Here is a 56,145-nt window from a genome sequence, read left to right on the forward strand (position 1 = left end):
AGCGCGAAGTTGCCGATCAACACGTTGCCGCCGGCGTCACTGGAGCCGCCGCCTGGGCTGCGCACGGCAATCACTCCGCCGCTCATGCTCTTTCCCACACCGTCGTTGCACGTCCCGGTGTGCTCCAGGTGCATGCCGTCATTGCAGAATGCGCCGAACGAGAGGCCAGCAGATCCAGTCGTCAGGACGCGCACGCTGCCTGGAGCCAGATACCGTCGCCCGCGGTCGTCGGTCAGTACTCCCGGAGCGAGAAGTCCGGCCGCTCCGTAGTTGAGTTCACGTTCGAGGTCGACCGCCAATTGCCCGCCGACACTCTTGTTCCGGTTACCCAGGTGCAGTGCACCTTCGGCGAATACGGTTCCGGACACGGTGACCGAGGCCTCGCCGCGGTCGAAGAGCACCGCGCGAACCTCGCCCATGATCTTCTCGTCTAGCGCGTACTCACGCTCGAGGTACACGGGATTGGCGATAGTGATGTCCGGCGCCGACGCGAACATCGCGTCCAGGTTCAGATTTCCGACGATGGACGGGTGATCGATCAGATGCAGGAGATCGGTTCGGCCTCGCGCTTCTTGAAGAGATCGCATTCCCAGATTTGCCAACAGTTCCCGAGTTTCGTGAGCGATATTGAGAAGGTACTGCGCCATGGCGCGGGGATCGCCGTCGAACAGTTCCGGGTTGGTGGTCAGACCTGCGGGGCACTTGACGTTGCAGTTCTTGGCCATGACGCAGCCCATCATCATCAGCGCCGACGTACCGAACTCGAAGCTGTCCGCGCCGAGCAGCGCCGAGGTGATGATGTCGCTACCGGTCTGATGCGCGCCCGAGCATCGTAGAACCACCTTCTGCCGAAGACCGTTGGCACACAGAGCCTGATGGACCTCGGCGATACCGACCTCGGCCGCACGGCCCGCGTACTTGAGGCTGGTCACCGACGCGGCGCCGGTGCCGCCGGTGTTTCCGGCGACATTGATGACGTCAGCGCCGGCCTTGGCGACGCCGACGGCGATGGTGCCGATTCCTTCCGACGACACCAACTTCACGATCACTCGGATCCGCGCTGCTTTGCAGTCGTGGATGAGCTGAGCGAGGTCCTCGATGGAGTACGTGTCATGGTGCGGCGGTGGAGAAACCAGTTCGACGCCGGGCGTTCCGCCGCGGGCCGCTGCGATGTCGACGGTGACCTTGGCGGCTGGAAGCTGCCCGCCCTCACCGGGTTTTGCGCCCTGGCCGAGTTTGATCTCGATCTCTTCGAGCATGGGGTCGGCGAGGTATCCCGCCCAGATTCCGAAGCGGCCCGATGCAAACTGCTTGATACGCGAAGCTCGAATTGTGTTGTAACGAGACAGGTGTTCACCACCCTCGCCGCTGTTGGACATCGCGCCGACCATGTTCGTGCCATGTGCGACGGCTTCGTGTGCCGGAGCATTGAGAGCGCCGTGACTCATGGCTCCCGAGGCCAACTTCGGGGTGATGGCGCTGGCGCTCTGTACTTCGGAGAGAGGCACGCCTGCCGGTGCGACCCTCAGCTTGGACAGGAACTCTGCCGCAACACCGGTTGCCTTCAGCACCAGATCCGGCGCGGTGGCTTCGATGGTGACGTAGTCGGCAAAGGCGGCGGAGAGAGCATCGCCGAGTGCTACCACCCGAGCGGCGTCGTCGGCCAGGGGACCGTCCAGGCCAAGCGTGTACCGGTCGTCTGCGTCGGATTCGCACTGGATTCCGCGCATCACGATCGTTGTGTTGCCGCGCACCGAGAATCGACTGATCTGGTCGGTGAACTCGGCTGTCGTCACCGCAAACGTGACATCACCGGGCACGGAGATGACATCGCGCAACGCGGCGGGACGACGCGATCGTTCCGCAGCCATCACAGTGGAAAAGTCCCGGTACCCGGCGGTGATGTCGAAGTCGTCGATCTGCTCGGTGGTCAGCCGGTCGAAGCTCGTCGCCCGGTATGCCCCGGCGTCGAGGCGGAAGGCGTCGTCGAGCCGTCCGAGGGGAAGGAGACGCAGAGCCTCGAATTGTTCTGTTCCCGAGGGGCTGTCGAACGCGATCTTCTCCTCGGTGAGCTCGACGTACTTGCGGACCGCGGTGGTACCGAACGAATGCCCTGCGCCGTCTGCACGCTCCTTGAACAGGCCGAGCAGTGGTAGGTCCTTCTCACCCCCGACTTCGCTCGCACGCTCGTGCCACTGCTTCGAGGTCACCGCAACCGTCTCGAATCCGACGCCGCCTACCGGTGACTTCATGTTGGGGAACCACTGGCGCAGAACAGGGTCGGACGTATCGAGGAAGTTGGGTTCGAAGAATTCGCCGCCGATGTAGCTCTCGACGGTGCACAGGCCGACGCGTCCCATCGTCTTCATGAGGGATTTTTCGGCAGCTTTCGCGAATCGCCGGAACGCGGCATCCGGGTCAGCGGCGAACTTCTCCTCAGCCCGTAACTGAACGGACAGCGGGTAGACGGCCGAAGCGCCGAAACCGAGTGCAGCCGCAACGTGGTGTGAGGACTCGATCTGGCCGCTCTCCACGATGAGAGAGACGCGCAATCGCAGGCCCGCGTCGATGAGGCGTTGGTTCAATGCTGCGACGACCATGATCGCGGGAAGTGTTGCGCGCTCGTGAGATACGTGGCGGTCGGTCAGGACTGCGATTCCGCCCTGTTCGGCCGCGAAGGCTACAACAGCGTCGCCGAGCGCGGTCATCGCGCTGACCATTGCCTGCGCGTCACCCTCGGCGGGGTAGAGCATTTCGAAGCGGCGGTGCGGAGTGTGGTTCTGTTCGCGGATCTTGAGCATGTCCAGGTGCCCGAGGATCGGTGACGAGATGACGATCTGCTTGGCTTGTCCGGCCGTCATCTTCGCACCCAATGCAACCCGGAGAGTCATACCGTCCGCCTCACGGATGCTGTCCAGCGGAGGGTTGGTGACCTGGGCGAATCGTTGCGAGAAGTACCGTGCCACACCGCCTTCACGGTCGCTGAACGCGTTGATGGCGTTGCCGTACCCCATGGCCGATACCTTCTCGGCTCCGTGCGTGAGCATCGGATCCATCAGGAATTTGAAACTCTCCTGATCCAGGGAGTACGCCATGTAGCGCTGATGAACCTCGAAAGTGCCGTTGTAGCGCGTCGGAGAGCTCACCTTCTCCGCAGGTACGGCGGGAATGTCTTCGATCAGGATTCGCGAGTGCGCGAGCAACGACTGGTAGTCACGCTGCGCGGCAATCTTCTCCAGAGCTTCACGTGCGGTGTAGGTATGGCGATCTCGATGATCGAAGTAGAGCATTCCGCCGGCTTCGACGCGGCCACGGTGGATCACCGTCTCGGGTGGGAATGCGATCTGACCGGCTTCGGAGAATGCGCATACGTAGTCGTGTGTCTCGATCGTGCGCAGTGGACGCAGACCGAGGCGATCCAGGCGCGCACCGATGATGGTGCCGTCGCCGAACACCAGCGCTGCCGGTCCGTCGTTCTTCTCCTCGTACAGCGAGAAGTACTCGAACATCGACCGCACTGCGGGGGAGAGGGTGGTGTCGTTCTCCCAGGCCGGCGGCATCATCGAGACCACAGCCGTCACCAGGTCGACGCTGTCCTCGATGACGCGAGCTTCCAGAGTCTGATCGAGTCTGCAACTGTCGGACTGGCCGGGCGGACGGACGATCGCCCGTCGTTTTGCGCTGGCGACTGCAGCTTCGGAGAGCCGATTCTTCTTGTCGGTGTTCAGTTCTCCGTTGTGAGCCATGAAGCGGAACGGCTGCGCCATCGTAGGATGCGGGTCCGTGTTGGTCGAAAATCGCGTGTGGAAGTACATCGTGTGCACCGCGTGATCGGGGTCTACCAGGTCGCGGAAGTACGGGATCACTTCGTCGGAGTTCAAGCGGCCCTTGAGAACCTGAGTTCTCGCGCTGAGTGACAGCGGGTACAACCCGCGCAGTGCAGGCGTGTTGTACGCGATGGCTTCGATGGCGAGCAGAGCTTCGTGCACGAGGCGATCGACGACCGCAGGTTCGGGACGCGGAGTGGGGACCTCGAAGATCCACTGCCTGATCGGAAGCTGATGTGTGATCGCGGCCGACCGAATCGCCGAGTTGTCGACCGGAACGTCGCGCACTGCGAGAGTGGTGAATCCTCGGTCGAGTAGTTCGCGTTCCACCAGAGCGGCTGCGCGAGCATGCTGAGCGTCGTCGTCGGGAAGGAAGAAGTTGCCGACGCAGAAGCGTCCGGCACGTAGGTCGGAGCGCCCGGTGACCTTGCGGAAGAACCGGAGGGAGAGGTCCACCGAGACCCCGCCGCCGTCGCCGACGCCCTCGGAGGACATACCGCCGCGGTGAGGAACCGAGCAGAGAGCTTCGCTGCCCTTGATCAGGACATCGTGGGTCTGCACGCCGTCCTTGCGCGTGATGAACCCGACCCCGCAACTGCTCTTGTCATCTGCGGGGTCGTACAAACCGACGATGGACGTGCTCACTGCAGCAACCTTCTCCCTGTCCTGGTTGCCCGGAGATTGTTCGACCGGGCAGATACGACGGCATGTATTCCGTCAGGGCAGGGCGTCGCTGCTTCGATGAAGCGGCACCCGAATGGGATCAGACTACTGAGTAGAGGCTTACCTTAGTCAAGTCTGTTGGGTGTGACTTGGATCCGAGCAGGTCAGAGGGTTGCTTTGTAGGCAAGTGCGTAAGCGATCTTGCCCGGCTTGTCGTCGGTGTACGGCTTCGACAGCTTTGCGAACTCTCCCTTGGACTCGGCTTTGCCGTCGTTCCAGGCCGACAGGACGCCAAGATCGGTGGCCGTGAATCCGCTGTCGACGACGGCATCGCCCGTCAACGCAGTCTGTGCTTTGGTCACCGACTTCACGGTGCTCAGGTAGCTGGAGAGATCGTCGCGATTCCAGTTGGTGAGGTCGACGGGCGCGGTGTCGCGGACCCACGCACCCCAGTAGAACTCCTGGAAGGGGATCGAGCCTGCGGCAAATCCGATGTCGCGGGAGAAGTACATCAAGCTGCGGTACTTGTCGTCGGCGAAGTTCGCCAGGCCGACGCTCTTCGGCAGGGACTGGACCGGCACCTGGTTTCCGTCGACGTCACGCGACCAGACCCACTTGTTCTTCTCCATCTCGGTCCAGAAGGCACCTTCACTCAGGCCGCTGAGGTTGCCGAGAACTCGAAGTCGCACGTGAAGGTCGGGACCCCCGTCTGCCGTCTCGATGAAGGACGTGAGGGTGTGGTGCCCGTCGGTCAGGTAGAGATCGCCGCGGGGGCCGACGACCACGGTCTTCATGGGTGCGATGCTCTCGGCGGTTTCCTGACCGACCGGGAGCTGGCAGGTGAAGGACGACGGGTCCTTCAGCGTCGACGCCGCAGTGGCGGTCGCGGCCTGGATCTGGCCGTTCGCCTCACACCAGTCGTCGAACTTCTTGTTGATCGTGTCTTTTCCGAGCGTGTATCGCCCGAGCTTGTAGTACACCTCGTCGTAGCCGAGGGAAGGTTGCGTCGCGTGAACGTCGCCGATGCGCACGTCCAGGAGATCACCTTCCTTGGCGCACAGGTACTCCGAGCCACCGGCGGAACCTGAGAACCAACCGGTGGAGATGCCGCCACACGCGAGGGGAGCGGCGACGGCGGGTGTGCCGGCCAGTGTTCCGGCACCGAGCAGTGCCAGTGTTGTGAGTGCCGAGATGACGGAACGACGCATGTGGGGATCTCTCCTGAGAATGGGTTCGCACGTGAAGAAGCTTGCGTCACAATCGCTCAGGGTGGTTTCGGACTCACTGACAACAGACGTCCGCGCGGTGGCTACCACGTGAATTCACGTCGTAGCCACCGCGCGGTGAGCCGGTAAGTCGGTCAGCCCTGCAGTCGGTCAGCCCTTGTAGTTGTAGAAGCCCTCGCCGACAGCAACGCCGAGCTTGCCTTCGTCGATGTAGTTCTTCTTGATGTAGTCGGCGAATTCGCGCTGCTTCTCGCCGCCCTGGGAGGAGATGTTGTAGACGGTGGTCAACCCGACGACATCCATGATCTGGAAGGGGCCGAACGGGGCTCCGGTGCCGATGCGCCAAGTCTTGTCGACCATGTCGGGATCAGCGATGCCGTCGATCAGCAAGTCGGAGGCCGCGTTGAGGAGCGGGACCAGGAGCGAGTTGAGTACGTAGCCCGCCTTCTCCTTCTTGAGTTCGATCGGCACCATGCCGATGTTCTTCGCGAACTCGACGACCTCGCGGTACACGGCGGGGTCGGTGGACTCGGTGCCCATGACCTCGGCAGTGTTGTTGACCCACACGTGATTTGCGAAGTGCAGTGCGAGGAACTTCTCGGGGCGGCCGGTGAACTCCTTGAGGTCGCTCGGCAGAAGCGTCGAGGAGTTCGTTGCGAACACGGTGTGCTCAGGGGCTACTGTGGCGAGCTTCTCGTAGGTGTCGCGCTTGATGGCGATGTCCTCGGGAATTGCCTCGATGATCAGATCGGCCTTGGCGACGGCTTCGGCGAGATCGTACGAGTACGTAATCCGTTGCAGCGCTTCGTCGGCCTTGCCGTCCTTGGCGCCCTCGACGTTCTCGGCCTTGTAGGCCGCGGCCAACGAATCGAACCGAGTCTTGGCCTTCTCGATGACCTCCGCATTGATGTCGTACGCGACGACGTCGAAGCCGTGGTAGGCGGTCTGATAGGCGATCTGCGAGCCGAGAACTCCGGTACCCAGAACGGTGATCTGCTTCAGTTCAGTCATTTTCGATCCTCAATCCTTTTAGGTGGGTAGTCCGGCAAGGGTCAATCGGACCTGTGCGGCAACGATGTTCGTGAGCTCGTCTGCCGTGATCCGGTCCAATGCCGCGCGGGCTATTTCGAAGTGCAGCACGTTGGAAATCGTTCGCGCTGCAGTGGTGGTTCGGGTGGGGTGGTGGGGGTGACCCTCGTGCAGGATTTGTGCAATCCGCGTTTGCAGGCGTTGCGAGAGTTCGAGGCCTTCGGCCCGGAAACATTCGCTGGGCTCGCCGAACAGCACTTCGCGTTGGTAGATGCCGGTGTTCTCGTCGTTTCGGCGACTTGCGATCAGCAGGGGTGAAACAAGCTCGAGCACACGGTCTTCTGTGCCCGTCGACTTGGCCTCACGCTCTTCTCCCAGTTCGATCTGCTTGCGGTACTCCGCGTTGTACACCATGAGAAGTAACTCGGCTTTGCTTGCGGCGTAACGAAAGAGTGTGCCGCCGGCTACATCGGCGCGGTCGGCGATTTCTTGAGTTGTGACCGCGCTGTAGCCCTTTTCCGCGAACAGTTCGGCCGCGGCGTCGAAGATGCGTGTCTGCTTCTCGAGCTTGTTGCGTTCGCGACGGCCCAACTCCTGGTCCGGCTTCGTCATCCCGCTCACCTCGCTTCATTTCGGATCACGCTCATAAATGAGTCTACTCCGAAATGTGGGTGGGGTGGAGTCTCCTCCGTCACATCACCGCAGTCCGCTGACCCAACCGGCGAACACGTCGGAGAAGACGTCCGCTTCGCACGCATGCGCCGATTGGGGGTAGGCGCACTCCGGGTATCCGGCGACGACGGTGGCAAGTTCGACGTTGCAACACTGTGTCAAGAGGCCACGCAGGAGATCTGCAGCCGACCAACCGGCAACGGATACCGCAGGGATCCCCTCTTCCTCGTAGACCTTCACCAGATCGGCGTGTCTCCAGGACAATTCCTCGGCTACCAGTGCATCAGGGTTGAAAGACATGGCGCGGTCGAGTGATCCGCGCAAAAGTGAGTGTGGATCGTCCTCGCCGCGAAGCCTGGTCGCGAGATCGGCCGGCGCCTTCTGCATGACGAACATCCAGGGTTTGCCGTCGGGAAAGACTCCGCCGAAGCCTGCCACGTTGAACGGTAGGTGGCTACTGAGAAAATCGGTCTCCACGTCGACGTGCTGATCGTCGCCCAGATGAATGAAGTGACCGGACGCAATCTCCTCGCCCATTGCCGGCTCGGCCCATGTGTTGTTCCACAGATCGGTCATCCGACTGCCTTCGGGAAAATCGAGTACCTCGAAGAGAAAACCCATGTCTCTACAACTCCCCGTCGAAGTGGGTGGTTACTCCACCGGTCAATCGAGAAACCGTCTGCGCCGAGGTCGCGAGGACGACTCGGCTTGTCTCGAAAGTCATCTCGTCGCGTTCGGTGTCCTCCGATTCGGGATCCTCGGCCAGTGAGAAGTCGAGTTCCACCTCTCGATCAGTGCTGGAACAGACCGAGATCATCAGCCCGAGTCGTTCGTCGGTGAACGACGGGAGCGAATTCTCGGGATGGAAGTCTGCGGCCGCGTGAAAGAAGAACGCCGCCAGTCGTTCGACAAACCCCTCGTCCGTGTGCCGGCTGAGGTACTGATTGAACCGATCGGGGCTGAGCAGTCCGACGTCGAAAACAAGTGTGGGCACGTCGGATTCGAAGACAGTGGCGGGAACCGCATGACTGCGAAGGAAGACCGCGGCGCCGCCGTACCCCGGCAACCTGAACCCGTCACGCATCTGGTGTACTCCCGTCGCAGAGGTGTCCTGTCCACGCTAGGCCATTGCCCGGCTGCGTGCTGCCTACTCGAGTAGGGGGCTTGATGGAAGAATCACCGCCTATGAGTGCTGTCCTGTACCCGCCTGTCGAACCGTACGAGTCCGGTCTGTTGGAAGTGGCGGATGGTCAGAGCCTCTACTGGGAGACCGTCGGGAATCCGACGGGTATTCCTGTTCTCTATCTCCACGGCGGTCCAGGTTCGGGATGCACCGTCGGTGCCAGGCGCTTCTTCGATCCCGAAGCCTTTCGCGCAGTTCTGTTTGATCAGCGGGGCTGTGGGCGCAGTCATCCGCTTGCGAGCAGTCCGGACGTCGATCTGACCGTGAACACCACGGCGCACATCCTCGACGATATCGAGCGTCTTCGTGAGCATCTCGGTATCGAGCGATGGATCGTCACGGGACTTTCCTGGGGCGTCAGTTTGGGACTGGTGTACGCCCAGGCGTTTCCCGAGCGGGTGATCGCGATGGCCTTGGGCGCGATCACCGGCGGGACGAGGGTCGAAATCGAGTGGATCACCCGCGCTATGGGCAGAGTGTTTCCGCGCGAGTGGGAAGAGTTCGTCGCGCCGCTGCCGGTGGACGAGCGTGACGGAAACCTTCCCGCTGCATACGCGCGACTGCTCGCCGATCCGGATCCTGTTGTGCGGGAGAATGCTGCGTTGCAGTGGTGCCGTTGGGAAGACGTGCACGTGTCGCTGATGCCGGGGTGGACTCCGAGTGTTCGATACCAGAATCCGGACTTCCGCCGCGTGATGACCAGGCTGGTCACGCATTACTGGGGTAACGACTGCTTCCTGGCGCCGAATCAGATATTGGACGGAATGGACCGTCTCGCTGAGATTCCCGCGATTCTCGTGCACGGACGGTATGACGTTTCCGGGCCACTGGACACTGCCTGGGCGATCCACCAGCGGTGGCCGGGTAGTCAGTTGGTGGTGATCGACGACGCCGGGCATGGCGGTGGCGGATTCAACGAGGCAATCGTGGAAGCTCTGAATACACTGGCTCATTCGGTCTGATCGAGTGCCCCGGCGCGGGCCGCGGCGAGCGCGCCGGCAGCAGCACGATCGGCAACCGACTGGTCGACGGGTAGATCGGCGACCAGCAGGCGATAGTAGATGGGGGCGGCGACGGCCGCCAGAAGATCAGCAGCTGAGACCTTCTCGGAGATCTCCCCGCGTTCGACCGCCCTGCGGACTACGATGTCTGCCAGTTCGTAACGTGCGGAATAGAACTCGCGCTTGAGTGTCGCCACCTCGGGCGTGCGGACGGCGTCCGAGAACAGTGCAGCCACCAATGCGCCGCCCGACTCGCTGGTCACCAGTGCGACTATCGATCTGGCCATCGCGCGTAGGTCGGATTCGATGGAACCGGTATCCGGGATGGGAACGGTGGTTGCCGACACCTCGACGGCAGTGTCGGCCACCAATTGGGCGAGCGTGCTCCACCGCCGGTAGATCGTGGTCTTGTGGACTCCGGAACGGGTGGCTATGTCCTCGATGGTCATCGCAGCGAATCCGCGTTCGGACAATTCGGCCGCGGTGGCTGCCAGGACGGCCTCGCGCACCCTGGCGCTACGCCCTCCGGGCCGCTGTGGTGTCGAGGTCATGGGCCAACCTTATCGCAACAAGGCGTTGTGTTAGTTCCAGTCACGTGGTTCACTGAGCTAATGCAACTGATCGTTGCATTAGAGATGAATTGAGGGGTGTTTTCCCATGTCATACGAATTTCCTGTCGATCACCGAGGCCTCTTCGAAGAGCGAACAGGTCAGTTCCTGAGCTTCGGGCTCCCCGTCTCGGATCTCGAGGAATTGCGCGCGTCCATCGACTCGACCTGGGCCGACGCTCCGGGTGGTTGGTCGTACGAGTGGTCTGTGCTGGCGGCAAAGTATTCCGCCGAGGGCAATCATTCACTCGCGGCGATGATCTACGGAATTGCCAAGTTCCCAGTGTTGGCCAACGATTCGCGGCGCCGGGCCCTGCAGAATCAGGTGGACGAATACGTCAAGGCAGCACCAGGATTCGGGCTCGAGTTCGAGCGTCGAATCCTGTCCCTGCCTTACCGATCCGGCGAGATCGAGCTACCGGTACACATTCTCTCTGCGTACGGAAGGTACGAAGACGCACCCGTCCTGTTGTTCAGCGGTGGCGTCGACGGCTGGAAGATGGACATGCATCCGTTGGTCAGTGCATTCGCGAAGAACGCCGGCGTGACTGTTGTTGCCTTCGATCAGCCTGGAACTGGTGAATCACCGGTTCCTCTCGATGCTTTCGGTGACGAGGTGATCGACGGATTGGTGGCGACGGCTCGCACTCTCGGCAATGGCCAGGTGGCGCACCTGGGTGTCTCTTTCGGTGGCAACTTCGCCGTGCGGTCGGGGCTGACCGGCGCCGTCGATGCGGTGATCAACATCGGCGCCCCGGTCAAGGGTGCATTCGAGACCGCGAACGCGGAACGCCTGGTCTACGGCATGGGTGACATCGTCGGAAACGCACTGGGTTTCGATGCACCGGCAACCAAAGAGGCACTGGTACAGGGTCTTCGCGCCTTCGATCGCAGTGCCTTGATGACCACAGACGACGGCCGGACCCCGATGCTTGTGGTCAACGGGGCCGATGACGTTCACATTCCGCTCTCGGACACCACTCTCTTCGAGGAGCGTCCGAACACGCAGGTACACGTCATCCCGGATGCGGGGCACTGCGCAGTGACCAAGCTGCCCGAGTTGACGCCGATGATGATCGACTGGCTACGAGATGCCCTGTCAGGAACCGCTCCACGAACCGGTCGATGATCCGCCGCCGAAGCTGGCAAAACGATACGTCGCAAGAACGGCCTTGTGATCGGTCGGCCACGGCGTCGGCGAAGCGATGAAGTTGTCTTGGGAGTTCTCTTCCACTCTTTTGTTGTGCACGATCGTCTTTCGCGGACCGATGATTCCGACAGATCCCAGCTTCAGGTCGGAAGCGCGGTCGGCGAAGATGTAGTCGATCCGATCGCGTTCGTCCGCCTCGGGTGCCCAGGTGAGCTGTGAGGTGTCGACGTCGGGATTGTCGGACGGCCAGGTGAAGCCCGGGTGTGTGGCCGGGTTCGGATACTTACTGCGGTAAGCGTCGACGAATCCGGCTTGGTCGAGCAGGCGAGTGGATTCCCAAGGAATGACGACACCGTTGTGGTCGAACAGATTTCGCGTGCCTTCGGTCCAATCCAGGGCCGACGGTTCGTTGAAATCGCCTCCGAGGATGACGGATCTTCCCTGGGCCCGTTCTTTGGCCGCATCGTCGATGAACGTCGAAATTGCCTTGGGTCGTCCCGAATTGACGTTCACACGCTGAATTGTCTCGGGGTCCGTGACCGGACCGGACGGCATCTTGTTCCAGCCGAACTCGGAGAACTCTCCAGGCTTGGGAACGCCCGCGCCGTATCCGCGCGGTAGATACGTCGCGTAGGACGTGTAGGCCAGATGCGCCGAGTAAGCAGCGATTTGTTTGCCGTCGACCGTCACGACTGCCTTGATCATCGAGTTCAGGTCGGCTGTTTCCTCGATCGGAAACTTGGAGAGAATCCCGACGTCGGAGGACGCTGCTCCGTAGAAGGTGGTTCCTGATTTGGTCAGCATGTCGGCCAATGCAGTTGTCGCAGTGCCGGCTTCCGACAGGAGAACTATCGACGCCTGTGTCGAGATGATCATGTCGGCGATCAGTTGCAGGCCACCGTTGATCTTGGTTCCGCCGTGCCAGGTATTGAGGGAGAGCACTTTGATCTCCTGTGCGGGGTTCGCCCCCGCGACGGAGGTATTGGCACCCAATGTAAATGCGCTCGCGGTGACTGTGCCCGCGGCTACCGCCATCGCCTTGACCATCTGGCGGCGCGTCAATCCATTCATCAAATCCCGGCTCTCGTTGTCGTGTGCTCGAACCCCCGGAAGATGATTACCATCGCTACCTAAACGGACAGTTAACCAATTGCAAAATGGCAAATTTCCACAGAACGCCGTGCGGGCAATAGTCTTCTGATCGTGGTACTCAGTGAGCGTTTCCCCGGTAACAAGACCTTCGCGAAGGTTCGTGGCCTGCCGCCGGTGGTGAAGTTGCTCCTCCTCTCGATGGTGCTGTTCAACATCGGGTTCTATCTGGTTGTCCCCTTTCTGGCGGTGCACCTTTCGGAGGACCTCGGATTTGCGGCCTGGATTGTCGGCCTGGTCCTCGGGCTTCGGATGTTCAGTCAGCAGGGCATGTTCTTCATCGGTGGAAGCCTCGCCGACAGGTTCGGCAAGCGTCCGATCATCCTCCTGGGCATAGCCGTTCGTGTGGTCGGTTTCCTGATGCTCGGTCTGGCCGAAAGCATGACCGCCGTGATCGTCGGCGTGCTCCTGGTCGGCTTCGCTGCCGCGCTCTTCGCACCCGCCGTGGAGTCGGCCAACGCGGAATACGGACGCGAACTCGAGTCCGCCGGAGTTATGCGCCGTACCGATTTGTTTGCAGTGGAACAGATGTGCAGCCGCCTGGGAACCGTGATCGGTCCCGCGCTGGGAGCTGCACTCCTGATGTTTCCGTTCTCGTGGACGGCGTCGAGCGCCGCGTTGCTCTTCGCGATCATGTGGGTCGGGTTCTTCATCTGGTTCCCCCGACCGGGCGATGCACACGACGGCCCGGTGTCGACCTATACGCTGCGCGACGTCTGGCGAAGCGTCCTGACCAACAACAACTTTCTGCTCTTCGCGACGCTCTGCAGTTTTCAGCTGGTTGCGTACAGCCAGCTGTACCTGATGCTTCCGGAACAGCTCGAGCGCGGAGTCGGTTCGCAGGCGGCGCTGGGATGGTTCTACGTGGGCGCAGCGGTATTGGTGATCGTCGGGCAAGGGCCGACGGTCGCGGTGGCCCACCGCATCGGGCATCGGCGCGCGATCACCTTCGGGCTTGCACTCATTTCGGTGTCGTTTCTGGTTCCGCTGGTCACCGGCGTCAGCGCCGCAGCTTCGGCGTCGACGCAGATAGTTGGTCTGGCGGTGTGGATCGGGCTGCTGCACCTGGGACAGATGTTGATGGTGCCGCCGATGCGAGACACCATCGCGATTCTCGGTCGTGAAAGCAACCTCGGAGCGCACTTCGGCATGCTCAACACGATCGGCGGACTGCTCGCGCTCCTGGGAACGGTGGGAGTCGGATTCGTGTACGACCTCGTCGACAACGGCCACGCAGCGCCGGCGTCACCGTGGGTGATGGTTGCGCTCTGCGTGGCCGTGTCGGCTGTGGTGTTGTGGGTGTGGTCCGGCCGAACGAAGGTTATCGACCCGCGATCGTCTGATTGATCTTTGCGACGAAATCTTCCAGCACAAACGGAATGGTGAGCGGGTTCGGCATGGACACCGCGTCGCTGACGATGGGGTCCAAGCTGATCAGGCCGCCGGTCTTGACCACGTTCAGATTGGTGAATGCCGGCTGCGACTCCATCTCGGGACGAGCCTTCTCGTAGTTGTCGAAGAGCAGGTAGTCGCACTCGAGAAGGTCGTAGTTCTCGGCGGAGATCTCGTAGTTCAGCTTGCTCGCGAACCGATCCTTCAGTGCGGCAGGCGCCGTGAACCCCAGTTGCGTGAGCAGCTGAGCGCGCGCCGCCTCGGGGCTGAACGCTCGAAGATTTCCATCACTCCAGCGAATGACGAGAGCTGCTGTCTTGCCCTCGAACTGGGGGTTTTCCGCGCGAGTACGGACGATGAGGTCCTCCACTTCCCGGACCTCCTGCTTCGCCTGCGCGGGAACGCCGACAGCGGTGCCGATGCGGGTCGTGACTTCCTGCCAGGGCAGAACCCAATCCGTCTGATCGGCGGCGTGCAGCACCGTCGGCGCGATGGCGCTGAGCTGCTTGTACAGATCCTCGTCGATCGCGTTGTTGACGGCGATGATCAAGTCAGGCGCTGCAGCCACGATCGTTTCGATGTCGAAATCGGTGGTGGCGTTGGCCAATGGCGTCGGCTCGGCGCCCTGGACTGCAGAGTCGGCCCAGACGCCGATTCCGTCGTCGGTCGAGCCCTTCCACACCGGGACCAGGACGGGAGTCAGTCCGAGGGAGAGCAGTACGTCTGCGTCGCCGATGCCGACTGCTGCGATGCGGCTGGGTGCCTGCTCGATGGTGGTGGAGCCGAACTTGTGGTCGATCGTCACCGGGAAGGCGTTGGCCTCGGCGTGAGCACCTTCGGTGCCGGGAGTGGATTCGTCTTTTGCACTGTCGCCGCAGGCAGCAAGGGCAAAACCTGCTGCCGTGGCGAAGGTGACGGACAGCATGGCACGGCGACTCAACATAGGGTTCACGGCAACCTCGGGTTTCATTGTTATGGGACCCTAACCATAGTGGAGTGGCTGTGTCGGCAGTGTTTGTTAACCTCCGCCCATGACGGCGGTTCTCGACTACACATCAGCAGGACCGTTCACCCGCATCGACAAGGTGGACCTGCTCGCCCTCGAGTCGATCTCCACCGACCCCGTGAAAATATGCCGGGTAGTGCCGTACCTGGTGGTCCAACCCGCCGATGCTCAGTCGCTGAATCTGCCTGCCGACCGATTCGACGAAAACCAGATCCGGCCGGTAAGCGTTCTGCTCCAACGCCTGCTTGCGCTCGATCCGGCACCGGTGACCGCCGCCCGGGAACCCGACAAGCGGGTCGTCGGAACCTGTCGGCACTTTGCAGTTTTGAGTTGTGCGTTTCTGCGCTACCGCGGTTTTGCCGCCCGGGTCCGTTGTGGTTTTGCCACCTACTTTCAACCGGGACAGGGCGTGGACCACTGGATCACCGAGTACTGGGACGACGCGGGCAAGCGGTGGATCCGCATCGATTCCGAGATCCTCGGACAGAACGTCCTTCCTCACGCCCATGATCTGCAACCGGGAGAATTCCTCGGTGGTGGTGAGGCGTGGCTGGCGTATCGACGCGGCGAGATCGACGCGTCCCAGTTCGGGGTGTACGGAACCCAGAACTGGGGAGCAGCCGAGATCCGCGGCAACGCTGTGAAAGATCTTGCCGCGGTGAACAAAGTCGAAACTCTGCCGTGGGACGAGTGGGGCCGCATGACCGATGCCTACGACGGAAAGACAGGAGAGGAGTACGACGCACTGCTCGACGACATCGCCGCCGTGTGCGCCGCCGACGATTCCGCTGCCGTGCGAGCAATGTACGAGCACGAGGATTTACGCGTGCCGGAGAAGCTGCTTACTTTCTGAGAGACTTGCCCACATGAATCAGGAGCACCGCCAACTCGAGTACGGACTTCGATTCGACTGGGGCCTGCGCGGCGCCGAGGCGATCGCGGCGGGCGTCGATATAGCGGTCGTGGTCGACGTCCTCTCGTTCACGACCACGCTGAGCGTCGCCGCCGACGCGGGAATCGACGTACTTCCCTTTTCCTGGAACGACGAGAGCGCAGTCGACTACGCACGCGATGCCGATGCGGTTCTGGCTGTGCGACGAAGTGTGGCCAGAGAGGGGCAGATCAGTCTGTCTCCCAGTACGATTCGCGAGGCCGAGGTGCCGAGTCGGCTGGTACTGCCGTCGCCGAACGGGTCGACTATCGCGTTTGCGTTGGCGTCCGAGGTTGCGGTGTGTGTCGGCGCTTCATTGAGGAACGCTTCCGCCGTCGCGGATTGGATTGTGCACGAACATGGTCCGGGATCGCGAGTTGCGATAGTCGCATCCGGGGAGAAGTGGCCCGGTGGAGAGTTGCGTCCTGCCGTGGAGGATTTGTGGGGCGTTGGCGCTGTTGTGACGGCTCTTGCCTCGACTGGTTGGAGCGGTGAGGTATCGCCCGAGGCGCGGATGGCGGCGGATGCGTGGGCGGCGGTGTCGGATTCATACGAGGACCGCCTGCGGGACTGTGCCTCAGGACGCGAGTTGATCGCCATGGGGTTTCCACACGACGTCGCCATCGCCTCGGAACTCGACGACAGCGACACCGTACCCGTTCTCGAAGAACATGTGTTTCGAGGTCAGCGCACCGGGCGTCGGTTGAACAAACTCCGCGCCCAGAGGTAGGAGAGGATGGTGATGGCGACGCACCATCCGATCGCGAGTATCGCGTTGTTCCCGATAGCTTCGCCGAGAAGAAGTCCTCGAAGAGTCTCGATGATCGGAGTGAACGGCTGATACTCTGCGAACCATCGCAACACGGTCGGCATCGAGTCGGTGGGGACAAATCCGCTTCCCAGGAAAGGTAAGAGGATCAACACCATCGGGAGATTGCTGGCCGTCTCGACGCTCTTGCTGACGAGGCCGAAGGCAACGGACAACCAGATCATGGCGATGGAGACCAGGATGAGAAGTGCAAACGCCGCGACCCATTCCACGAAGCCTGCAGTCGGCCGGAAGCCGACGGCTATCGCCACGGCGATGACAACAACGAGGCTGACAATCGTCTGAAGGAGACTGCCGAGAACGTGACCGGTCAGGACGGACGTGCGCGTGATCGCCATCGTGCGGAATCGTGCAATGATCCCCGCGGTCATATCGGTTGCGACGGAGATGGCAGTACCTTGTGCCGCAGATGCCACGGTCATCAGAATGATCGCCGGTGCAACGTAATTGACGTACTCGGCTCGGCCACCACCGCCGGGGCCGAGGCCGTTCCCGAGCGTCCCACCGAGCACGTAGACGAACAGCAGCAGGAAGACGACTGGCATCCCGACAAGCATCACAGTCATCGACGGATATCGAAGGATGTGTCGAATACTGCGACGCAGCATGGTTTTCGAGTCCTGATAGGCAAGCGTCATGGTGGTCATCGCGCGTCGGTCCTTTCGGTGGCGGTCAGAGTCAGGAACACGTCGTCCAGGTCCGGTGTGTGTACGGAGAGTTCCTTGACGTCGATCGAGTGGGCGTCGAGTTGGTCGAGAAGAGAACGCAGCGAGCGGACACCCCCGTCGCTGGGGACCTGGAGGACATAGGCGGCGTCATCACGCGATGATTCGTCGAAAACAGCTGCAGCAGTATCGAGTTGATCTCGGTCGAAGAAATGGAGTCGAATGTGGCCGCCGGGGATGTGCCGCTTGAGTTCCGCCGCCGTACCTTGGGCGACTATCCGTCCCTGGTCGAGGACGGCGATGTGGTCGGCCAGCTGATCAGCTTCCTCGAGGTACTGCGTCGTGAGGAAGATGGTGACACCGCCCTTGACCAACTCCCGGATGATCTGCCACATTGTGCGTCGACTCCGGGGGTCGAGACCGGTGGTGGGTTCGTCCAGGAAGATGATCTCCGGCCGCCCGATCAACGTCATTGCCAGGTCGAGCCGTCGGCGCATGCCGCCCGAGTAGGTCGAGGCCAGCTTGTCTGCGGAGTCGACCAGATCGAACTTCTTCAGGAGTTCGTCAGTGCGAGTTCGGCGTTCGTCTTTACCGAGATGATGTAGGTCGGCCATGAGGAGAAGGTTTTCCTCACCGGACAGATAGTCGTCGACCGCCGAGAACTGCCCGGTGACGCCGATGCGTGAACGCACCGCGTCGGGATCGTCGGAAGGGTTGTACCCGGCGATGCGGATGTCGCCGCCGTCTGCCGGAACGAGGGTCGAGAGAATTTCCACGATGGTGGTCTTGCCGGCGCCGTTGGGACCGAGGAGCGCAAAGACGGTTCCGCGGTCGACGGAGATGTCGATTCCGTCCAGTACCGTCTTGTCGTCGTAGGCCTTCTTCAGGCCCGTCGCGGTGATGGCTGGTTTACGGGACATCAGCGTTCCTTTCGCTAGATCTTCTTGTTGGATTCTTCTCGAGGCTCCGAACGTCGAATGACGATGTCGCCGTAGCTGGTGTGCGCCCGGACGTCTACTCGGCGTTCGGTCGAAGCCGGTCCGTGCGTGGCATTCATCTGGTTGTCGACGCGACCGAAGGACGTATGAGCGTCGAATCGCGCGGCGGTTCCGGATCGAACGCCGATATGGATTCGCCCGGCAGCCGTCTTTGCAGATACGACTCCGCTCTCGATGGTCTCGAAACGTATGTCGCCGTTGGCGGTTGCGGCCGTTGCGTCGGACTCGGCGTGCTCCACGGCGACACTGCCGTTGGCGGTCTTTGCCTTCAGCGCGCCTGTGATCGTGCCGATGTTGATGTCGCCGTTGGAATTCTTGACCTCCGCGTTGCCGTCGACGCGGCCGATGCGGATGCTTCCGGACCCGGTGCTCGTGTCGATGTCACCGGCTACATGCTCGACGGTGATCGCGCCGGCCCCGGTGCTGACGTTGAGCGGTCCCGTGGTGTCCAGTGTGCAATCGCCGGCCGAGACCTTCACGCGGGATCGTCCGAGAGTGCCGTCGGCGCGGAGGCTGGCAACTGCGGCAGTGCCTTCGAGTTCCGAGGCGGACGGAAGTTGCACGGAGATGTCGACAGATCCTGTCTTCCCGAAAATGCCGAGGCCGCGCTGTTTCGGAGTCTTGATCTGCAGCCGGCCACCCGCGAATTCGACGCGCGTTTGTTCAGCGATTCGAACGTCGACCTCGCGAGACGAGTTGCTGGGCAGCACTTCCACGACAGTGTCGTTGCGGTCGCTCGCCGTGATCCGGATGTGCCCGACTGCCACGTCGAAGCTCAAGGTGATGGGGTCAGGTGTGCTGAATGTAGGCATGGTGATACTCCCGATGAGGTTGTCTCGGTTGGTGAAAGAGGGTGGTGCGAAAAAGTAGGCCGGTGTCAGTGCACCCAGCCGGTGAAGCTTTCGGAACCTTGGGACGTGCGTTGTCTCGGAATGCTTCTGTTCATGCCGCCTTCCAGAGCCGTTGCAGCCGAGCGAACCAGCCACGCGTTGACGGAGATCCCGGCTTCCCGGGCCGCCGCCTCGATCCGGTCTTTGAGGTCTTGCCCCAGACGCAGGTTGATTCGAGTCATCGAGGCGTCGTCGGACTCCGTGACGGGACGCGGTGCCGGAGTCGGTTCCTCTTCGATGGGGGCTGGAGCCGGTTCACTGATGGCCGGTGCCACCACGAATTCGGGTTCGCGTCCCCGCAGGCGCAGGTCCACCGAACCCGGGGCGAGGTCACGCGTGATCTCGGCAGCTGCCGCAGACAATGCGTCGAGAAGGGTGAGTCGCACTGCTGATTCCAGCGGTGCGGTCAAACGATCGGCGAGTGCCTTTGCGTCGTCTCCTCCTGCTTCGGCTGCCACCGCGAGTTCGTGGCGAAGGTTGTCGACGTACGGTGTCAAGTCCATGGCATCACTATGGCATCACTTTGGTGCCATAGCAATAGTTTGATGGCACATTCGTGTGGGTTTGGTGAGAAGTGCCAGGTCATGGAGATGGTTGGCGCTTTGATTCTCGGCTGACTGGCACACTCGTAAGGGTGAGTCCTGCCGAACCCAATCGTCGCCGCCGTATCTTGCTCTGGATTGCCGGAGTGCTCGGCGTCGTCATCGTGGTTGGTGCGGTGGCCGTCGTGGTCGCGCCATCGCGATATCTGCCCTGGGATACCGCCGAGTTCCCGACGGTCGACGCCAGTTCGGTGACTTCGGACCAGGCTCGTGTGCTCGAACTACTCCGATCCGAGCACGAGCAGGATCGCCCGGGCACCTTCTATTCCGACGGTATCGACGAAGAGTGGTGCGCCGATTTTGTCAGCTGGATCATGAGGGAAGCGGGTCGGCAGTTGTCGAACCCGAACTCCGGCAGCTGGCGCATCCCGGGGGTGTACACCTTGCAGGAGTACTACCAGGGGATCGGCGCATACGCCGGGAACGGCAGCGGATACACCCCGAACGTGGGTGATGTGGTGATCTACGACAGTTCGAGATGGGTCGGTCAGCACACCAACATCGTGGTGGCAGTGGACGGCGATACAGCGATCACGGTTGGCGGCAACGAGTTCGGCAAGGTGAGGGTGCACGATCTGGACTGGCAATCCGACTCTGCCGTTGTGGGATTCGGAAAACTTCACCCCTGATCGCTGCTCTTCGGAGTCAAGGCGAACCAGCGCGCCGACGCACGCGCTTCACCGCCGGCGTCGATGTGCAGGGTGTTCGTGCCCCCTCGCGCAGTCACCTGCTCACCTCTTTTGATGGGCTGCGTGTACTCGAGGATCGCCCGAAATGGTCCGCGCCTCAGGTCATCGGTCAGCGCATCTTCCACAGGCTGCCAGTAGATCGCGTTGTTCACATGATCGAAGGGGTCGAAATCGCTCGAGCGCAATGGGAACGGCGTATCCGTTGACGGCGTCGTGTCAGGGGCCGGGTCGATCCACCGACGCCAGTGGAGATGCTGGTCGATTGCGGTCGACGCAAGCGCGGCGGTGAACTTTTCACTGATGGTTGCGGGCATTCCCGTCTTCGGGTCGATGTTGATCCAGAACGCCTCGGTTTCGATCAACCCACCGGCATCGGACTTGATACGAACCCGCATCGAACACCACTTGCTGGAGAGTCCGGAACACCAGCGCTGCAGGTGAACTCGATCCGGCCAGACGACGGGTTCGAGTACGTCGATCACCGTCCTCCTCACCATCCACAGTGGATGGGTCTCCATGGCGCCGCGGTCGACAAGATTGTCGAAGCCCGCATCTTGGAGGTATCGCGCGATCGCGTCGAGGCGCAGGCTTTTGTCGGTGTGAATGTCCCCTGTTCGCACCGGCCAGGAGGCATGAAAGATACTGCCGGCCGTCGGAAGTTCTGGCATCGCTATGTGATCGTCGATTTTTGTGCGGTTCATCTGATGCGGGCTCCCGCTGGTCGAAGTCTGGTCGAGCGTTCCAGGCTTGCGGTACCCGATGGCCGGATCTTGAACCATTGGAGTTCACTGTTTTCTGAATACAGATTTCGATGTACTGTCGTTCGCATGGATGTCGAGGGCATGAATGTGGTGACCAACGTGGCGGTGCTTGCGAGGTTTGGGCATGCACTGTCCGACGAGACTCGAACACGGATACTGCTCGAGCTGAAGACCTCACCCCGGTATCCGTCCGACCTCGCCGAAACATTGGCTGTGACCAGGCAGAAGCTGTCCAACCATCTGGCCTGTCTGCGTGGCTGCGGCTTGGTGGTGGCCGTCCCCGAAGGGCGCCGGACCAGATACGAACTCGCCGACGCACATATCGGTCAGGCTCTCGACGACCTGCTCGGGGTCGTTCTCGCGGTGGATCCGTCGTACTGCCCGGACAGCGAGTCAGAGGGGTGCTGCTGATGGTTGCGCCGCTCGATCACGTCGGTCAGTCGGCTGCCCGACGAGCGCTCTTGTCGAGAAGAATTCGCATCTTCGTGGCGATCACGATCAGCTACAACGTCGTCGAGGCGATCATCGCGTTGACGGAGGGGACGCGAGTGTCTTCCGCGGCCCTGTTCGGGTTCGGTCTTGATTCGGTGATCGAAGTGTCCTCGGCGGCAGCGGTCGCCTGGCAGTTTTCGGCTCCGGATCCGGCGAGTCGTGAGAAGACGGCACTGCGAGTGATTGCCTTCTCGTTCTTCGGGCTCGCTGCGTATGTGTCGTTCGACGCGATCCGGTCACTGTTCGGTCTGGGCGAAGCGCAGCACACAACTGTCGGAATAGTCTTGGCTGCAGTGAGTTTGGCGATCATGCCGGCCCTGTCCTATGCGCAGCGCCGAGCAGGTCGGGAGTTGGGTTCACTCTCGGCGGTCGCGGACTCGAAGCAGACGCTGCTTTGCACTTACCTCTCGGCGGTGTTGCTTGTCGGTTTGCTGCTCAACTCGCTGCTCGGCTGGTCGTGGGCAGATCCGATTGCGGCACTGGTCATCGCCGTCATCGCGGTGAAAGAAGGCATCAACGCGTGGAAGGGCGATCCGTGCTGCCCGGTTGTGGCTGTGCCCGAGGGCGGGCATGAGTGCGACTGCTGCTGAGTGGGCACTGGTTTTGTCGAGTGAGCACCCTCTGCAGGGCGCCAGAGAGGGTGCTCACTCGATGAAAGGGGTGTCGGCTTCTGCACGGCTCTTGATGTGCGCGGCCAACCGGCCGGCTGACTGTCGGAGACGTGTCGGAGAGCGATGACCAGTGCGACTGCTGCTGAGCGAGCACAGATTCAGTTGAGTGAACTCCCTTACAAGTACGCCACAGCCTGTGTTCAGTCGAGGAAAAGGGTGTCAGGTCTGGTTTGCGTTGCCGACAAGCGGGTACGGGTCGGTGACCTGCGGTTCATCCGCGACGGGTGATGTTTTCGCTTTCCAGCCCCTCGAGACTGAGTAAGGGAAGTGCATTCTGTCGAAAGGAACGCTGATGACTGCTCCACCGCGGGAACCCGCGAATCACCCTGTCCGGCAGGGTTTCGCGGTCGGTACGACGTTTGCAGCAGCAATTCTGCTGCTCACCGCAGGCATTGTCGCTCTGCTTCAGGGCATCGCGGCCGTCGCCGACAACAATCTGTTTGTCGTGGGTATCAACTACACGTACAAGTTCGACATCACGACGTGGGGTTGGATCCACATCATCTTGGGCATCATCGGAATTTTGGTGGCCCTCGGCCTCTTCACCGGTGCAGTGTGGGCCAGGGCGGCGGCAATCGTCATTGCGTCGCTCTCGATCATCGCCAACTTCTTGTGGATGCCGTATTACCCACTGTGGTCGATCCTGGTCATCGCGCTCGATGTCGTGGTGATCTGGGCCGTCGCGACCTGGGATGGAGACAGAGTCTAGGCGCCGAACAACTCGAGAGCAGTTGGTCCCGACCGAATCGACTCGGTCGGGACCATCGCTCGTGCGCGGGCAATCCGTCGGATGGCGGCTCGGATCAGTCTGGGAGCCGACGCATTTCGGCGACGGTCAGGCCGAGGGAATCGAGACGGGCCATGATGCTCCGCATAGCCGTGTGGTCCGCGACGGGTCCGTACAAACTGGTGAACCCGCCGGCGGCACTGGCGACACTGAGTTCAGGAAATGCGGCCTTGACGCGGTCCGACACTTCGCCGTCGATGAGGAATTGATACCGAGTGGGAGCATTCATCAGTATCCGCTCCATTTCGTAGGGCCATGAGGTTCGAGAAGGCGCCGCTCCGAGCCTCGAAATCGCATGTCGTCAAGTGCAATCGGCGTCGCTGCCCGATCCAGGACTCCGCATCCGTGGGATCCAGTCTTACTCCCGTACGCGCTCGGGGCGTCATCCCCTACGGGTGAATGTCGTCGCGGGTCCGTTCATCCCTTTTGTGTGAGGCTCCGCAGAGTCGCCACCCCTAGTGTCGACCGGGAGAGAGAAGAGGTCGGCATGGGATCTGTCATCGGGGATCTGTTACCCCTCGCGGTCGGCGTTGCGGTATCGCCGATCCCGATCATCGCGGCAATCTTGATGTTGTTGTCCAAGCGTGCCGGCAGCACGAGCGTCGGGTTCGCGCTGGGCTGGATACTGGGAATCGTCGTCGCCACCGTGATCTTCGTGCTTCTGTCCAGCAAGCTCGGTGACTCCGAAGGTGATCCGTCAGCGACAGTGTCGTGGATCAAGCTGGCGTTGGGTGTATTGCTTCTTGCGTTCGGAGTCAAGCAATGGCGCGGACGCGGAGGCGAGCACGAAACCCCGAAGTGGATGCATGCCATCGATGACATGACCGCTGTCAAAGGCCTCGGCTTGGGCTTCGCTCTGGCTGCGATCAATCCGAAGAATCTGATGATGTGTATCGCGGCCGGAATCTCGATCGGATCCGCGTCATTGGGCTCCGGAGAAGTTGTTGTCGCCATTCTGGTTTTCACGATCATCGCGGCCTGCACAGTGTGCGTGCCCGTGATCGGCTACCTCGTTGCCGCGGAGCGACTGCGTGGTCCGCTGGCCGAGCTGAAGGTGTGGTTGCAGGACAACAACGCCACGGTGATGAGTGTGTTGATCCTGGTTATCGGTGTTGTTCTCATCGGTAAGGGCATCGGCGGTCTCTGACAACTGGAGGTAGTTATGGGATCGCTGCTACTGCAACAGATCCCGCTGGCGCTCGGGATCATCATGAGCCCGCTGGCGGTTGTCGCCGTTGTGGCCGTACTCTTTTCCGAACGAGCGCGTATCAACAGCATTGCGTACCTGATCGGGTGGTATCTCGGAATAGTTGTCGCGCTGGCCGGTTCGTACGTCATCTTGACCGCACTCCAGGTTCATCAGCGCACACACCCTCCGCTGTGGGTGCCCATCATCCATCTCGTTCTCGGGGCGACGCTGCTGGCGGGAGCTTGGTTCGTCTACTCGCGCAGCCGCCGCGGCGTCCAGGCGATGGCGGCTGCAGTTGCCCCTGGCGACGTTGTGGCTGCGGCCCCTCAGCTGCCGAAGATGCTGCAATCGGTTGAGCATTTCCAACCGGCGCGGTCAGGTGTGCTCGGTTTCGCTCTTTTCGTTCTCAACCCCATCGACATGTCGTGTGCCATCGCCGCCGCCATGAACTTTCGGCTCAGCACCGTGGCGCCCACGTCGCAGATCGTCTCGGCCGTGATCTTCTCGCTGGTGTCCGTGACCTCGGTTGCGGTGCCCGTCGCGCTCCTACTGGTCAAGAAGGAGGAGGCAACCGAACCGTTGCAAAAGATCCGCACCTGGATAGCCACCAACACGCACTTGCTGAACGTCGGGCTCCTCGTCCTGATCGCGGCGATGCAGATCAGTAAAGGGGTACAAGGACTATGAGTGCTCCGCATACACGGACCTGGTGGGTCTTCGGGTCGTTGTCCGACTACCAACGCGATTGGCTTCGCCCCGACATCATTGCGGGCCTTACGGTGTGGGCTGTCCTTGTCCCGGAAGCGCTCGCCTACGCCACCATCGCCGGAGTTCCACCGGTGGTCGGACTTTATGCTGCGGTGCCGTCGCTGATTCTGTATGCAGCGGCCGGCAGTTCGCGCCATCTGATCGTCGGGCCGATGTCGGCGACCGCAGCGTTGTCCGCAGCGATGATCGCACCATTGGCTTCAGGAAACGACGGACGATTCATTGCGTTGTCTGCGGCTTTGGCGATAGTGACCGGGCTCGTCGGGCTTTTGGCGGGATTCATGCGTCTCGGATTCATCGCCTCCTTCATCTCCGAACCGGTTCTGAAGGGGTTCATCGTCGGTCTGGCGCTCACGATCATCATCGGTCAGGTGCCCAAACTTCTGGGCGTGGACAAAGGTGAGGGAAACTTCTTCGTCCAGGCGTGGACAGTGGTGAAGGAACTGGGCGAGGTCGACGGACCGACCGTGATCATCGGATTGCTCAGCCTGGCAATGGTCCTGGGCGTCAAGAGATGGCTTCCGCTCGTACCGGGTTCGCTCCTCGTCGTGCTGCTGGGCATTACCGCAGTAGCGTTGTTCGGCCTCGACGATCGTGGCATCGACATTGTCGGACACATCGACTCGGGCCTGCCGTCGATGGGTCTGCCGAGCGGTGTGGGAGCTGAGGACTACCTCGATCTGGTCGGACCGGCGGTGGGTGTTCTGCTCATCGGATTTGCGGAAGGTCTGGGCGCTGCAAAGACCTACGCGGCCAAGGCCGGTTACACAATCGACGCCAATCGTGAACTGGCTGGACTGGGCGCGGCAAACCTGGGATCGGGCCTCTGCTCGGGAATGGTGGTCAACGGCAGCCTTTCGAAGACTGCTGTCAACGGGGGAGCGGGGGCCAAATCACAGGTCAGTGGATTGGTGGTTGCAGCACTGACTCTGGTGACACTGCTGTTTCTCACCGGCTTGTTCGAGAAGTTGCCAGAAGCGACGCTCTCGGCCGTGGTCATCGCAGCAGTGATCGAACTGGTCGATTTCTCTTCTCTCGCAGCGCTGTACCGGGTGTGGACGAAGCGGTTGGGTAGCATCTACGGGCACGCCGCGCGGGCCGATTTCGCCGCAGCGATCGCGGCGATGTTCGGAGTCCTGCTGTTCGACACCTTGCCCGGATTGATCATCGGAATCGCCGTCTCGATGTTGCTGCTCCTGTATCGAGTCTCCAAACCGCATGTGGCCGCTCTGGCCAAGGACGGCACGCGCTGGGTCGACACCAGCAGTCATCCTGATCTGAAGACACTCGACGGCGTCGTAGTGGTCAGGGTTGAAGCGGGGATGTTCTTCGCCAATGCCGACCACGTGCGTGATCAGATCACCGGTTTGGTGACTGCCGGCACCACCATGGTCGTCCTCGACGCCGAGACGTCACCGTTCATCGATGTCAGCGCGGCCCAGATGCTGGCTCAGCTTCGAGATTCGTTGGCTCGCAAGAATGTGAGTTTCCGTGTGGCACGCGACATCGGACAATTCCGCGACGTTCTGTCCGGCGCCGACCAGGGCGCGCTGAAGGTCGACGTCTACCCGACTGTCTCGCAAGCGCTTGCAGGTCGGGACAACACCTCAGCGTGAGGTTCGCAGCCAGATTCCCAGCGGACCGGAATCTTTGGCCACTGATCCGACGATCGACGACGCGACAACCACGATGGCCGAGAAGATGAACAGCCAGCCGATGACGGTGAACATCACGCCCAGGAGACCGAATTCGTCCTGAGACGTCTTGGTCATCCGCGGCAGGAAAAGAGTGCCTGCCACGTGCAGGCCGGTCAGACCCGTCGCGGTGAGCAGTCCGGACCCGACGCACATGCGAGTGGTCATGCGATTGGCCGTCAGCAGCATGGGCACGGCGGTCCAGACGAGTGCCCACACCACATAGACCGCAAAAAATTCCAGGATATTGCCCACTCCCGGAACGCTGTTCAGTTCTCGGCACAGGGCCGCGCCGACCACCGACCCGGCCACGACGAAGACGACAGCGATCCATCGCCACGCTTGACGAAGCGTCGCGGTCGGCACGCTCCAGATACGCCCGTACATGCGGCCGAGAGCGCGCGCGTAGGACGTGGAACTGATCAGCAGCATGAGCAAGCCGACGATCCCGAAAGCCGCAGCAGTGGAGGTGCTGGTGATTTCGGCGTTGGGGAGTTGGACGCCGAGGTCATCCTTGGCGGCATCGGCCAACGGCTTCAGCTGCTCCAGGGTGGACGCCGCGATCATGACCGGCAGCAAGGACGTGAAGGCCTGGGCTGCCAACGTCATGGCGCTGTCCACGAGTCCGACTTCGAAGACCCCGATGGTTGCATCGGTCGCCAACCGTCGACTCGGTGTGCCTCTAGCCCAGACGGTCAGTCGATCGCGCGTATCGGAATACAGCTTCGGGGGCATGGAGGCAGTCTTGCTCAGATGAGTCCGCCGCGTCGCGCAGCCTTGAGTGCGTCGCGTCGGTTGCTCACTTCCAACTTGCGATAGATCCCACGAAGATGCGTCTTGATGGTGTTGACGGACAGGAACAGTGTGTCGGCAATCGACTCGGTGGTGTCTCCCGAAGCGAGTTCACGGAGCACGGTGTATTCGCCCGGCGTGAGGATCGGTGCACTCACCAATTCTTGGGGACGAATGCGGTTGCGTACCTGTTCGGCGAATTCTTCCTGATCGCCGAAATGTCCACTGAACTCGTCGAACACCGGCCGCAGGGACGGGCCGTAGTCGAGGAAGGGACGCAGCAAGTTACCGGCTTCCGCGGCGCGTAGCGCTTTGTGAAGGGAACGAAACGACTTGCGCTCGTGACCTGTTGCAGCGTGGATCCCTGCTTCGAGTGTCCAGGCGTAGACGTGATGTGCGAGCAGCGGGATTTCGGAGGACCCGAGAGCTTCGGAAACTTCGGCGAGTGCTTCCGCGAACTTGTTGGACGAGAAGGCGACGGCACCCCGCGCGAGATGTATCTCCGCGGTCTCGCCGAACCGATCGGCCGCATCCCGTACGAGTCGGGCTGCCCATTCCACTTCGCCGACGGAAAGGCACGCGTTGACGACGGGCGGTAGAAGAGCCAAGGTCGCGAACGCGAAGGTACGTAATTCGATCGCGCTGAGCATCGCGTCGCGGACATCGGCGGCGGTCGAGCGTCGGTCGGTAGAGCCGTCGAGACTGTGAAGGCCGAAGGTTACGACGGAGTGCCACCCGAATGCCGGCGCGCTGGCGCCGAGAACGTCTGTGCTCCGGTAGTTTCCGATCGTCGGGATGCGGTACGGAAGCTCACTCGAAGCGCAGAGATATGCAGCAAAGGCGGCCACAGACGCGGACAACTCGTACTCCGCAGTCGTCGTGATGCGATGTTCGACCGCATAGTCCAGAGCGTAGATGGAGTGAGCCCTCATGGCCCCGATGTCTCCGCTGAGGGAAGCGACGTAGCCCAGTCCGGTCAGCGACTTCAAGACGAATCGCGCCCTGCCCCGCAGCGTCCCGAGTGCGACGGCTTGAGTGTATTCGACAGTCGCCCTTTCGAACTCACGTCGAAGTAAGTGCGCAGTCGCCAACTCCATGTGTGCGTAGGCTTCGACGTCGGAGTGGGTGCTGTTCTGACGCTGCTCCAGACGTGACGCCAGCGGCTCGCTGTCGGAAGTTACCGTAACGCAGGATATTTCCAGGCTCATTGCCTGAAACAGTGGGTCGTCTGCAATCGGTGGATGAGTTGCTTCGAGAAGATCGAGGCACGTCGTCGCCGAGGTGACGTCACCGGAATGGAGGGCGGCCGCCGCCAGCACCAGCCGGGTGATCGGGGCTTCAGAGACCTGCGTCGACACGGATTCGAGGACTCGCACGACGTCTCCACAGTGCCCGTCGAGTACGAGGCCCAGCCCGCAGCGTTCGAGAAACGCGATAATGCGGCGTGGGTCGCCGATCGACACCTCGAGTTCGAGCGCTTCGAGTTCGAGGTGATTGCTTTCGAACCAGGACGCGGCTCGCAGGTGTGCGCGGTTTCTCTCGTCGTGATCGACGCGACGGAACTCTGCCCGAAGATGTTCGCGCAACAGCGGGTGATAACTGAACCACGTTGTGTGATCGGCCGAATCGGTGCGGGTCACAGGGAAATTGAACTGAATCAGCGAGTCGATCTCGGATCGTGCGTTCGAGTCGGTCAGAGTTTCCGCCAATTGGGCGGAGAAAGAATCGACCACCGATGTCCGCAGCATGAACGAGGTGACATGTTCGGGCAAGGACGTCAGTACCTCGTCGACGAGAAAGTCTGCGATCGGGCGGGGTGTGTGCGTGAACTCGTCGAGCGCATCGCCGATGTCGCTGCGGCCCGCCAGAAACGCTGCGGTGAGGCGAACGACGGCGCCCCACCCCTTGGTGAAGTTCTCGACGATTGCAAGCTCGTCGTCGCCCAGCGTGATGTTGTACTCACCGAATATCGCGGTGATCTCGGAGCGATCGAAAGCAAGATCGGTGGATGCGAAGCGGGTGAGTCGGCCGTCGAGAGCCAGGCGATGCCACGTGAGCGGTGGTTCGTAGCGGGCGGCGACGACGATCGACAGGTTGCCAGGCGTCTGGATGAGTATTCGATCGAGCAGACTGATCGACATCGGATCGTGAAGGGTGTGAACGTCGTCGAGGATCAACGTTGTTCGGCGCTCATGCGTTTCGAGGGTTTCCGCGAAATGCGCGAGCCACTGCTCGACAGGTTGCCTGGATCCCGTCTGCGCGGGAAGCCTCTGGCCTGACGTGTCGACGGATGTCGCGATCGCCTCGGCGAGGGATTCACACAGTATCGACACGTTGTTGTCGCGCTCGGCCAACGTCAGCCAGGCCAGCGCAACATCAGGGGAGGCGCGCGAGTATTCGCGAGCCCAATCGGCCAGCAGCAAGGTCTTCCCCGCTCCAGCCGGAGCCGACAGCAGCCCGACGGGCCCGGGTCCCGAGCCTTTGGTGGCTGTGGAGGCGGTGAGCTTGCGATGCAGGCGCGGACGCGGGACCAATCCTTTGACGGCAGATGGCGGGCGAAAACGACCGTTGAGTACGGCACCTGGCACGTGCGCTTGCCCGACGCGGTGAGACGCGTCGAGCGTTAGTGCAGCGGCATCACGAAATGGGCTGCTCATCCGACTCCTGTTCGACTGGCTGCACTGGACGTGACCGCTGGATCGACATTTTGAACGAGTTAGATGATGTGAAACTACCCAATTCGGACACTTGTTAAGCGTCCAAATCAAAAATTCGGACCAAAGTCCCTGATTTAGCGAGTCCCGATTTCGAACTCCACGAAGCGCCTGATCGGCTCTGCTGCGCTCATGTGATCTCCTGGTCCTTCGGCGTGACGCCATGGAGCAATATGTCCGGCATTCGTTCGACCAGGGGTGCGGATTCGTCTTCGGGCATCAGCATTCTCAGGACCATCGTGCCGCCGACGATGAACAGCATCGTTGCCTGAGCGTCCCGCATCGCGTCGGCATCGCCCCCGCCGCGGTTCAGCATCTGCGCGAGCATGGCGATGCCGGGGCCGCCGAACTCCGACCACAATGTCGACGGCAGGTCGCCGCGCTCGGCGAATGCGGAGAGCAGGCCAGGCAATGCCGCCTTCACCTCGGGTTTCGCAAAGAGCTCCAGGGTGTAGTTGCACGAAGCTCGTACCCATTCTTCGGGGTCGGTGGCGTCGGCGACGGGCGGAGACTCGTCGACCCAACCGAAGACTGCTTCGAAAACCAGGTGAGTCTTGGACGGCCACCGACGGTACAGAGCGGGCTTGCCGACGCCGGCGCGCTCGGAGATCGCCACCATCGTCGTCTTGTCCCAGCCGACCTCGGCCAGCAACTCGCGTGCCGCGGCCAGGGCTGAATCACCGATGGCGGGATCGCGGGGCCTCCCGCGTAGCCGTTCGGTGTCTTCGTCTGGGGTGACGTTGTCCGGGGTGACTTCTTCGAAATCCATTGTGAATAGCGTAACGCAGTGTTACGTTTCTCCATATTCGTAACACGGCGTTACGTTATCCATCGGGTGCCCTGTGGAGGTGCGCGTCATGACTCAATTGCTCGAAGATTCGACCGTGGTAATTTCCGGCGTCGGAACCGGTCTGGGGCGTGAAATCGCTTTGGCTGCAGTCCGTGACGGGGCCAACGTGGTGCTCGGCGCAAGAACCGAAGAGAATTTGAAGTCCGTCTGCGAGGAGATCGATCCGACCGGCGCTCGCGTCGCCTATTCGGTGACGGACATCGCCGATCCGGAGTCGTGCTCGCGCTTGATCGATACTGCCACCGAACGTTTCGGCCGGGTGGATGCGCTGGTCAACGTCGCGGCCAAGGAAGACGTGTTCGGTGGGCTCGAAGGTGCCGATCTGAGTGCCTGGAAGGCCATGTTGGATGTCAACGTCATCGGAACTCTCACTTTGACGCAGGCGGCGCTACCCGAATTGAAGAAGCGCGGTGGCGCTGTCGTCATGATCGGCTCGCAGGCCATGTTTCATCCGCAGTTGCCCCAATCGGCATACGCGACGTCCAAGGGTGCGCTGTACGCAGCGATGTGGTCGCTGGCAAAAGAACTGGGACAGTATCGAATTCGTGTCAACACCGTAGTTCCCACGTGGATGTGGGGACCGCCGGTACAGCTCTACGTCGGCCTCGCGGCGGCCGACCGTCGGGTCCCCGAAGAAGACATCATCGCCGAGATCAGCAAGAACATGCCGCTCGGTGAAATCCCGGCAGACGACGACGTAGCGGACGCCGTGGTCTTCTTCGCGTCCAATCGTGCTCGGATGTTGACCGGGCAGACGCTGTTCGTCAACGGCGGCGAGTTCTTCCGCTGATCGTCGATACACCATCTGCTGACTCTGCTCTGGAAAGGACTACACTGCAATGAAACACAAGGTCATCGTCTGGGGAACGGGCGTCGTGGGGAAGTTGGTCATCCGCGAACTGCTCGATCATCCCGAATTCGAACTGGTCGGCGTGATCGTGCACAACCCGGAGAAGGACGGCGTCGACGTCGGCACACTCATCGGAGTCGAGCCGGTGGGGTTGGCCGCCACGATCGACAGCGAGGCAGCACTCGCCGTCGATGCCGACGCGGTTGCATACTTCGGTCCGACTGCTGAATTCGCCATCGAGAACATCGCGAACATGTCTCGCTCTCTGCTGTCAGGTAAGCATGTGGTGTCGACGTCGATGACGCCGTTGGTCTACCCGCAGGTGTGCCCGAAAGAAATGCTGGAGGACCTCGAAAAGGCTTGTCGTGAAAGCGGAAAGTCGTGCTTCACCACGGGAATCGATCCGGGATTTGCCAACGATCTCTTCCCGTTGACGCTCATGGGCGTCTGTGGCCGGGTGGACAGCGTCCGCGTGCAGGAACTGTTGGACTACGCGAACTATGCAGGCGACTACAGCTCCACGATGGGAATCGGCGTGTCGGTCGATACTCCGGCGGTACTCGAGATTCCCGAGGTGTTGATCTTCGCCTGGGGTCACACCATTCCGATGATCGCCGACGCCGTCGGAGTCAAGTTGGACCGTATCGACACCGTGTACGAGAAGTGGGCCGCCACCGAGCCGATCACGTATCCGTTCGGTGTCATCGAACCCGGTCAATGTGCCGCAGTGCGATTCGAGATCCGCGGTTGGGTGGGTGACGAGGCGAAGATCGTGATCGAGCACGTCAACCGCATCACCAACGATGCCGCAACACACTGGCCCAGAGCAACTTCCGTGGAGAACGACGTCTACCGCGTGATCATCAAAGGCAGTCCGGACATCACGCAGGAGACCGCGTTCCGTGGGGCGCTCGACGGAGATCCGATCACCGGAGGATGCCTGGCGACGGGAATGCGAGCGATCAACGCCATTCCGATGCTCGACGACATCGAAGCCGGGCTCGTTTCAGCGCTGGATCTTCCCCTCATCGCCGGGCGAGGCACCATCCGATCATGAAGGTGCTCTTGACGGGAGCCTTCGGGAACATCGGTTCGCACGTTCTGACGGAACTCGTGCGCAGAGGTCACGACGTTCGTTGTCTTGCGCTGGCAACTCCCGATGATCGCAAGCGGGCGACCGCCTTTCACGGGATCGAGACGATCTGGGGCGACATTCGTGACTACCAGACCGTCGAGGCCGCGGTGGCAGGGGTAGATGTCGTAGTTCACTTGGCCGCAGTCATTCCGCCTGCCAGTGAACTCGACGTTGCTGGTGCGGCGAAGGTCAATGTCGAGGGAACTCGTAACGTCGTCACGGCAGCGCTGGCGCAGAGCGGTCCACCGAAAGTTCTCTTCGCGTCGACATTCGATGTTCACGGTCGAACGATGGATCGGAAACCGCCTCGTAGAGTGGATGATCCACTCGAGGCGACGGATGGTTACACAGCCCAGAAGATCGAAGCCGAACGCATAGTGCGAGAGTCCGGTCTGACGTGGTTCATCCCGCGGTTCGCCGACGTTCCGATCATCGCCGCACGTGGGGCCGATCCCATCATGTTCGAGATCGGCTTGGACAACAGGATCGAGGTGCTGCACCCAGATGATGCGGCCGTCGCTCTCGCCAACGCACTGGAGACGCCACAGGTGTGGGGCCGGGTGCTGTTTGTCGGTGGTGGTGAGTCCTGTCAGGTGACCTACCGTGACTATCTGGCGAGGATGCTTGGCGCCATGGGGTTGGAACCGTTGCCCGAGAGAGCTTTCAGCGGCAACGAATATGTGACGGACTGGGTGGATACCGAAGAGAGTCAGCGGCTGTTGCGGTATCAGAGCCGTAGCTTCGACGACATCACCGCCGACATCGCAGCCACGCTCGGCTGGAAACGGTGGATCATTCCGGCGATCAAACCGGTGGTGAGACGATCGATGTTGAAGATGTCGCCCTATCTGTGATTCTCGGGCCATTCGGCCGGCTGTGGAAGACTGGTTCCATGAAGCGGATGTCGAGAGCTGTCCTCACAGGCGGAATAATCGTAGCGTCGGTAACCGGAGCCTTGGTGGGTTGCAGTTCTTCCGACACCTCGGTTGCGCCCACCACCGCGTCGTCGTCAGCGACGGCACCGCCTGCAGATGCCAAGCCGCCGTCGACGCCGGAATCCGAACGGGCACTCTTCGATGCGGTGGACCGCAATGATCCGGCAGCGATCACCGCTGCCCTGGCTTCCGGTGCGAACATCGAAGCCCGCGATCAGGACGATCGGACTCCGCTCGTCGAGGCCACCAAGAACAACGCCGTCGCTGCGGCGTCCACGTTGATTCTTGCCGGTGCAGACGTGAACGCGAAGGATTCCATGCAGGATTCGGCCTTCCTGTATTCCGGAGCTGAGGGATTGAACGAGATTCTGGCGCTCACGCTCGCCCACGGCGCGGACGTCGGCAGCGTGAACCGTTACGGCGGTACGGCTCTGATTCCCGCGAGTGAACACGCTCATGTCGAGACCGTCCGGATGCTGATCGCTGCCGGGGTCCCGGTCAATCACGTCAATGATCCGGGGTGGACGGCGCTACTCGAAGCCGTTGTGTACGGCGACGGTTCCGCGCGCTATATCGATGTGATCACTCAGCTCCTCGACGCTGGGGCAGATCCCTCGATCCGGGATGCGTCAGGAAAGACCGCGTTGGACAATGCCGAAAGTCGTGGTCAGTCAGACGTTGTGGCGCTACTTGAATCGCGGAGCTGACGCCAACGAGTCGGGCTGATTCCGTAGGCCAGCCGAAAGCGTCGGCTGAAGTGGCCGGCGTCGACAAAGCCCGCCCGGTGCGCGATGGTCGCGATCGGCAGGTCGGCGGTGGCCGGTCCACGAAGTTCTTCGCGAGCTTTTTGCAGACGCTGGGTGATGATCCACTGCTCGATCCGAAATCCGTTGTCCGAGCAGATCTTGTACAGCTGTCGCAGTGAGATGTTGTGGGCGTGAGCAATTCGTGCGGGATGCAGTGCTGGATCGTGAAGGTGTTCGCGGATGTATCGACGGATCGAAGCCGCGGCGAGTGTCGATCTCGGGGCCGAAGCGTCGGGATTGGAATGCGCGATGGAGGTGACCAACGCGCGCGCGAGTTCGATCGAAGCCTCACCCAGTTGTTCGGCCGCGGGATCGGTGTCCAACAGGTCGGCGCAGCGGAACAATTCGCGAACGTGCGCGATCATCAAGGGGTACAGATTGCTGTGGTGAGGCCGGGTCGCTGCGTCGCGGACGGTCTCGATCGGCAATCCCAGCCGATCCATCGGAACGTAGAGGCACTGGGAAGCGCCCGTTCCCGACCAGGAGAAATCGTAGGTCGACGTCAGGTCCGTCATCAGCAGTTCACCGGCGGGCACTCTGCGTTGTTCGTCGTGTTGGTCTAGATGGCCGATCCCGCTCTCCTGCAGGGCAATCGCAAGGACGGGCATCGACGCGGACCGGAGGTGGCGTGGTGTTCGGGTCAACCGCATACCAGTCGACTCGGAGCGGAACAGTGATGCTGCACCGAGGTTCCACACGTTCATTCTTGCGCTCACCCGTTCCGGGGTCTCCAAGTGGATTGCGCACGGAACCGAGGCACGACCCATCGCGTCGACAAAGGCGTCCGTGCGTTGGTCAGGCTCCAGCACGGCTGTATCCAGGAGCAAAGCCATGCAGCCCTGATACCCCGCGATGCGGACGCTCAACCAGAAGTTGTGCAGTGTGAGCCCAGAAGTCTGCACGGACAGTCACGTCCGTCGCACCAGGTATTTCTAGGATCGAAACGGGCATGTCCCGGCTTACCGCAGTTTCTCGCTTTTCGACGAGAGTGAAGGAAACGCATGAAGATCTCACGTGTATTCACAGCAGTTCTGGCGTTGCTCATGACAGTTGCGGCCGGACTGATCTTCGGCTCTGGTGCCGCGGTGGCAAGTCCCATGCCAACTGTCGTTCTCGTTCACGGCGCCTTTGCCGACGCGACCAGTTGGGACGGCGTTGCCGCCGACCTCCGTTCGCGTGGCTATCGAGTCGTGGTGCCGGACAATCCTCTACGCGGGCCCGCTTACGACGCATCCGTGATCGAGAAGACGGTTGCGGACATCGACGGGCCTGTCGTGCTCGTCGGCCACTCGTACGGCGGCGCGGTGATCACCAATGTCCACGACCCGAAGGTTCAGTCGTTGGTGTACATCGCGGCGTTTGCTCCGGTGCAAGGTGAGCCGGTGCAGATCACGATCGATCCCATCAGGTTCCCAGGCAGTCAATTGCTGCCTCCGGCGTTGGGATTGAAGATCGTGGACGATCCTCACGCGATCGGCGGTAAGAACGTCGACGGCTACGTCACTGACGAGTATTTCCATTCCGTCTTCGCTCAGGATGTTTCCGACGAGACAGCGGCAACGATGTTGGCACATCAGAAGTCCGCGGCTTTGTGGGCGAACCTCGAACTCGGCGGACCGCCGTCCTGGGCGAACACGCCGAGCTGGTATTTGGTCGCCGGTGAGGATCGCGTGATCCCGGCGACGGCGCAGCGCTTCATGGCAAATCGCATGGGCGCGAACACCAGCGAACTCCCGACGTCTCATGCCTCGCTGGTTTCACAGCCAGGGGCAGTGGCAGACGTGATCGTGGCGGCCGCTCACGGTTGAGTGAGCGACCGCCACGAAAGCAGAACAGGGTCAGGCGGAAACGATCACCGAGGAGCCGTGGCCGAACAGGCCCTGGTTGGCGGTGATGCCGATGCGAGCACCGTCGACCTGACGGCCTTCGGCCTGCCCACGAAGCTGCCAGGTGAGCTCGCAGACCTGCGCAAGTGCCTGTGCGGGAACAGCTTCGCCGAAGCACGCGAGACCGCCGGACGGATTGACCGGAATGCGGCCCCCGATGCTGGTGTCACCCGCACGCAGTAGGTGCTCGGCCTCGCCTCGCTTGCACAGGGCGAGGTCTTCGATCCAGTCCAGTTCCACCGAGGTGGCGAGGTCGTAAACCTCGGCGACGTCGACATCCTCGGGAGAGATCCCGGCTTCTTCGTACGCGGCGTAGCCGATGGATTCCTTGAACGTGCGCTCCGGCGCGGGGACGGCGGAGCTGGAATCGGTGGAGAAGTTCGGCATGTCCATGATCGTCTGCGGGAACGTCGGCGTGACTGTCGAAATAGCCTTGATTCGAACAGGTTCCGCGATGCCCATCTTGCGGGCGTATTCCATCGACGTCAGCAAGATTGCGGCGCCGCCGTCCGACGTCGCGCAGATGTCGAGCAGGTGCAGGGGATTGGACACCACGGGGGAGGCCAACACGTTCTCGACGGTGACTTCCTTGCGGTAGCGCGCATTCGGGTTGGCTAGGCCGTGCTTGGCGTTCTTGACCTTCACGTTGGCGAAGTCCTCAGCGGTTGCGCCGTAGAGGTCGATGCGACGACGCGCGTTGAGCGCGAAGTACGCCGGGTTGGTCATACCCATGAGGCGGAAGCGCAGCCAGTCCGGGTCGTCCCAACGCTCACCGGCAACGGGAGCGAGGAAACCCTTGGGTGTGGTGTCGGCGCCGACGACCAGCGCAACCTCACTGAGGCCGGCCAGGATTCGAGCGCGGGCGGTGTCGAGTGCCTGGGCACCCGTCGCACACGCGGCGTACGACGTGGCGACGCGAGCGCCGTTCCAGCCGAGTGCCTGGGCGAAGGTGGCTCCGGCGACGTATCCGCCGTACCCGTTGCGGACGGTCTCGCCGCCGACGATGAAGTCGACGTCCTGCCAGTCGACACCCGAATCGGCGAGCGCGGCGCGAGCGGCGGCAACGCCGTACTTCACGAACGACTGGCCCCACTTGCCCCAGGGGTGCATGCCCACACCGAGTACTGCGACGTCCTTGCTCATGACTGCGACTCCTGATCGGCGGCGACAGGCTTCCAGCGCCACGTCGTACGAACTCCGGTTTCGTCCGTGTACAGCGGCTCGACAACCAATTCGACGGTATTGCCGACCTTGAGATCGTCGACGCCGTAACCGTCGGCCACCTGGCCGAGGATGACGATGCCCTCAGGCAGCTCGACTGCTGCCAGAGCGAAGGGCTCGTATGGATCCGAGCGCGGGATGTACGGCGGTGGCGGCTGGTACTGCGCGTCGGTGTACGACCAGACGGTGCCGCGGCGGGAGAGTTCCACGTCGTCGAACTCCTCGCTGAAGCAGCTCGGGTTCTTGCAGAACGTCGCCTCACGAGGGAAGGAAATGGTGCCGCAGGATTGGCACTTCGTGCCGATCAGAGCAGGTTCGTCGCCGATGGTGAACCAACCCTCTACTGCAGGTGTCACACTCCCGTTCGGCGCCGGCGTTGCAGTCTCGCTCATGCAATCCTCATCTGGTTGGCGCGCCTGATCCTGAGATCGTGGCCCGCTGTGCCGCTTACTGGAACAGGTTGCAGTATTACACGATTTCCGCCGCTGACGGGCAAAAATTTTCGCTGAGTGGGACGCCTGGCTCAACGCAGACAGCCCCGCCGGGCAGACGAGTCTGCAGGCGGGGCTGTGTGCGTGAAAGTAGCTGTTTACCTGTGGTGGATCAGCGAGCGCGAACGGGTCGACCGAATCGACGGGCCGGCTTCACCCGAGCTGCGGCTTGGAGGATCGACGTGACCTCGCCTTGATCGAGAATCTTCTCGCGGACGCGATCGTGTGCAGCGCCGCGTTCCAACTCTGCCTTGTCGATGGAGTGCCAACCCTCGCGGTCGACGACATCGGACTGCCTAGCTCGAACCAGACGATCGACGGCGGAGTCGTCGGCGACAGGGTTGGTCAAGCGGCCGTCGTTGAAGTCGTCGACGAGCATCCTGATGGTTTCCTGCGCACAGGACTTGTTGGTGCCGATGAACCCACTCGGTCCACGCTTGATCCATCCGGTTGCGTAGACGCCGGTGGCGGGATCACCGTTCGGAGCCTCGAGGACGCGGCCGTGCTCGTTCGGAATGACCGAACCACGCTCGTCGAACGGGACGCCGGCGATGGGCACTCCGCGGTAGCCGATCGAGGTGAGAACGAGCCCGGCGTCGATGGTCTCGGTATCGCCGGTCGCCTCGATCTGCACGGTTCCGTTGACGTCGACCAGGGCGTTGCGAGCGAATTCGATTCCACTGACCTGGTCGTCGCCGGTGATAGACGTCGGCGTGAGCAGGTAGCGCAACGTGATGCGCTTGTTGCCGACGTCGACGTGATCGCGGTTTTTCAGGGCTTCGAGTAGACGCAACTTCTGCTCGACGGCGTGTGGAAGCTCGCCGCGTTTTGCCAGTTCTTCGGTTGCCGAGTCGAGAACCATGTCGTCGGGTCCGACGGACAGTTCGATGTCCGGCAGTGCCATCAGACCGGTGAACTCGGGAACTGTGAACGCTGACTGCGCGATTCCGCGGCGACCCACGATGACAACTTCTTCGACACGACTCTTCCGCAGAGCGGCGAGTGCGTGAGCGGAGATGTCGGTACCCGCCAACTTCTCGGGATCGGCCGTCAGGATGCGAGCGACGTCGAGGGCGACATTTCCGTTTCCGATGATGACCGCGCGGCGATGCGAGAGGTCGAAGACGTCGTCTGCGTGATCGGGGTGGCCGTTGTACCAGGCCACGAAGTCGGTGGCCGAGGCCGTGCCAGGCAGATCAGCACCCGGAATGCCGAGACCACGGTCGGACGATGCGCCGACTGCGTAGAGCACCGCATGGTGATTTTCGAGCAGTTCGCTGTGCGAGATGTGCTTGCCGATCTCGACGTTGAGGTAGAACTCGAAACCCTTTTGCGCGGCGATCTTGTCGAACAGGCGGGTGACCTGCTTGGTCTTCTGATGATCCGGAGCAACGCCGGCTCTGACCAAGCCGTACGGGACCGGAAGGCGATCGAAGACGTTGACCTGCACATCGGGCTGCGTCAGCAACTCGTCCGCGGCGTACATCGCGGACGGACCGGAACCGACGATCGCTACTCGCAACGGCGGGCGGCCCTTGTCGACATGGGCTGCCGGGATGACCTTGGCGAGAAGTGGCCGAGGCCGCTCTTCCTTGTAGAAGTCCGCGTTGATGGACAGGAAGACCCGCTGCGGGTCGGTCAGCTTCGACTCGGGGACGATGGCGTCGACCGGGCAGGCAGAGACGCATGCCCCGCAGTCGACGCAGGCCTGCGGATCGATGTGCAGCATCTCGGCGGTGAGGAAGTCCGGCTCGTCCGGCGTCGGATGGATGCAGTTGACCGGGCAGGCGTAGACGCACGAGGCGTCGCTGCAACAGGACTGCGTGACTACGTGTGGCATGGCGCTATGAGTCCGATCTCGACTGTCCGGGAGCTACGCGGCGGCGTTGTGCGAGCTGCGGTGAGGTTCGCTACGGAAGCGTGATGCGCGGCCGTCCATCTTGCAGGCCTTCCACACCAAGCGCGAGGCACGGTTCATCAGTCCGGTGTCGGTGGCCAGCATGCGGACGTCACCGAAGTAGTTGCGCAGGGTCTGACGCGATTCGGGCAGATCCCAGAACAGGTCCTTCTTCACGGACTTGGGGATGTCGAACTGCTTCCAGAAGGACTTCGGCGGGATGACGATGGCGTCACAGAGAATGCGCATGACGATCGGGAACAGCAGCGAGAGGACAAACCGGTTCGGGCGTGACATCAGCGGGATGCGACGGCTCAGAAGCTTGTGCGCGAACGAGATGTGGCGCGCTTCCTCGGCCACGTGGATGGCCATGACCGACTGCATGATCGGGTGGATCTGGCCGCCGGCGCGCAGGATGCTCTTCTGGATGTGGTCGATCGGCTCTTCACCGGCGAGGACACCGACGAAGAACAGTTCGGGGAACGGACCCGCGGCGAGGGGGATGAAGGGTGCAAGCATCTTCATCGGACGGCTCATGCCTGGAGCGTCGGCACCGATGCGGTTGACCATCTCCTGGAACATCATCGTGTGGTTGCACTCTTCGACGGACTCGTGCGTGCAGTAGCGTGCCTCGGCCGAATCGTTGGGCAGCGAGAAGACGTACTGCATCATGCCGCGGATCAGGATGTTCTCGAACTGGAGACCGACCTTCGCGACGTTGGCCTGGCGCCACATGCCGATTTCGATCTGCTTGGCCTCGGACTGCGCCTGGTACCAGGGGTGTGCACCCAGCGGGTCTGTCTCGGCCGGGAGGATCCAGCGGCGATCGTTCGGGACGACGGCGAACTCGGGGGAATCCCAGTCGATGTCGAGGTACGGGTCGAAGTGCTTGTGCACCGAGCCCTCGGACAGGAGTCGAAGCGTCTCGTTGTACGAGTCGTCGGATGCTTCTGCGCGCTTGTCGAGCGGCGATGTGAGCGTCATGGCGTCTCCTCTTCGTTTCGGTCACCGCTGGTGTTTCTCGCGGTATTCGGTGGAATCGAGGGCCGGTTGTGTGATCGCTGGCACTCGGTCTGGATTTAATGTAACCCGAGGTATCAGGAAAAGCTAGTGGCAGATACTCCTGGATCTCGACGAATTCTTGACACGGCCGAAACGGCGCCATAACTTACTTTTGAGTAATTTCCGCGGTGCGTCCGAAGTGGGCTGTTCAGGGACGGGTTCGCACCGAATCGCACGCGAAGATCGAACCGAGGCCGACGTGATCAGATCGATTCTCAGCAATCTTGCATTGAGTCCGCCGACGCGTCTGCGCTCACTTGTTCCGTCGCGTGGCGTCACGCTCTCCGACAAGACAATCGTTCTGACGGGAGCCTCCTCGGGGATCGGTGAGGCGACTGCCCACCTCCTGGCCCGCCGAGGAGCCGAGATGATCCTGGTCGCGCGTGGTGAGGAAAACCTCGAACACGTGCGGGACGATATCCACCGCCAGGGAGGGTGGGCGCACATCGTGCCAGCGGACCTCTCGCGAGGGGAAGCTGTGGACGAACTCGCGGAGACCATCGCCGATCGATTCGGGTCGGTCGACATACTCGTCAACAATGCGGGTCGCTCGATCCGGCGTACCGCGTTGGATTCGGTCGACCGATTCCACGACTACGAGCGCACCATGGCACTGAACTATTTCGGACCTACACGACTGACGCTGCGTCTGCTGCCCGCGATGCTCGAGGCGAAATCCGGACACATCATCAACGTCGGAACCTGGGGAGTTACTGCCGGGGTGATGCCCAGGTTCAGCGCCTATCACGCGTCGAAGTCTGCGCTCAGTGCCTTCGGCCGAAGCCTCGGAGCGGAGTGTCACGGCACCGGCGTCGATGTCACCACAGTGCAATTCCCGCTCATACGAACACCGATGATCGCGCCGACGGCAGATTACGTGAGCCAGCCGGCGCTGACAGCCGATCAAGCTGCGTCGTGGATCTTGCGGGCGATCAATACTCGCCCCGCCGAGATGTATCCGCGATATGCGGGGCTTCTCCGGGCGATCGATGTTGTATCCCCTTCTGCTACTGACGCTCTCGTGCGCAGGGCCGGGATCTGACCTGAACGTACCTCGAGCACCGGGGCATGGTGATGCCCCGGTGCTGATGTGTTCGATTGTCGCGATTCACGCCGCTGTCGGTGGGCTGTTCCCGCCGATCGGCTGTTGATGCGGATCGATCGACATCGGTGGATAGAACACTGTTTTTCGGTCGGGGCCGATCTCGACCCGCCATTCGGTGTGGTGCATCGTCCGATGATGATGACCGCACAACAAGATCAGGTTGTCGAGATCTGTTGGGCCACCATCGTTCCAGTGAACGATATGATGGGCATCGCACCACCCTGATGGAGTTCCGCACCTCGGAAACGCGCACCCACCATCACGGACGGCCAACGCCCGCCGTTGGGATACTGTCGCGGTTCTCGCTTCCTTACCGCAGTCGAGCGGAACACCGTTCTCATCCAACAGAATCCGGGTGACCGTGCAGTCGCAGGCCAACATTCGGGCGGTGTCGATGCTGATCGGTCCCACCCAATCCGTCCACGCGAACCCCAGTTCCTGAGTCGACGGCAGTAGATCCTTCAGCGCCTGCATATCCGTCATGTCTTTCGCGCTGGCCGTGACAGTGATGTGCGGTTTCACTCCGCCCTCGATCGGACCCAACCCCGCCCGCTCGTACCGCCGCAACAGTTCACAGAACCCATCCGCCCGTCGTAACGCCGGAGTACGCGTGTCCTTCACGCCGTCCTTCTCCGGCGTCGGCGCCGACAAACTCGACAACAACGTGATCAAACGCGCCCCGTTGACCGCATCCAAATCGCCTTTCACGCTGACCCGCCCGTACAAACCTTTCGAGGCATAGAACTCATTACGCTCCGAATCCTCACCCACAGGAACACCGTCCTCACGTTTGCCGAACTGCTTCTCGATCCGCCGGATCGCCGCCCGCACCGCATCACAATCCGCAATGTTCTTCGACGCCAGGTCAAGCAGAATCCGGCGGGCCTTGTCCACATCCGCCGGCGTCATGTTCTTCGGCGGATGCTGACAAAACGACGCCACCTGACGAGCCTTCAACGCATCCACGTCACCCCGGTGAAACGCATCCGCGACAACAGGTTCGAGCAACAACAACCGCGCCAGACTGACCAGCAGACTGCACTCACCGATCTCCAGATTCGTCGAACCATGCAACCACTGCGCGATCGCCCGAAAACCCTTCCCGACCACAGTCTCCCGGGAAAACATCTCCACGATCAACAGCACCATCCGCGATTGCAACTCGTGCCGGACACGCACCAGATCGAGAACCTCACTCTTGAGGCCCTCGCCATCCAGTTGCCACGCTTCTCGACTGTCCATGCCGAAAGTTTAATCGAACAAAGTTTCGAACACAGGGGAATGTGGATCGAAACTTGCTGCTATCAAATCGATTTCGACATTTCAGACATTCGCTTATGGGCGGGTCGCCGACGTAGTCCACGTGCGCCGACGAGTGCGAGCGCCACCATCAACCCGGAGCACAACAGCATCACGGCAGTCTCGATGAACTGAAATTGCCAGTACCGGCTCTGCGGGTGATAGACCACGGCATAGTGATCGATTCCCTGTTCTCGAAGGCAGTCGTCGATCTCGCGGTCTCGCTGCTTTTGATCGGAAGTATCCGAGCCCCTGCACACTGAGTAGTCGGCGTCGATCATGTTGCTGTCCATATCGGCGAAGCCGGCACCGATGACCCACCTCGAGTCGAGATTTTGGTACGGAGACGGTGCGTATTCTGCGGCACGTGCCCGTCCGTCGATGGGTTGGACTTCGATGTCGGGAGCCGTGTAATGCTCGCGGACCATTGCGCTCAACGCGACGGGCACGATCAAGAACACGAGAAGGGTCGTGACCATCGCGACGACGGTGTTGCGTACGAGCAATGCGGCCGCGCTGCCGGTGACCATGGCGACAAAGGTGTAGGCGCCGAGGACGATTCCCGTCGTGTGAAAATTGGGGAACTCCATCAACGAGAACGAGGTCATTTCATCTGTTGCGGTTGCTCCCCGGCCCAGCGAATGGGTCCAGCCGAGCACCAGGCCCAGGACTGCCAGCCCCAGGGTGATGGGAACGAAGACCACCAGGACCCGCAAGAAATACCATCGAACAAGGCTGGTGGACTCGAGAAAATCGAGGTTTTCGGGGCCTTGCTCGAAGTCTCGGGCGAATGTGGTGACGCCGACCAGCATTCCTGAGGCGAAGGGAAGCAGGAGTGCGACAAGCGTCGTCAAGGTGAGAGCGGTGTCGGCGCGGCAACCGCCACCTCCGTCGTACCAGCGTGAGCAGATTTCTCCGAAAACCCAACTCTCGCCTGAACGCTGAACGAACCACCCTGAAATTGCGACGGTCAGGATCAGGAGAAATATTACCGCCATTGACCATACGATCTGCCCTCGGCATTGCCGCCAGGTCGCGTAAATCATCGGCGTATGCGGCTCGGTGAAGTGTGGATCCGTCTCATGATCAAACAATACTGTTCGTTTGGTGATATGCACTGATTCCGAAAGCCGATACCCCGGACCTGCTCCGAGGTATCGGCCTGAGGTCAGAGGCAGAAGAAACTGAGCGAACTGATTGCCGCGTTCTGCTCGAGTTGGCCGGCATCTCCGACGTTGCCGGCGGCGACTGACAGATCCTGGAGGGAGAGAATAGCGTCCATTGTCATTTCCTTTGTTGATCGGCATCTTAACCGATGGATTTGATCGATCGAATATTCTTGCGGTGCTGATTTCATTTCAGGTTTTTGGCCTGATACTTCTGTGCTCCAATCTTCCGGGGGTGATTTCTTCCGAACAATTAGGAGATGTGGCAGTTCGACGCGCACATCAGTGGAAACGACTGTCGGGCAGTTGACGATCCGGCATGTCGGAGCAATGCCAGTATTCCTGCAGATCCGGTTGCCCAATCTGTCGACAGTCTCAGGTTTTGCTCGCCTGGAAAGTGCAGGCTTCCTTGGTGATTGACGGAGTGAAGGCCTAGAAGTCCCAACTGTTGGACCAATGCGCTTTCGCAATCGGAGTCGGCATAGGGGGTCTTGGAGAGCTCGACCAGAAAGAGAATCAATCCAGCTCGACCGTTGACCAGCCCCGCTTGGGCAGTGAATTCTACTGTGGCGGCGCGGGATATCGCACGCACCGCAGTTGCGTAACGCGGTTCGTCGACATGGCGCAGAAGTTGTAGAAGTACCAGGCCCACACCGACCGATCCCGATCCGAGATACGGCATTGTCCGGCGCTCCTCTCGCAGCTGCATCGACCCGTCAGGGCACATCGACATCACCGACAGATCGATGTCGACGAGCTGGCGTGCGTGTTCCAGCGATCGAGGATCACCGCTCAGTTCGTAGTGGCGAGTCCAGAACAGCGCTTGTCCGCTCGGTCCCCGCATCAGCCCACCTCGGCCGGTCACTGCCCAAGACGCCTCGTCGGTGTTGCGGACATGCGCGCGAGCAGCTGAAATTCGTTCGCGCAGAGTCTCGGTCACGACAGCGAGAGTGGGTGACGCAGTCGGTCGTGAAGCCGATTCCTCGAGTAGGAGGCAACCGATTCCGGAAAGGCCGCTGAAAAGGCTGGAGTCGATGTCGTCGAGTGGGGCTCGACGCAAAGTCTCGACCCATCTGTCGGCAGTCGAGTGTCGTCCTAGTTGCCGAAAGGTATGCACCGCACCTGCGAGTCCGTCGAAGAATCCGAACTGTGGCTGCGTATCCGAATCAATTTGGTGTTCAGTCCATTCCAGAACTGACTCCAAGGTATCGGTGGGAAGATCATCAGCGAGCAGGTTTCCACACGAGCCGTGCGCAATGCCGTAGCCGTTCACCTCGAACTGGGCGATGTCCCCGGGAAAGAGTCGATCAGAGCGGGAAAGATCGAGAGAGGCGAGCATGCCGCAGCGCAATCGAGCCTCCGTACGTTGCCGAGATTCCCTCCGCGACGTGTCCCATCGCTGCGGGCGATTCTCCGGCTCCGGCGCGTGTACGTCGAGCATCGAATGGAGCGAGGCACCGAAGGCTCGCGGTAGACCGAATCGAGACACCGCGTAGTCGATGAGTTCGGGAATCTTGTTGCGATCGAGAGGGAACAATGTAGTAAGTGGGACAAAGAGTCCCAGCTCGATGCATCCCAACGAGTATCGATCCGCCGCGATTCCTGTCAACTGTCGAGGTGCTGTGTATCCGGGGGCCCCGGTGGACCGGGGCGGATGCTCGTCGATGTTGTGGGCCATCTCGAAGTCGATGATCCGAATACCGGACGTTGAGCACATGACGTTACCGGGATGAAGGTCGGCATGAACGATTCCAGCGTTGTGGAAGCTCTCGACTGCGGTAGTCAATTGTTGTGCAATGTCGAGTGCCCAGGTTCTGTATTCCGTTCGGGAACCGAGTGTCTGGTCCGCGCGTATCAGCGGGTAGCGGAGTGCAACTTCCTGATTCAGGGGAGTGCCGGGAGCGCGCTCGGTGACAAGGAAGTGATGTCCCTCGCGCTCGAACAAGCTGATCGCAGAAGGTGGGTACGGGTTGTCGGCCAGGTGAGTCAATTTGTCGTACTCGTTACGGATCCGGTCGATTGCGTACCGGCCGTTGGCGTCCGGGGCGGTAAAGGGACGGCCTTCTTTGATGACCAGATTGACGCCGTTGCTGTCGAACGCAGAGTAGATTCCTCCACTGTTGCTGAAGTGCAGGGCTTCTCGAATCGAGAAGGGGAACTCACCTGGTGATTTGAGTTTGTCTTGTTGCGCACGAACAAAGTCAGGGATTTGTACCCAGTCGGGAGTCCTGAAGGAAGTGCCGCGCAGATCTGGTTCGAGCGATCCGTCAGGACGCCGAATTGCCGGGACACGATCGCCGAACGAATCGTAGGTCTGCATGGGCAGGTACGCGCCGTATCGTAGGTAGAGCGGTCCACGGTTCCAGCGCACATCGCTGAGGATGTAGGGTCCGTCGGCACCCGCGACAAGCCCGTCCAGTTCGGTGATGACACGTTGTGTGGCAACACCATCCGGCGGATAGATCGTGATGAATTTTCCGCTGGAAGTTCGATTGGCCTGCTTGCTGTTGGACAACATGAGGTCTGTCGCCGTCCGAAGAAATTTGAACGGCACCAGATTGTGGCCGCAATACGCGGAAACGGTATCGAGCAGTTCCTGTGCATTGGCTTGGGTAGCGGAGCAGTGGATCTTCCATCCCTGTTCGGGCAGCGGATTTTCAGGCGGTTGGAAGTAGTTCCACGGTCCGCTTTGGGGGCCGCGCCGCCAGAGTGACCACTCCACCGACTTTGCGGGGACAAAGTGCTGGTCAGCCGGTGTCTCAGGTCGAGTGGCAGTTCTGATTCGGTCGTAGAAATGCGAGTCGGCACGTGTGAATGCAACGTATCGCAGGTCCACGCTCAACCTCCCGGTCAGTCCCCCTGCTGTTTGTCATCGATTGGTGCCACGTCCCGAATCCCCATGTGGCTTGGATTGCTTGTGGCGGAAGGTTATCCGATTCCAGACATTTCGGGCGAAGATTGAAAACCTATCATTCGAAAGTACTAACGGTTGGCTGAGGCCCGGCGAGGTTACTGATCGTGTGAACCGTCGTTGGTGAGCATCTGCTTCGAAGCCCGGCAACTCCTCTTGACGTGCGGGTCGCGTCGATGGTAATCCTTTAGCGAGCGCTAAGTCAGGGTGCTCCCTCGATCTCGGTCCGGCGCTCGGCGCCACGAAACTCGGGTGCCGGACCGCCCCAGCAGTACACGTCCTCGAAGGGAACGAAGATGACCAAGGCAGTGATCGTCGATGTAGTCCGGATCGCATCAGGCAAGGGCAAGCCGGGCGGAGCACTGTCCGGGACGCACCCTGTCGAACTGATGGCCCATGTTCTTCGTTCCATCGTCGATCGAAACGGCCTGGACCCCGCCCTGGTGGACGACGTTATCGGCGGTTGCGTCGGACAGGCCGGTGAGCAGGCTCTCAACATCACCCGCAGCGCGGTCCTCTCGGCCGGATTCCCCGAGTCGGTACCCGCCACCACGATCGATCGCCAGTGCGGATCAAGTCAGCAGGCTGCGCACTTTGCCGCGCAGGGCGTGATCGCCGGTGCATACGACATCGTGATCGCGGCAGGCGTCGAGTCGATGAGTCGTGTCCCGATGGGCACTACGACGATGGGGAAGGACGCTTCCGGTCCGGGCGTCGCGGCTCGCTACCCCGAAGGCCTGGTCAATCAGGGCATCTCCGCGGAGTTGATCGCCGCGAAGTGGAAGTTCGACCGCGAGGCTCTCGACGCATTCGCTGCGCAGTCCCACCAGCGGGCAGCGGAGGCAGCGGCGAAGGGGCTCTTCGACAAGGAGATCCTGCCGATCTCGGTGATCGACGCCGCCGGTGAGACGGTCTCGCACACCGTCGACGAGACGGTTCGCGCGTCCACTACCGCCGAGGGCCTCGCCGGCTTGAAGCCGTCGTTCTACTCGGAGAAGTACGCGCAGCGTTTCCCTGAGGCACAGTGGTCGATCACTCCCGGTAACTCGTCGCCGCTCACCGACGGCGCATCCGCGGCACTGATCATGAGCGAAGAAATGGCGTCGAAGTTGGGGCTGACCCCGCGAGCACGCTTCCATTCCTTCTCCGTCGCGGGCGACGACCCGATCTTCATGCTCACCGCGCCCATCCCGGCGACCCACAAGGTGCTCGCTCGCGCCGGCCTGAGCATCGACGACATCGACACGTACGAGGTCAACGAGGCGTTTGCTCCCGTGCCGCTCGCCTGGGCTCACGAGTTCGGTGCCGACCCGGCAAAGCTCAATCCGTGGGGCGGCGCCATTGCTCTCGGCCACGCCCTGGGGTCCTCGGGTACACGCCTGCTGACCACGATGGTCAACCACCTCGAGGCCACCGGCGGACGCTACGGTCTGCAGACCATGTGCGAGGGCGCCGGCATGGCCAACGCCACCATCATCGAACGCATCTGAAACACATAACCTTTCGAAAGGAACTCTCATGATCGTCAACGACAGCGTCGCCGTCGTCACCGGTGGAGCATCCGGCCTCGGCCTGGCCACCACCAAAGCCCTTCTTGCCGACGGCGCCAGCGTCGTCATCATCGACCTGCCGTCGTCGAACGGTGAAGCCATCGCCAAGGAACTCGGCGACCGGGTCCGCTTCGCGGCCGCAGATGTCACCGACGAGGCCGCGGTCACCGCTGCACTCGACGTGGCCGAGTCCCTCGGACCCCTGCGCGTGGCAGTCAACTGCGCCGGAATCGGCAACGCAGTCAAGACGGTCAGCAAGAAGGGTGCCTTCCCGCTCGACGCTTTCAAGAAGGTCATCGACGTCAACCTGATCGGCACCTTCAACGTCCTTCGTCTTGCTGCGGAGCGTATTTCGAAGACCGAACCCATCGACGGTGAACGCGGCGTCATCATCAACACCGCCTCTGTCGCAGCGTACGACGGCCAGATCGGGCAGGCTGCGTACTCCGCGTCGAAGGGCGGCGTCGTCGGTATGACGCTCCCGATCGCCCGCGACCTCGCGTCGCTGCTGATCCGCGTCAACACCATTGCACCCGGCCTGTTCAAGACCCCGTTGCTGGCCGGACTGCCCGAAGCGGCCCAGGCGTCGTTGGGTCAGCAGGTGCCTCACCCCTCACGCCTGGGTGATCCCAGCGAGTACGGCGCTCTTGCTGCGCACATCGTCTCCAACCCCATGCTCAACGGTGAGACGATCCGCCTCGACGGCGCAATCCGTATGGCACCGCGTTAATTTCGGGTATTTCATGGCTGGTGAGGTGGAGTCTGTGAATTCGGTGGCAGTGGACTGGAGGTCCTTCCCGCCGCTGGTGATGACCGACATCCTGACGGCTTCGCTCGAGCTGTTCGACGAGAACGGTTACCACGGTACGACGGTGCGACAGATTGCAAATCGCGTCGGGGTAACCGTTCCCGCGCTCTACTATCACCACGCGAACAAGGAGGCGGTTCTGGTCGCTTTGTTCGAGATCTCGATGAGCGAACTGAATACCAGAACCGAAGCGGCAGAAGCGGAGGCCGGTGAGAATCCGGTACGACGCTTTGCCTTGGTGGTGGAGGCGATTGTTCTCTACATGACCCACCGGTCGCGGCATGCAGCATTGGACACCGAGATCCGGCATGTCTCACCGGAAAGCCGAAGCCGATACGCCGCCAGCCGTAAACGGCTCGAGTTGCTGATGCGCAGGATCGTCGACGACGGTGTTGCGTCAGGTGATTTTTCGGTCACCGATACCGAGGAGACCGTCCGGGCAATACTCGGTATGGCACAGTCACTGCCGCGTTGGTTCCAGACCGGCGGTCCGATGTCACCGTCGCAATTGGCGCAGAAGTACGTCGACATCGCTTTTCATACGGTCGGGTATCGACCGTAGGGTGTCTCGTCCGTAAACGAAGGCGGGCAACAGGTCGAAAACCTGTTGCCCGCCTTCAGTATTTGATACGTGTCAGAGTCGCGTGACTTCGAGTCCGCCCTCGTGGTAGTCGGCCCGCAAGCGCTTCTTGTCGAACTTGCCGACGCTCGTCTTCGGGACTTCCTGGACCACAGCCCAGTTCTCGGGCAGCTGCCACTTGGCAACCTTGTCCGAAAGATACTGTTGCAGTTCGGACATGGTGGTTTCGGAACCAGCGCGAAGAACAACCGCAACCAACGGGCGCTCGTCCCACTTCTCGTCCGGCACGCCGATGACGGCAGCTTCGGTGACGTCGGGGTGGCCCATGACGGCGTTCTCGAGGTCGACCGAGGAGATCCATTCGCCGCCGGACTTGATGATGTCCTTGGAGCGGTCGGACAGGCTCAGGAAGCCGTCGGCCGTGATGGATCCGACGTCGCCGGTCTTGAGCCAGCCGTCGTTGAACTTGTCTTCCGCGTCGACGCCGTAGTACGACCCGGTGATCCAAGGGCCACGCACTTCGAGTTCTCCGACGGAAACTCCGTCGTGTGCAACAACTTTGCCGTCGTCGTCGATGAGACGTGCCTCGACAGATGCCGGGAATCGACCCTGCGAGTAGCGGTACTTCCACATCGCGTCGCCGGTGACACCGGCCGGCGGGCGGGCAACGGATCCGAGCGGGGAAGTTTCGGTCATGCCCCAGGCGTGCAGGACGGACACGTTGTGATCGGCTTCGAATGCGTGCATGAGGGCGGGCGGTACCGCGGAGCCACCGATCAGAACTTCACGCATCGAGGAGATGTCCTGAGGGTTCTGCTCGAGGTAGAGGTGCAGGCCCTGCCAGATGGTGGGTACGGCTGCGGCGAACGTCGGTTTCTCGCTGGCGATGATCGCCGCCAACGGGGCAGGCTGGAGGAAGCGGTCGGGCATGATCAGCGAGGCGCCGATCATGAACGCGGCGTAGGGAAGTCCCCAGGACATGGCGTGGAACTGGGGCACCACGGCGAGCGCACGATCGCCCTGGGCGAGGTTGGGGCCGTCGCTCATGCAGACCTGCATGGAGTGCAGGTAGATCGAACGGTGGGAGTAGACGACGCCCTTGGGGTCACCCGTGGTGCCGGATGTGTAACACATTGCAGCAGCGCTGAGTTCGTCGACCTCGGGCCAGTCGAACTCGGTGGGCTGATCGGCGATCAAGCCCTCGTAGGTGTGAACCTGCACGCCTTCGGGAGCTTCGAGTCCCGCAGTGGAGGAGCCGGTGACGATGATGTGCTTGACGGTCGTCAGCGACGGAAGCTGCGGAGAGAGAAGCGGAATCAGGGACGGGTCGACGATGATCACGCGGTCCTCGGCGTGATTGGCGACGTGGATCAACTGCTCGGGGAACAGACGAATGTTCAGCGTGTGGAGAACAGCGCCCATCGAGGGGATCGCCAGGTACGCCTCGAGGTGCTCGGAGTTGTTCCACATGAACGTGGCGACTCGCTCGTCGCCCTCGACGCCGAGCCCACGCAGGGCGTGCGCGAGCTGTGCGCAGCGCTTGCCGACGTCAGCGTAGGACACACGGCGCGGGCCGGACTCGGTCCACGTGACAACCTCGGAGGCGCCGTGAACGGAGGCGCCGTGGCGGAGAAGTTGAGCAATGGAGAGGGGGGCGTCTTGCATGGTGCTCAGCATGGGCTGCTCCTGTGTGGTGTGTGAGACCGGTGCTTTTGCCCACGGGTCGTCACAAACGATGTGCTGTGGCTGCCAGATTAGTCACAGCCCCGAAGTGCTCGCTAGTGCCCCACTGCACTGGCGAAGAACCACGCTATGAGCAGCGCTCCCGGATCGACCACTCCGCGAGCGGCTTCGCCCACATAACTTGCACGTCCGCGGTTTGCGAGCATGGTTTCGGTCGACTCCGCCCCGGCCGCTGCGGCTTCCGCTGCGCTCGCCAGCGCAGCATCTCGATCGGCGTCCGAGATCACGGATTGCTCCAACGACTCGACCGCCGGAACTATCGCGTCGACCATCGTCTTGTCGCCGACGCGTGCGCCGCCGAGCGAGGTGATGTTGTCGAGCCCCGCCCGCGCTGCAGCCGCGATCGCCCCGAGGTCGAGTTCGGAGTCCACCGAGTCTGCGGCAACGCGGAAGAAATGCCTGAACCAGATGCCGAACAAAGCGCCGGAGGTACCGCCGGCGTGGCCGAGGTAGGCCTGTGAGACCGCATCGAATATCGTTGCAGTGGAATAGGTGTCACGGATCGCCGAGATGTCGAGCTGATCCAGCGCGGCCACCATGTTGGTCCCGAAATCACCGTCACCCGCTCGTCTGTCGAGATCGGTGAGGGCCGGTTCCTGCTCCAGTACCTTCTCGGCCCAGTCCGCAATCCAGCCGCCGACGAAGCTGCTTTCGGCAGTGCGTGAGATGTCGGGTGTGAATGTGGGACCGAAAGATTCGCGCTTGCCCATGCCGGTGTACTCACGCGCCATAGCATTCGGCCAGGCGGGCGCTTTTGTTGGTGCGTCCCATAATTCGAGGATTTCTTTGTCTGTGCGAACAAGAGTGATGGACGCGCCTGCCATGTTCAATGCAGTGACAAAAGTTCCGATCAATGTCCGCTCGATGTGAATTCCCTGTTCGTCCAGATAATCTCCGAGTTCGGCGAACAGTAGTTGCAACTCCAGCGGGTGGGTGGCGCCGAGACCGTTGACGACGGCGATGACGCGGTCACCTTCGGCGAGACTCAGGGACTTGATGATCGGGTCCGTCAGCCGCCGCACCAATTCCGGTGCGGGCAGGGCGTCCACGCGTTCTGTGCCGCGTTCGCCGTGGATGCCGATACCGAGTTCCATCTGACCCGCCGGCAAGTCGAACGACGGCTCGTCAGCCCCCGGCAAAGTGCACGGGTGAAGAGCGACGGCCATGCTTCGTGCGGAGTGCGCGACGTGTTGTCCGATCCGGGTCACCTCGGCCAGGTCGTCACCGCGGGCGGCGGATGCGCCGCACACCTTCTCCACCACGATGGTTGCCGCAGTACCGCGTCGCCCCGGGCCGCTGCCGTCTGCGCGTTCGGTCGCGACGTCGTCGTCGACCAGAACGACGTCCGTATCGATCTTGTCCTCGCGTAGCAACTCTCGGGCGATACCGAAGTTCATCACGTCGCCGGTGTAGTTCTTCACGATGTGAAGGACGCCGCCGCCGGCGTCGGCAGCCTGGGATCCCTCGTGGATCTGAAGTGCATTGGGTGAGCTGAAGACCAATCCCGGGCAGACGGCCGTGAGCATTCCTTCGCCGATGAATCCGGCGTGCATGGGTTCGTGACCGGAGCCGCCGCCGGAGACGAGTGCGACCCGTCCGCGAGGAAGCGGCCTCGCGCGTGTGAGATATCCAGGGTCGGGATTCCAGGCGATGTCGTCGGTGGACGCGATCAACCCGCGGAGTGCGTCGGGAACAAATGTCTTTGCGCTGCGCATGAACATCACTTCAGAGTAGGTCTAACGTCGACTTCGGGCACGGATCACGATCGACGAGAGGTGGACGGCGTGAAATTGGGGTTGGTACTTGCCGGCGGCGGCGTTGCGGGAATCGCCTGGGAAACCGGTTTTCTGTTGGGCGTTCAGGACAAATCGCCTGACACTGCAACATCGCTGCTGACAGCGGACGTGTTGATCGGCACGTCCGCAGGTTCCACGGTGAGCGCTCAGATTGCGGGCGGTGCAACACTGCAAGAACTTTTCGACGCACAAACAGCGGAGGCGACCGGCGAAATCGATCCGAAGGTCGATGTCGAGGTACTCGGTCAGATGTTCGTCGACGCGATTGCAGGATCGCAGGACCGGGCCGAGCAGCTCCGTTTGCTCGGCGAGGCAGCGATGAGAGCCGACACCGTCGAACCCGCCGTGCGTCGTGCGGTCATCGAGGCGCGGCTGCCCAATCGGTTGTGGCCCGACCGGGAGTTGCGCATCCCGGCGATCAACGCGCAGACCGGTGAGTTGAGGGTGTTCGGCAATGCCTCCGGCGTCGACCTGATCGACGCAGTCGGAGCGAGTTGCGCTGTCCCCGGGGTGTGGCCGGTAGTCACGATCGACGGTCACCGGTACATGGACGGCGGAATGGCGAGTGGCTCGAATGTTCATCTGGCTGCCGACTGCGATGTAGTCGTGGTTCTTTCACCCGCGGCAGACCCTGCCCCTAATCTGCTGGGCGGCAGTCTACGAGAAGAAATCGATGTGTTGGCGCCCGCGCGCGTACTGCCGATCTTCGCCGACGACGCCGTCGTGGAAGCGATCGGAACGAACTCGCTCTCGCCGACAACCAGGCGCCCGGCAGCTGAACTCGGCCGTGAACAGGGCCGGCGAACAGCCGACGAGATCGCCGCTTTTCTGGTGACGGCATGAGTACCGCACGGATTGCTGTCGTCCTGCGCCCGGAACAGCCCCCGGAGGACCTGGTCAGCCATGCGAGGTATGCCGACGAGTGCGGTATCGGTGAGGTCTGGCTGTGGGAAGACTGCTTCTTCGGCGGAGGAATAGCCACTGCTGCAGCTGTATTGGCTGCAAGTGAGCGTCTGGGAGTAGCGATCGGCGTGCTGCCGACCCCGATGCGCAACACCGCGATCACGGCGATGGAGATTTCGGCGCTGGCCAGAGTTCATCCGGATCGACTGCGGGTTGGCTTCGGTCACGGCGTTCAGAGTTGGATGCGGCAGATCGGGGCCAAAGCCGAATCGCCGTTGACTCTCCTGCGGGAGCAGTTCGGAGCAGTCGAGCGGCTACTTTGCGGTGAGTCGGTGACGGTGTCCGGTCGATACGTGAATCTCACGGACGTCACGCTGGCGTGGCCACCGGAGAAGGTGCCGCAGTTGCTCGTCGGTGCGACGGGGCCAAAGACTTTGGCGCTCAGTGGCGAGTTGGCGCAGGGCACTGTGCTCTCAGGTGGGACGACCCCGGACGGCGTGCGTCGGGCGATCGCTCACATCGGGGCGTCGGATCACGAGGTTGTCGTTTATGTCATCTGTGCTTTCGGTTCCGGCGGTCGTGAGCGCGCCCTTGCCGAGGCCGCAGCGTCCGGTAGCGAGTCGCCGGAGGATGCGATTGTCGCGGGCACCGCGTCCGAAGTCGCGGCAGCAGCACGGCGATGGGCGGCAGCAGGTGCTACCACCGTGGTACTACAACCGACTGTTGACGAGCCGGATGTCCGCGAGTTCATTCGCTTTGTCGCGCAGGAGGTT

The 56,145-nt window shown here is 61.7% G+C and carries 51 protein-coding genes (2 of these 51 only partly in view); 23 read left to right on the forward strand and 28 right to left on the reverse strand.

The window, feature by feature from the left end; all coding sequences use genetic code 11:
• The 6 genes from ACFQ6Y_RS00760 to ACFQ6Y_RS00785 form a co-directional block, all read right to left on the reverse strand.
• Window positions 1–4,472: the 5' portion of a glutamate synthase-related protein gene (locus ACFQ6Y_RS00760; RefSeq protein ID WP_378627793.1), read on the reverse strand. The gene continues 997 nt to the left of window position 1, outside the view; only the first 4,472 of its 5,469 coding nucleotides appear in the window; the start codon lies at window positions 4,470–4,472; its stop codon lies off the left edge, out of view.
• 182 nt (window positions 4,473–4,654) lie between these two features.
• Window positions 4,655–5,698 carry a ParB/Srx family N-terminal domain-containing protein gene (locus ACFQ6Y_RS00765; protein ID WP_378627796.1) on the reverse strand — a complete coding sequence of 348 codons (1,044 nt, stop codon included), beginning with the start codon at window positions 5,696–5,698 and terminating at the stop codon, window positions 4,655–4,657.
• Between the two features lie 168 nt (window positions 5,699–5,866).
• Complete coding sequence (locus ACFQ6Y_RS00770; protein WP_378530552.1) at window positions 5,867–6,727, reverse strand: 3-hydroxyacyl-CoA dehydrogenase; 861 nt, start codon at window positions 6,725–6,727, stop codon at window positions 5,867–5,869.
• Between the two features lie 18 nt (window positions 6,728–6,745).
• Complete coding sequence (locus ACFQ6Y_RS00775) at window positions 6,746–7,357, reverse strand: TetR/AcrR family transcriptional regulator (protein ID WP_378627820.1); 612 nt, start codon at window positions 7,355–7,357, stop codon at window positions 6,746–6,748.
• Window positions 7,358–7,441: 84 nt separating this feature from the next.
• On the reverse strand, window positions 7,442–8,038 hold the full coding sequence (locus ACFQ6Y_RS00780) for a hypothetical protein (RefSeq protein WP_378627822.1): 597 nt from the start codon (window positions 8,036–8,038) through the stop codon (window positions 7,442–7,444).
• Between the two features lie 4 nt (window positions 8,039–8,042).
• The gene (locus tag ACFQ6Y_RS00785) at window positions 8,043–8,501 is read right to left on the reverse strand and encodes a hypothetical protein (protein ID WP_058038394.1); all 459 of its coding nucleotides are present in this window, start codon (window positions 8,499–8,501) and stop codon (window positions 8,043–8,045) included.
• A 101-nt stretch (window positions 8,502–8,602) separates the two neighbouring features.
• Here ACFQ6Y_RS00785 and pip point away from each other — a divergent pair, with 101 nt between their 5' ends.
• Window positions 8,603–9,562, forward strand: a complete 960-nt coding sequence (pip, locus tag ACFQ6Y_RS00790; protein WP_378627824.1) for a prolyl aminopeptidase — start codon at window positions 8,603–8,605, stop codon at window positions 9,560–9,562.
• Here the strand turns inward: pip and ACFQ6Y_RS00795 are convergent.
• Window positions 9,550–10,152: a TetR/AcrR family transcriptional regulator gene (locus ACFQ6Y_RS00795; RefSeq protein ID WP_378530560.1), complete on the reverse strand. Its 603-nt coding sequence runs from the start codon at window positions 10,150–10,152 to the stop codon at window positions 9,550–9,552. The two genes, pip and ACFQ6Y_RS00795, sit on opposite strands and share 13 nt — an antisense overlap.
• 106 nt (window positions 10,153–10,258) lie before the next feature.
• Here ACFQ6Y_RS00795 and ACFQ6Y_RS00800 point away from each other — a divergent pair, with 106 nt between their 5' ends.
• Window positions 10,259–11,338: an alpha/beta fold hydrolase gene (locus tag ACFQ6Y_RS00800; RefSeq protein WP_378627827.1), complete on the forward strand. Its 1,080-nt coding sequence runs from the start codon at window positions 10,259–10,261 to the stop codon at window positions 11,336–11,338.
• Here ACFQ6Y_RS00800 and ACFQ6Y_RS00805 read toward each other — a convergent pair.
• Window positions 11,309–12,430, reverse strand: a complete 1,122-nt coding sequence (locus ACFQ6Y_RS00805) for an endonuclease/exonuclease/phosphatase family protein (RefSeq protein ID WP_378627829.1) — start codon at window positions 12,428–12,430, stop codon at window positions 11,309–11,311. The genes ACFQ6Y_RS00800 and ACFQ6Y_RS00805 overlap by 30 nt on opposite strands.
• Before the next feature lie 132 nt (window positions 12,431–12,562).
• Here ACFQ6Y_RS00805 and ACFQ6Y_RS00810 point away from each other — a divergent pair, with 132 nt between their 5' ends.
• Entirely contained in the window at window positions 12,563–13,855 is a 1,293-nt protein-coding gene (locus ACFQ6Y_RS00810; RefSeq protein ID WP_378627831.1) for an MFS transporter, read from the forward strand.
• Here ACFQ6Y_RS00810 and ACFQ6Y_RS00815 read toward each other — a convergent pair.
• Window positions 13,830–14,843, reverse strand: coding sequence for an ABC transporter substrate-binding protein (locus tag ACFQ6Y_RS00815; protein ID WP_378627833.1), 1,014 nt, complete (start codon window positions 14,841–14,843; stop codon window positions 13,830–13,832). The two genes, ACFQ6Y_RS00810 and ACFQ6Y_RS00815, sit on opposite strands and share 26 nt — an antisense overlap.
• A gap of 88 nt (window positions 14,844–14,931) precedes the next feature.
• Here ACFQ6Y_RS00815 and ACFQ6Y_RS00820 point away from each other — a divergent pair, with 88 nt between their 5' ends.
• Entirely contained in the window at window positions 14,932–15,759 is an 828-nt protein-coding gene (locus ACFQ6Y_RS00820; RefSeq protein WP_378627836.1) for a transglutaminase domain-containing protein, read from the forward strand.
• A 13-nt stretch (window positions 15,760–15,772) separates the two neighbouring features.
• The gene (locus tag ACFQ6Y_RS00825; RefSeq protein ID WP_378627838.1) at window positions 15,773–16,567 is read left to right on the forward strand and encodes a 2-phosphosulfolactate phosphatase; all 795 of its coding nucleotides are present in this window, start codon (window positions 15,773–15,775) and stop codon (window positions 16,565–16,567) included.
• Here ACFQ6Y_RS00825 and ACFQ6Y_RS00830 read toward each other — a convergent pair.
• From ACFQ6Y_RS00830 to ACFQ6Y_RS00845, 4 genes are all read right to left on the reverse strand, one after another.
• Window positions 16,522–17,313 (reverse strand): ABC transporter permease, encoded by a 792-nt coding sequence (locus ACFQ6Y_RS00830; RefSeq protein WP_378627840.1) that lies wholly within the window; start codon window positions 17,311–17,313, stop codon window positions 16,522–16,524. The two genes, ACFQ6Y_RS00825 and ACFQ6Y_RS00830, sit on opposite strands and share 46 nt — an antisense overlap.
• Window positions 17,310–18,251, reverse strand: coding sequence for an ATP-binding cassette domain-containing protein (locus ACFQ6Y_RS00835; RefSeq protein ID WP_378447577.1), 942 nt, complete (start codon window positions 18,249–18,251; stop codon window positions 17,310–17,312). Before ACFQ6Y_RS00835 ends, ACFQ6Y_RS00830 begins: the two co-directional genes overlap by 4 nt.
• A 14-nt stretch (window positions 18,252–18,265) precedes the next feature.
• Complete coding sequence (locus ACFQ6Y_RS00840; protein ID WP_378530574.1) at window positions 18,266–19,141, reverse strand: DUF4097 domain-containing protein; 876 nt, start codon at window positions 19,139–19,141, stop codon at window positions 18,266–18,268.
• Between the two features lie 65 nt (window positions 19,142–19,206).
• Window positions 19,207–19,722 carry a toxin-antitoxin system HicB family antitoxin gene (locus ACFQ6Y_RS00845; RefSeq protein ID WP_378530576.1) on the reverse strand — a complete coding sequence of 172 codons (516 nt, stop codon included), beginning with the start codon at window positions 19,720–19,722 and terminating at the stop codon, window positions 19,207–19,209.
• Between the two features lie 131 nt (window positions 19,723–19,853).
• On the opposite strand from ACFQ6Y_RS00845, the gene ACFQ6Y_RS00850 reads away from it, so the two are divergent.
• Window positions 19,854–20,450, forward strand: a complete 597-nt coding sequence (locus ACFQ6Y_RS00850; RefSeq protein WP_378627842.1) for a CHAP domain-containing protein — start codon at window positions 19,854–19,856, stop codon at window positions 20,448–20,450.
• Here the strand turns inward: ACFQ6Y_RS00850 and ACFQ6Y_RS00855 are convergent.
• Entirely contained in the window at window positions 20,441–21,211 is a 771-nt protein-coding gene (locus ACFQ6Y_RS00855) for an acyl-[acyl-carrier-protein] thioesterase (protein WP_378629767.1), read from the reverse strand. The genes ACFQ6Y_RS00850 and ACFQ6Y_RS00855 overlap by 10 nt on opposite strands.
• 126 nt (window positions 21,212–21,337) lie before the next feature.
• On the opposite strand from ACFQ6Y_RS00855, the gene ACFQ6Y_RS00860 reads away from it, so the two are divergent.
• The 3 genes from ACFQ6Y_RS00860 to ACFQ6Y_RS00870 all read left to right on the forward strand — a co-directional run bounded on the left by ACFQ6Y_RS00860 (window position 21,338) and on the right by ACFQ6Y_RS00870 (window position 23,143).
• Window positions 21,338–21,682 carry an ArsR/SmtB family transcription factor gene (locus tag ACFQ6Y_RS00860; protein WP_378530582.1) on the forward strand — a complete coding sequence of 115 codons (345 nt, stop codon included), beginning with the start codon at window positions 21,338–21,340 and terminating at the stop codon, window positions 21,680–21,682.
• Window positions 21,682–22,353, forward strand: coding sequence for a cation transporter (locus tag ACFQ6Y_RS00865; RefSeq protein WP_378627844.1), 672 nt, complete (start codon window positions 21,682–21,684; stop codon window positions 22,351–22,353). The genes ACFQ6Y_RS00860 and ACFQ6Y_RS00865 overlap by 1 nt, the downstream gene beginning before the upstream one ends.
• Before the next feature lie 373 nt (window positions 22,354–22,726).
• Complete coding sequence (locus ACFQ6Y_RS00870) at window positions 22,727–23,143, forward strand: hypothetical protein (RefSeq protein WP_378530586.1); 417 nt, start codon at window positions 22,727–22,729, stop codon at window positions 23,141–23,143.
• A 94-nt stretch (window positions 23,144–23,237) separates the two neighbouring features.
• Here ACFQ6Y_RS00870 and ACFQ6Y_RS00875 read toward each other — a convergent pair whose 3' ends face one another.
• On the reverse strand, window positions 23,238–23,450 hold the full coding sequence (locus ACFQ6Y_RS00875) for a hypothetical protein (RefSeq protein ID WP_003943015.1): 213 nt from the start codon (window positions 23,448–23,450) through the stop codon (window positions 23,238–23,240).
• Between the two features lie 258 nt (window positions 23,451–23,708).
• Here ACFQ6Y_RS00875 and ACFQ6Y_RS00880 point away from each other — a divergent pair, with 258 nt between their 5' ends.
• The 3 genes from ACFQ6Y_RS00880 to ACFQ6Y_RS00890 are packed head-to-tail and all read left to right on the forward strand — an operon-like array spanning window position 23,709 to window position 26,794.
• Window positions 23,709–24,368, forward strand: coding sequence for a GAP family protein (locus ACFQ6Y_RS00880; protein WP_378627846.1), 660 nt, complete (start codon window positions 23,709–23,711; stop codon window positions 24,366–24,368).
• A 15-nt stretch (window positions 24,369–24,383) separates the two neighbouring features.
• Window positions 24,384–25,097, forward strand: a complete 714-nt coding sequence (locus ACFQ6Y_RS00885) for a GAP family protein (protein WP_378627875.1) — start codon at window positions 24,384–24,386, stop codon at window positions 25,095–25,097.
• Window positions 25,094–26,794 carry a SulP family inorganic anion transporter gene (locus ACFQ6Y_RS00890; RefSeq protein ID WP_378627879.1) on the forward strand — a complete coding sequence of 567 codons (1,701 nt, stop codon included), beginning with the start codon at window positions 25,094–25,096 and terminating at the stop codon, window positions 26,792–26,794. Before ACFQ6Y_RS00885 ends, ACFQ6Y_RS00890 begins: the two co-directional genes overlap by 4 nt.
• Here ACFQ6Y_RS00890 and ACFQ6Y_RS00895 read toward each other — a convergent pair.
• The 3 genes from ACFQ6Y_RS00895 to ACFQ6Y_RS00905 form a co-directional block, all read right to left on the reverse strand.
• The gene (locus ACFQ6Y_RS00895; protein WP_378627882.1) at window positions 26,786–27,607 is read right to left on the reverse strand and encodes a hypothetical protein; all 822 of its coding nucleotides are present in this window, start codon (window positions 27,605–27,607) and stop codon (window positions 26,786–26,788) included. The genes ACFQ6Y_RS00890 and ACFQ6Y_RS00895 overlap by 9 nt on opposite strands.
• 14 nt (window positions 27,608–27,621) lie before the next feature.
• Entirely contained in the window at window positions 27,622–30,321 is a 2,700-nt protein-coding gene (locus ACFQ6Y_RS00900) for a LuxR C-terminal-related transcriptional regulator (RefSeq protein WP_378627884.1), read from the reverse strand.
• 187 nt (window positions 30,322–30,508) lie between these two features.
• Window positions 30,509–31,147, reverse strand: coding sequence for a TetR/AcrR family transcriptional regulator (locus tag ACFQ6Y_RS00905; RefSeq protein ID WP_378627888.1), 639 nt, complete (start codon window positions 31,145–31,147; stop codon window positions 30,509–30,511).
• Window positions 31,148–31,235: 88 nt separating this feature from the next.
• Between ACFQ6Y_RS00905 and ACFQ6Y_RS00910 the strand changes: the two genes are divergently transcribed.
• The 4 genes from ACFQ6Y_RS00910 to ACFQ6Y_RS00925 are packed head-to-tail and all read left to right on the forward strand — an operon-like array spanning window position 31,236 to window position 34,855.
• On the forward strand, window positions 31,236–32,018 hold the full coding sequence (locus ACFQ6Y_RS00910; RefSeq protein ID WP_378530600.1) for an SDR family oxidoreductase: 783 nt from the start codon (window positions 31,236–31,238) through the stop codon (window positions 32,016–32,018).
• Window positions 32,019–32,067: 49 nt separating this feature from the next.
• Window positions 32,068–33,135, forward strand: coding sequence for a dihydrodipicolinate reductase (locus ACFQ6Y_RS00915; protein WP_378627891.1), 1,068 nt, complete (start codon window positions 32,068–32,070; stop codon window positions 33,133–33,135).
• Entirely contained in the window at window positions 33,132–34,067 is a 936-nt protein-coding gene (locus tag ACFQ6Y_RS00920; RefSeq protein WP_378627895.1) for an NAD-dependent epimerase/dehydratase family protein, read from the forward strand. The genes ACFQ6Y_RS00915 and ACFQ6Y_RS00920 overlap by 4 nt, the downstream gene beginning before the upstream one ends.
• Before the next feature lie 38 nt (window positions 34,068–34,105).
• Window positions 34,106–34,855, forward strand: coding sequence for an ankyrin repeat domain-containing protein (locus ACFQ6Y_RS00925; RefSeq protein ID WP_378627898.1), 750 nt, complete (start codon window positions 34,106–34,108; stop codon window positions 34,853–34,855).
• On the opposite strand, the gene ACFQ6Y_RS00930 is transcribed toward ACFQ6Y_RS00925, so the two are convergent.
• The gene (locus ACFQ6Y_RS00930; protein ID WP_378627902.1) at window positions 34,816–35,856 is read right to left on the reverse strand and encodes a helix-turn-helix domain-containing protein; all 1,041 of its coding nucleotides are present in this window, start codon (window positions 35,854–35,856) and stop codon (window positions 34,816–34,818) included. The genes ACFQ6Y_RS00925 and ACFQ6Y_RS00930 overlap by 40 nt on opposite strands.
• 99 nt (window positions 35,857–35,955) lie before the next feature.
• Here ACFQ6Y_RS00930 and ACFQ6Y_RS00935 point away from each other — a divergent pair, with 99 nt between their 5' ends.
• Window positions 35,956–36,762 (forward strand): alpha/beta fold hydrolase, encoded by an 807-nt coding sequence (locus ACFQ6Y_RS00935; protein WP_378627906.1) that lies wholly within the window; start codon window positions 35,956–35,958, stop codon window positions 36,760–36,762.
• Between the two features lie 30 nt (window positions 36,763–36,792).
• Here the strand turns inward: ACFQ6Y_RS00935 and ACFQ6Y_RS00940 are convergent, their stop codons facing one another.
• The 4 genes from ACFQ6Y_RS00940 to ACFQ6Y_RS00955 all read right to left on the reverse strand — a co-directional run bounded on the left by ACFQ6Y_RS00940 (window position 36,793) and on the right by ACFQ6Y_RS00955 (window position 41,433).
• Entirely contained in the window at window positions 36,793–37,983 is a 1,191-nt protein-coding gene (locus ACFQ6Y_RS00940; RefSeq protein WP_378530612.1) for a lipid-transfer protein, read from the reverse strand.
• The gene (locus tag ACFQ6Y_RS00945) at window positions 37,980–38,453 is read right to left on the reverse strand and encodes a Zn-ribbon domain-containing OB-fold protein (protein ID WP_378627909.1); all 474 of its coding nucleotides are present in this window, start codon (window positions 38,451–38,453) and stop codon (window positions 37,980–37,982) included. Before ACFQ6Y_RS00945 ends, ACFQ6Y_RS00940 begins: the two co-directional genes overlap by 4 nt.
• 211 nt (window positions 38,454–38,664) lie before the next feature.
• A complete protein-coding gene (locus tag ACFQ6Y_RS00950) occupies window positions 38,665–40,392 on the reverse strand; it encodes an FAD-dependent oxidoreductase (RefSeq protein WP_378627911.1) in 1,728 nt (575 codons plus the stop codon).
• Window positions 40,393–40,425: 33 nt separating this feature from the next.
• A complete protein-coding gene (locus tag ACFQ6Y_RS00955) occupies window positions 40,426–41,433 on the reverse strand; it encodes a diiron oxygenase (RefSeq protein ID WP_214880718.1) in 1,008 nt (335 codons plus the stop codon).
• Window positions 41,434–41,710: 277 nt separating this feature from the next.
• On the opposite strand from ACFQ6Y_RS00955, the gene ACFQ6Y_RS00960 reads away from it, so the two are divergent.
• Window positions 41,711–42,553, forward strand: coding sequence for an SDR family oxidoreductase (locus tag ACFQ6Y_RS00960; RefSeq protein ID WP_378447553.1), 843 nt, complete (start codon window positions 41,711–41,713; stop codon window positions 42,551–42,553).
• Between the two features lie 66 nt (window positions 42,554–42,619).
• On the opposite strand, the gene ACFQ6Y_RS00965 is transcribed toward ACFQ6Y_RS00960, so the two are convergent.
• From ACFQ6Y_RS00965 to lanKC, 3 genes are all read right to left on the reverse strand, one after another.
• The gene (locus ACFQ6Y_RS00965; protein ID WP_378627914.1) at window positions 42,620–43,858 is read right to left on the reverse strand and encodes a DUF222 domain-containing protein; all 1,239 of its coding nucleotides are present in this window, start codon (window positions 43,856–43,858) and stop codon (window positions 42,620–42,622) included.
• Between the two features lie 62 nt (window positions 43,859–43,920).
• Window positions 43,921–44,913, reverse strand: a complete 993-nt coding sequence (locus tag ACFQ6Y_RS00970) for a hypothetical protein (protein ID WP_378627917.1) — start codon at window positions 44,911–44,913, stop codon at window positions 43,921–43,923.
• Between the two features lie 421 nt (window positions 44,914–45,334).
• The gene (gene lanKC, locus ACFQ6Y_RS00975) at window positions 45,335–47,917 is read right to left on the reverse strand and encodes a class III lanthionine synthetase LanKC (RefSeq protein WP_378627920.1); all 2,583 of its coding nucleotides are present in this window, start codon (window positions 47,915–47,917) and stop codon (window positions 45,335–45,337) included.
• Window positions 47,918–48,288: 371 nt separating this feature from the next.
• Between lanKC and ACFQ6Y_RS00980 the strand changes: the two genes are divergently transcribed.
• From ACFQ6Y_RS00980 to ACFQ6Y_RS00990, 3 genes are read left to right on the forward strand one after another with little or no spacing between them, the layout of a single operon-like run.
• Window positions 48,289–49,482 carry a thiolase family protein gene (locus ACFQ6Y_RS00980; protein WP_378530624.1) on the forward strand — a complete coding sequence of 398 codons (1,194 nt, stop codon included), beginning with the start codon at window positions 48,289–48,291 and terminating at the stop codon, window positions 49,480–49,482.
• Window positions 49,483–49,510: 28 nt separating this feature from the next.
• Entirely contained in the window at window positions 49,511–50,272 is a 762-nt protein-coding gene (locus tag ACFQ6Y_RS00985; protein ID WP_003942978.1) for a 3-hydroxyacyl-CoA dehydrogenase, read from the forward strand.
• A gap of 13 nt (window positions 50,273–50,285) precedes the next feature.
• On the forward strand, window positions 50,286–50,912 hold the full coding sequence (locus ACFQ6Y_RS00990) for a TetR/AcrR family transcriptional regulator (RefSeq protein WP_378541772.1): 627 nt from the start codon (window positions 50,286–50,288) through the stop codon (window positions 50,910–50,912).
• Between the two features lie 72 nt (window positions 50,913–50,984).
• Here the strand turns inward: ACFQ6Y_RS00990 and ACFQ6Y_RS00995 are convergent, their stop codons facing one another.
• Both ACFQ6Y_RS00995 and ACFQ6Y_RS01000 read right to left on the reverse strand, forming a co-directional pair.
• Window positions 50,985–52,607, reverse strand: coding sequence for a long-chain fatty acid--CoA ligase (locus ACFQ6Y_RS00995; protein ID WP_366054722.1), 1,623 nt, complete (start codon window positions 52,605–52,607; stop codon window positions 50,985–50,987).
• Between the two features lie 101 nt (window positions 52,608–52,708).
• Window positions 52,709–54,394, reverse strand: a complete 1,686-nt coding sequence (locus ACFQ6Y_RS01000; protein WP_378627932.1) for a dihydroxyacetone kinase family protein — start codon at window positions 54,392–54,394, stop codon at window positions 52,709–52,711.
• Between the two features lie 54 nt (window positions 54,395–54,448).
• Here ACFQ6Y_RS01000 and ACFQ6Y_RS01005 point away from each other — a divergent pair, with 54 nt between their 5' ends.
• Window positions 54,449–55,312, forward strand: a complete 864-nt coding sequence (locus ACFQ6Y_RS01005; RefSeq protein ID WP_378627935.1) for a patatin-like phospholipase family protein — start codon at window positions 54,449–54,451, stop codon at window positions 55,310–55,312.
• Window positions 55,309–56,145, forward strand: the 5' portion of a protein-coding gene (locus tag ACFQ6Y_RS01010) for an LLM class flavin-dependent oxidoreductase (protein ID WP_378627937.1). 18 nt of this gene lie beyond the right edge of the window; only the first 837 of its 855 coding nucleotides appear in the window; its start codon is at window positions 55,309–55,311; its stop codon lies beyond the right edge, outside the window. The genes ACFQ6Y_RS01005 and ACFQ6Y_RS01010 overlap by 4 nt, the downstream gene beginning before the upstream one ends.

This window comes from Rhodococcus sp. NPDC056516 (assembly GCF_042794655.1).
Lineage (GTDB): Bacteria > Actinomycetota > Actinomycetes > Mycobacteriales > Mycobacteriaceae > Rhodococcus_F.

Bases quoted from the DNA above. Each gene is read 5' to 3' on its own strand.
- ACFQ6Y_RS00765 (WP_378627796.1), bottom strand. From the start codon at position 5,698: ATGCGTCGTTCCGTCATCTCGGCACTCACAACACTGGCACTGCTCGGT.
- ACFQ6Y_RS00770 (WP_378530552.1), bottom strand. From the start codon at position 6,727: ATGACTGAACTGAAGCAGATCACCGTTCTGGGTACCGGAGTTCTCGGC.
- ACFQ6Y_RS00775 (WP_378627820.1), bottom strand. From the start codon at position 7,357: ATGACGAAGCCGGACCAGGAGTTGGGCCGTCGCGAACGCAACAAGCTC.
- ACFQ6Y_RS00780 (WP_378627822.1), bottom strand. From the start codon at position 8,038: ATGGGTTTTCTCTTCGAGGTACTCGATTTTCCCGAAGGCAGTCGGATG.
- ACFQ6Y_RS00785 (WP_058038394.1), bottom strand. From the start codon at position 8,501: ATGCGTGACGGGTTCAGGTTGCCGGGGTACGGCGGCGCCGCGGTCTTC.
- pip (WP_378627824.1), top strand. From the start codon at position 8,603: ATGAGTGCTGTCCTGTACCCGCCTGTCGAACCGTACGAGTCCGGTCTG.
- ACFQ6Y_RS00795 (WP_378530560.1), bottom strand. From the start codon at position 10,152: ATGACCTCGACACCACAGCGGCCCGGAGGGCGTAGCGCCAGGGTGCGC.
- ACFQ6Y_RS00800 (WP_378627827.1), top strand. From the start codon at position 10,259: ATGTCATACGAATTTCCTGTCGATCACCGAGGCCTCTTCGAAGAGCGA.
- ACFQ6Y_RS00805 (WP_378627829.1), bottom strand. From the start codon at position 12,430: ATGAATGGATTGACGCGCCGCCAGATGGTCAAGGCGATGGCGGTAGCC.
- ACFQ6Y_RS00815 (WP_378627833.1), bottom strand. From the start codon at position 14,843: ATGTTGAGTCGCCGTGCCATGCTGTCCGTCACCTTCGCCACGGCAGCA.
- ACFQ6Y_RS00820 (WP_378627836.1), top strand. From the start codon at position 14,932: ATGACGGCGGTTCTCGACTACACATCAGCAGGACCGTTCACCCGCATC.
- ACFQ6Y_RS00825 (WP_378627838.1), top strand. From the start codon at position 15,773: ATGAATCAGGAGCACCGCCAACTCGAGTACGGACTTCGATTCGACTGG.
- ACFQ6Y_RS00830 (WP_378627840.1), bottom strand. From the start codon at position 17,313: ATGACCACCATGACGCTTGCCTATCAGGACTCGAAAACCATGCTGCGT.
- ACFQ6Y_RS00835 (WP_378447577.1), bottom strand. From the start codon at position 18,251: ATGTCCCGTAAACCAGCCATCACCGCGACGGGCCTGAAGAAGGCCTAC.
- ACFQ6Y_RS00840 (WP_378530574.1), bottom strand. From the start codon at position 19,141: ATGCCTACATTCAGCACACCTGACCCCATCACCTTGAGCTTCGACGTG.
- ACFQ6Y_RS00845 (WP_378530576.1), bottom strand. From the start codon at position 19,722: ATGGACTTGACACCGTACGTCGACAACCTTCGCCACGAACTCGCGGTG.
- ACFQ6Y_RS00855 (WP_378629767.1), bottom strand. From the start codon at position 21,211: ATGAACCGCACAAAAATCGACGATCACATAGCGATGCCAGAACTTCCG.
- ACFQ6Y_RS00860 (WP_378530582.1), top strand. From the start codon at position 21,338: ATGGATGTCGAGGGCATGAATGTGGTGACCAACGTGGCGGTGCTTGCG.
- ACFQ6Y_RS00865 (WP_378627844.1), top strand. From the start codon at position 21,682: ATGGTTGCGCCGCTCGATCACGTCGGTCAGTCGGCTGCCCGACGAGCG.
- ACFQ6Y_RS00870 (WP_378530586.1), top strand. From the start codon at position 22,727: ATGACTGCTCCACCGCGGGAACCCGCGAATCACCCTGTCCGGCAGGGT.
- ACFQ6Y_RS00875 (WP_003943015.1), bottom strand. From the start codon at position 23,450: ATGAATGCTCCCACTCGGTATCAATTCCTCATCGACGGCGAAGTGTCG.
- ACFQ6Y_RS00880 (WP_378627846.1), top strand. From the start codon at position 23,709: ATGGGATCTGTCATCGGGGATCTGTTACCCCTCGCGGTCGGCGTTGCG.
- ACFQ6Y_RS00885 (WP_378627875.1), top strand. From the start codon at position 24,384: ATGGGATCGCTGCTACTGCAACAGATCCCGCTGGCGCTCGGGATCATC.
- ACFQ6Y_RS00890 (WP_378627879.1), top strand. From the start codon at position 25,094: ATGAGTGCTCCGCATACACGGACCTGGTGGGTCTTCGGGTCGTTGTCC.
- ACFQ6Y_RS00895 (WP_378627882.1), bottom strand. From the start codon at position 27,607: ATGCCCCCGAAGCTGTATTCCGATACGCGCGATCGACTGACCGTCTGG.
- ACFQ6Y_RS00900 (WP_378627884.1), bottom strand. From the start codon at position 30,321: ATGAGCAGCCCATTTCGTGATGCCGCTGCACTAACGCTCGACGCGTCT.
- ACFQ6Y_RS00905 (WP_378627888.1), bottom strand. From the start codon at position 31,147: ATGGATTTCGAAGAAGTCACCCCGGACAACGTCACCCCAGACGAAGAC.
- ACFQ6Y_RS00910 (WP_378530600.1), top strand. From the start codon at position 31,236: ATGACTCAATTGCTCGAAGATTCGACCGTGGTAATTTCCGGCGTCGGA.
- ACFQ6Y_RS00915 (WP_378627891.1), top strand. From the start codon at position 32,068: ATGAAACACAAGGTCATCGTCTGGGGAACGGGCGTCGTGGGGAAGTTG.
- ACFQ6Y_RS00920 (WP_378627895.1), top strand. From the start codon at position 33,132: ATGAAGGTGCTCTTGACGGGAGCCTTCGGGAACATCGGTTCGCACGTT.
- ACFQ6Y_RS00925 (WP_378627898.1), top strand. From the start codon at position 34,106: ATGAAGCGGATGTCGAGAGCTGTCCTCACAGGCGGAATAATCGTAGCG.
- ACFQ6Y_RS00935 (WP_378627906.1), top strand. From the start codon at position 35,956: ATGAAGATCTCACGTGTATTCACAGCAGTTCTGGCGTTGCTCATGACA.
- ACFQ6Y_RS00940 (WP_378530612.1), bottom strand. From the start codon at position 37,983: ATGAGCAAGGACGTCGCAGTACTCGGTGTGGGCATGCACCCCTGGGGC.
- ACFQ6Y_RS00945 (WP_378627909.1), bottom strand. From the start codon at position 38,453: ATGAGCGAGACTGCAACGCCGGCGCCGAACGGGAGTGTGACACCTGCA.
- ACFQ6Y_RS00950 (WP_378627911.1), bottom strand. From the start codon at position 40,392: ATGCCACACGTAGTCACGCAGTCCTGTTGCAGCGACGCCTCGTGCGTC.
- ACFQ6Y_RS00955 (WP_214880718.1), bottom strand. From the start codon at position 41,433: ATGACGCTCACATCGCCGCTCGACAAGCGCGCAGAAGCATCCGACGAC.
- ACFQ6Y_RS00965 (WP_378627914.1), bottom strand. From the start codon at position 43,858: ATGGACAGTCGAGAAGCGTGGCAACTGGATGGCGAGGGCCTCAAGAGT.
- ACFQ6Y_RS00970 (WP_378627917.1), bottom strand. From the start codon at position 44,913: ATGGCGGTAATATTTCTCCTGATCCTGACCGTCGCAATTTCAGGGTGG.
- ACFQ6Y_RS00980 (WP_378530624.1), top strand. From the start codon at position 48,289: ATGACCAAGGCAGTGATCGTCGATGTAGTCCGGATCGCATCAGGCAAG.
- ACFQ6Y_RS00985 (WP_003942978.1), top strand. From the start codon at position 49,511: ATGATCGTCAACGACAGCGTCGCCGTCGTCACCGGTGGAGCATCCGGC.
- ACFQ6Y_RS00990 (WP_378541772.1), top strand. From the start codon at position 50,286: ATGGCTGGTGAGGTGGAGTCTGTGAATTCGGTGGCAGTGGACTGGAGG.
- ACFQ6Y_RS00995 (WP_366054722.1), bottom strand. From the start codon at position 52,607: ATGCTGAGCACCATGCAAGACGCCCCCCTCTCCATTGCTCAACTTCTC.
- ACFQ6Y_RS01000 (WP_378627932.1), bottom strand. From the start codon at position 54,394: ATGTTCATGCGCAGCGCAAAGACATTTGTTCCCGACGCACTCCGCGGG.